The following is a 57,671-nucleotide window of genomic DNA, read 5'->3' as shown; positions in this document are numbered from 1 at the left end:
CCGATGAAATTCCTCGTATTTACTCCGCAGGCCAAACAAAATTTTCTCCGCATCTTCCTCCGTGGGTTCTTCCACCATAATCGGCTGGAACCTGCGGGACAGCGCCGCATCTTTTTCGAGATACTTCTTGTATTCGTCCAAAGTGGTGGCACCGATAATCTGTATCTCGCCCCGTGAGAGCGCAGGCTTCAAGATATTAGCGGCATCCAAAGAGCCTTCACCGGCACCCGCGCCGACTAAAGTATGCATTTCATCAATAAAGAGAATGATATTGCCGGCCCGCTGAATTTCTTCAATCACGCCTTTAAGGCGTTCCTCAAATTCACCGCGGTACTTAGCCCCGGCTACCAAAGAGGCCATCGACAGGGACATGACCACTTTATCCTGCAGCATATAGGGAACAGTGCCCTCGACAATACGCTGGGCCAGTCCTTCGGCAATAGCCGTCTTGCCCACGCCCGGCTCACCTAAGAGCACCGGATTATTTTTCGTGCGGCGGGAAAGAATCTGAATGACCCGCTGAATTTCCGTTTCCCTGCCCACCACGGGGTCCATCTGGGATTCACGCGCCATTTTATTGAGGTCACGGCCGTATTTTTTGAGAAGCGGCGTATTTTCACGCCCATGACGCCCCCGCTTTGCCCCTTCCTCCGGCATTTCGCCATCGGGATGTTGGGCATCAATCCGGTCCATGACCTCGTCCTGCAGGGCATCGGGATTAACGCCCATAAGTTCCAATACCTCAACAGCCGCCCCCTCGGTTTCCTCCAGCAGGCTCAGCAGGATATGCTCCGTGCCGATATAGTTATGCCCCAAACTTTGGGCTTCTTCAAAGGCGCCCTCCATCACCCGCTTGGCGCGCGGGGTGTAATAGGGATTATCCGAAGGATATTCTGCCTCCTGCGAGGCAATGCGCTTCACCTGGGCCGCTGCCTGTTCAAAGCTCATGCCCAGTGCGCCCATTGCCCTGGCTGCCAGCCCTTCCCGCTCGTGGAGAAGGCCCAGCAATATATGTTCCGTGCCGATGTAATCCTGAGCCAAATCCCTTGCCATATACTGCGCAAATTCAATGGCCTTGATTGCACGGCGCGTAAAGTGATTTCGATAATCCATGGTCATTCCTCCAGGCTCACCTGATGTTCCTCAATAATGCGCCGCATATGCTGGGCCCGCAATCTGTCGACTTCCGCTTTCGAGAGATTTTCATTTGCAGCCAGGTTCTGCAAAAAGCTCGTGCGGCTGGCCAGGAGCATCTGCCCATAACATTCCGGCGCCACGCCCCGGATAAGTTTCAAATCCATGCCCAGACGCAGGCGGGACAGCAGTTCCAAAACTTCCTTTTCCGACAGCAGACGGGCATAGGAGAGCGTGCCAAAAGCGCGCCAAACTTCATCTTCGAGCCGTTCCTTCATGTAAAGCGCCAAAGCCTTCCGTGCCCGGCGTTCATGGGCCACAATTTCCGTCACTGCGCCCCGCAGATTATCGATAAGCTCCTGCTCCGAATAGCCGAGCGTCAGCTGATTGGCAATCTGGAACAAACAGCCGGGCTGCTCCTTCTCATCACCGAACAACGGACGCACCGCGAGTCCCAGCTGCGGGGAAATATTGATGATGTTGCTGACATTGCGGGTAAAGACCAGCCCCGGCAAGTGCAATAGCACGGCCGCCCTAAGCCCTGTTCCCAAATTCGTCGGACTCGACGTCAGATAGCCCATCTTTTCATCAAAGGCAATGTCCAGCTGTCCTTCCAAGATATCGTCAATGGCAAAAGTTTTCTTCAGCGGTTTGGCCAAATCCAGCCCTGCCGTTATGCACTGAATGCGGATATGGTCGTCCTCATTGACCATCAAGCTGATATCCTGTTTTTTCGTGAGATATACTGCCCGATGCTGCGGGCTGCGCATCAACCGTTCACTGATCAACTGTTTTTCGCGTAAAACCTCCCGCTGCAGTGGCGAAAGTTTTTCCATCTCCATGACGAGCATTGGTTCTTCAGTTACAGCCTGCAGGGCTGGAATTGCCCCTGCGAGCCGTTCTTCCACCTTGCCCAGTTCATGGAGGTCAGCCCGGTTCGGAAAGGGAATATCGCGCAGATTGCGCGACAGCAAAATCCTGCTGGCCAAAACTACATCATTATCCGCACCCTCCGGCTGCAGCCAGCTCAGGCGGTTATCCTGCAATATTGCCTCACGCATTTTCTCTGCCCCCTTCCTTGGCGGCCAGTTCCTGTTTCATGGCCCGTATCTTGTCCCGCAGTTCAGCAGCCTTTTCGTATTCTTCCTGTTCCACACAGGCCTTTAACTGCTGCTGAAGCAGGCTGATGTTCTGTTTCAGTTCCAAAGTGCCGCCGCTGCGATGCGGAATTTTGCCCCGATGTACGCTCGAACCATGAATTCTGCGCAAAATCGGCTCCAACTGCTGACGGAACGTCGCATAGCAAGCCGCACAGCCGATTTTACCCGTCTGGCTGAAATCCTGATAGCTCATACCACAACGCGGGCAGACCAATTCGCCTGCCGCATTCGTACCTCGATTTTCTTCTGCCGGAACATTGTTGGCACTGTTAAAAATGCCCCGTAAAAAATCATCTACTGATACATGACGCTTATCCTGCTGCGGTACACCGGCAAATTCACTGTAACCTGCCGCACAGGACTCACATAAATTCTTTTCCACCCGGCCGTCAGGGCCAATCTGGGTAATATGGACTACCGCTTCATGGCGGCCGCAATCATCACATAACATACTTAGTCCCTCTTTCCTTACGAGAAGTTTTCCAAGGTCAGCAGCATGGTCTTAAGCATCCGCACTCGTTCTTTGTCCGTAATGCTCTCCGACTGGAAGATGGACACGACAAACTGCATCATCAGGGACGCTTCCCGTCCCGTTATCATCTCATGCTGCAGGAGATATTTAATCATAGACTGTACAACCGGCAGTTCCGTATCCACCTTAATCGCCGCAAGCATGTCCTCATAGACCATGTTCTTTACCGGCACCTGCACAATGCGGATAAAACCGCCCAAGCCGCGCCGCGACTCCACCACAAACCCTTTATCCTGGGTAAAGCGGGTGGACAGCACATAACTAATCTGGGAGGGCGCACAGGAAATCTCATCGGCGATATCCGTACGTCTAAGCTCCACCTTGCCGTCCTGCTGTGTCGCCAGCTGCCGCAGGATATAGGCTTCAATCAAATCGGCAATATTGCTCATTTCATCACCCTCTATATTAATCACAATTGACCATTTGACTTTTATTCTATTATATTTGTTTTTTTGACTTTTGGCAAGAAAAAAACTGACCAGTCAATTTGACTGGTCAGTCCACAGCGGCGCTAAAATCACTGCAAGGCTTCTTTGAGCACTGCCATATTCTTTTTCATGGTATCGATATAGGCATCAATAGCCGCTTCGTTGGCTTCGCCCGTTACCACCGGGTCAAGCTGGTAAATCTTTGCGCCCGTCTCCCGCGCAATGGTTTCGGCTGCCGCCGGTGAATACTGCGGTTCCGTAAAGAGTACCTTGGTATCAAGGCCCTTCACCTGCTTAATCGTATCCTCAAGCTCCTGCGGCGTCGGTTCCGTGCCCGGCTCGCGCTCAATCACGCTGACGATATTGAGCTTGAACTCCTTGGCTAAGTAAGGGAACGCCTCATGGAAGGTCACGATATCCTTATGCGGCAGGTTATCCAGCTCGTTGTGCATTTCCTCTTTGAGCTTTTCGAGTTTCATGCAATAGTCCAGCGCATTCTTGCGATAGGCATCTTTGTGCTCAGGGTCAGCTTCACAAAGCTCGGCGGTAATCGCCTTGACCTGGGCAATGGCATAAGTCACCGACAGCCATACATGCGGGTTTTCCTCGTCGCCGTCTTTGAGCAGATTGATGTCCTTGTAATTGGACGCCTCAACGGTCTTCATCTTTGGATTCTGCTTGGCTGCTTTTTCCAAAAAGCTTTCCATGCCAGCACCATTTACGACAAATACATCTGCACTTTCCAAGGTCTTCATATCCTCAGTGGTCAGCTGATAATCATGCAGGCAGCCGGTCTGTGGCTTGGTCATATTGACCACCTTGACGCCTTCCACACCTTTGGTGATGTTCAGCACATCAATGTACATAGGATAAAAGGACGTGACGATGGTAAATTCCTTCTTGTCCTTATTGGCGGCATTTTCCCCGCCACAGCCAACTGCTGCTATGCAGAATAGTGCAGCTAACAGTATACTCATTAACTTTTTCAAGCTTAACAACTCCTCTCTTGGGGATATTCTAAATGAGAACAAAACCCATTTTAACGGGCAACAACGGAGTTGTCAAGTTAATTGAGTAATATTATCAATCATTCATATGTGTATATAATTCATCCGCAAAGGCTCTTGCCGCTGTTTCGGAAATCCGTGCGTCTTTGTCATGCGCCTTTACTTCTTCTAAGACTTTAATAAAATCAGCCTTTGTTTTCTCCCCTGCCAGTACCTGCACCCCCAGCATATCGGCCTGCACAATGCGCTGGAGCTGCTCTAACTGTGGCTGACACTCCTTCAGGACATTCTTAGGCAGTTCTGCCTGCAATTTCTCAATTGACTGGTCAAGTTTTGACAAGTCAGCCATAAGTTTTTTCCCATTGGCGCTATCCTGCCAGTAAGCATTCATCTGCTGACGCAGCGCTGCGCCGTCTTCCGGGCCGATAACTGCCCAGCTCACCACCATATGCTGACTTTGGTCGGCAAAGGCTTCCATATCCTCAGCCAGGCTGCCATACTGTGCCTTAATGGCTTTATGCCATGCTTTCTGCGCATCGTATTTGCCAGGATTTAAGGCGTACTCTGCCCCCGTAGCCAACGAAATCTTCGAAAGCTCCGCATGTTTCATGGGGTTAAAGAAAATCGCCGGAATTTCTGCCGCCATCGGCAATTTTTCCACAGGGCCCAACGCCAGTTTGGCTTCCAGATAGTCGCTGACGGGATAGTTCCACCAAATGCCCAGCTGACGTCCATAAAGTTTATTGGCACGAGCATAGTCCACATCACGGAGTCCGTCCGGCACAACTTTTTCCCCCGTGTAAAGTACGAGGATATCCTTGTCCAAGGTCGCGGAAAAATCCTTTGTGTATTCCTTTATCTGCCCTTCGCTTTCCATATCCTGCCGGAAATATTCCGTCGGTACAGCGATTAAGGGATTGATGTCCTTATGCTGCGCAATAAAGTTAGCGTTTACCCAGTTCAAAAATTTCGCCTGACCCTTGCCGTCCTTGTTTTGGATATCATCAAAGAAAATGGCAAAGTCCCTTACCCCCATATCATACATGGCGGTAAGTTTTTTGAGCATAGCCTGCTTATCCTGCTCGGCTTCCTGCCCGCTAAAGTGAATATCCAGCCCCGGAGAAATTGCAAAGATAAATTTTACCTGCTGTTTTTTTGACTCGTCAATCAAGGCTTGCAAATCAGCCATCTTATCAGCCGGATACATTTCCCGCCATTTTGCGCGGTGATAGGCATCGTCTTTAGGCGCATAGATATAAGCATTCAGCTTATGTTCATGGCAGAATTGCAGCATAGAAAGCCGGTCGGCCTGCGACCAGGGCGTACCATAAAAACCTTCCACCACGCCCCGCAATGGAATTGCCGGAGCACTGAACGCCGGCATACTGCCATATACCGCCACAGCCAGCATGGCAACCAGCCCTAGCAGGCATTTCCATTTACCCGTCAAGAATTTCATCATCAGAACCTCCTCTTACAGCTTGAAAATAATTTGCCGCTTATACAGGAAATTGGCCACCGGCAGCCAAAGCGCTACCCAAAGCGCGGCATAAAATAGTATACTGAGCGGTGCGCCCAATACTCCCAGCAATGTATTTTGCCAAAGCCAGACATAAACCGGCACACCCTGAACCGGCAGATACCAAAGGAACAACAATATTCTATCCGGAACGACAAACATAAACAGCGGATTATGCCCCAATAAGCGGAACGGCGTAAAAAGCCACTCCGTAAAATCAGGAAACAGACTGCACGACATCTGCAAAAGTCCCAACAGCAACATGAAGCCGCCACTGGTCAGCAGCACATAAGGCGCCGTCCACAGCTGTTTACTGATAATGTCCAAATAGCTCCAGGCACCACCCACAATCAACAATACCGTACCGCTAACCAAGAGCAACAGCACACGCTCAAACACAGGCGCGCTTTCCAAGGTCAACTGCCGCCCTGCCAGCATTCCCCACAAAAAGGACGCCGTAGCCGCAATTGTCCCATAAAGCCCCTCCGGGTCAAACGCCTTTCCCTGATAACAATGGGCCGCACCGGGGAACAAGCCATCAATCAGCATGCTGATGTTGTTGTCCGGACTGAACGGATTGGTGGTATCGTAAAGATGAAAACAGGTAGAGGACAAGAACAAAAGCAATAACGCCATAATGGCAATCAGTTTTTCACTGCGCAGCCACCAGGTGATAATCATACCAAAAAAATACACCAAACCAAGTCGCTGAAGAACGCCCAGCACCCGGCCATGTTCAGCAATATCCGTCCATAGGGAAACACCGGCAGGCGGATAAAAAATATGCTGCAATAAGAGCGGCAGCTGGTTCAATACGATGCCCAACAAAATCAACAGCGCCGAGCGCCGGAAGATGATATTGAACTTATCCCATGGATTGTCCCCTTTATGCTTAGGAAACCACAAAGCCCCTGCTGCCCCCATAATGAAGACAAACCCTGGGAAAGCCAAATCCGCCAGCGTGAGCCCCGCCCAAGGTGCATGCAGAAGCAGCGGATAAGCCTGTTCAAAGTTCGGCAGGGAATTGACCAGCAGCATTATGGCAATAGCCAATCCCCGGAAGATGTCTACGGCGGGCAGCCGCCGTTTATTCTTAAATTCGATTAACATAACAACCTCTATTCTAAACCACTATTATCGCAGAAAAGCAGGGCGGCCTGCGCCATCCCTGCTCCTTTATCATACCTTATTTTTATGCTTTTTGTAAAGAGTTGCTACATTTAGTTTTACTTGTCCAAATCCTCAATGGCCTGCGCGGCGCCCATAATGCCGATAACGGCATGTTCAAAAGTCAGGCCGCCCTGCAAATAGACGTTGTAAGGTGCGCGCATCGGGCCGTCGGCACTGAATTCAATGGATGCGCCCTGCACGAAAGTACCTGCCGCCATGATAATCTGGTCGGCATAGCCCGGCATATCCCAAGGCTCCGGTGCTGCATAGGAATCCACCGGGGAATACTTCTGAATGCCGCCGCAGAAGGCTACCATCTTTTCGGCCGTGCCGAGCTCGATGGCCTGAATGATATCGCCGCGCACATCCGTGGGCAGCGGCAGCGTCTTATAGCCTAAGCGGGCAAACATGCCGGCGGCAAAGATGGCGCCCTTGATGGACTGCGCCACCACATGGGGAGCTAGGAACAAGCCCTGGAACAGCAGGCGGTTGTTGGCGAGGCTTGCGCCCAGTTCATCACCCATGCCCGGTGCCGTCAGACGATAGGAAGCCAGTTCCACCAATTTATCCTTGCCGACGATATAGCCGCCCGTCGGCGCAATGCCGCCACCGGGGTTTTTAATCAGGGAACCGGCCATAATATCTGCACCCACCTGCGTCGGCTCCAACGTATCCACAAACTCGCCATAGCAGTTATCCACAAAGCAGATGCAGTCCGGCTTAAGGCGGTGCACTTCGGCGCAGATGGCCTTGATATCCTCGATGGACAGAGGATTTCTCATGCTGTAGCCGCGGGAGCGCTGAATCTCCACCATCTTGGTCTTGTCGGTGATGACGTTTTTGATGCCGTCCATATCGACTTTGCCATCAATCATGGACAGTTCGTTATAGAGCACGCCGAATTCCTTGAGGGAACCGGGGCTGGGATTGTCATAGCCGATAACCGTCTGCATGGTATCATAGGGCTTGCCCGTCAGCGATACGAGCTCGTCGCCGGGACGCAGGATGCCGAACAGCACCGTAGCGAGTGCATGGGTGCCTGACACAAACTGCGTGCGCACCAAAGCGCGTTCCGCACCAAAGATTTTCGCATAGAGTTCTTCGAGCTTGCTGCGGCCGATATCGTCATAGGCATAGCCGGAAGTCGTGTTGAAATGCGCGTCCGAAACCTTGCATTCACGCATGGCATCGAGCACCTTCAGCGTGTTTTCCTCGGCAATCGCGTCCACATGTGCAAAGAGCTCCTGCGACTCTGCCAATACTTCTTTTTTGAGGTCAACGATTTTCTGTGAAAAAGCCAATGTAAACTTACTCCTTTAATTCATACTTTGTGAAATTATCTTTTTCCGATAAGGGCAGGCGCACTTCCACCTTCGTGCCTGTCTCCTCATACGCCGTTTCCACCACGGCGTTTAATTTATGCAGTTTCGTGACTGCCGCCCCTTCATCATAGGGAATCAAGAGCGTCATGCGCACCTGACTTTCCTGGAAAAAGCCTTCGATACGCCGCTGCAGGGCATCGAGATTTTCTCCCGTCATAGCCGAGATAAAGACGCCATCGCGCCCATGTAAGAGCTGTTCTCTTATATGGGGATTCGCAAGCTGGTCCGCCTTGTTAAAGACATAGAGCACGGGCTTGCCGTCTGCTTCCAGTTCTTTGAGCACCGCCACCACGGCTTCAATCTGGGCTTCGAGATTTTCATTGCTGCAATCGACCACATGCAGGAGCAAATCGGCTTCCTGCACTTCCTCCAAGGTTGCCCGGAAAGCCTTGACCAGGGTATGGGGCAGTTTTTGGATAAAGCCTACGGTATCGGTCAGCAGTATCTCCTGCTTTTCCGGCAGCTGCAGATGGCGGGTTGTCGGGTCAAGGGTCGCAAAGAGCTTATCTTCGGCAAAAACCTCGGAACCTGTAAGCTTGTTTAAGAGTGTGGACTTGCCCGCATTGGTATAGCCCACCAGGGCCACGAGGGGAATCTGCGACTCCTTGCGGCGCTTGCGGTGCAGGCTGCGGCTTTTCTTCATGCCGTCAATCTGTTCTTCGATATCGTGAATCTTGCTGTAAATCCGCCGTCTGTCCACTTCGAGTTTGGTTTCACCGGGGCCGCGGGTACCAATACCGCCGCCGAGGCGGGATAGTGCCAGGCCCTGTCCGCTAAGCCGGGGCAGATTATAGCGGAGTTGCGCCAGTTCTACCTGCAGCTTACCCTCACGGGAGCGCGCCCGCTGGGCAAAGATATCGAGAATCAACGCCGTGCGGTCAATGACCTTGACGCCTAACATCCGTTCCAGATTGCGCTGTTGGGAAGGCGTCAGTTCATCATCGAGAATCAGGAGAGTCGCTTCTAAATTCTGAATCTCCATCGCCAGCTCATTGACCTTCCCGCGGCCTAAGAAAAACGCCGCATCCGGCTTTTCCTTGCGCTGGGTAAAGGTAGCTACAACCTTGGCGCCGGCCGTATCGGCAAGGCGTTCAAGTTCCGCCATGGATTCTTCAATAGGCCAGCTGCTTCCAGGACGTTCCACACCGGCAAGGATGGCCCGCTCTACTTCATCATCGGTGCTCTTGGTGCTCTGGGCCGCCAATTTTTTATTGACCACCGTGACCAACAGATTCAAATTGATTTGCGCGAGTATCTTATCCTCTGCAGGGCCATACTGGGTCAACAGCTGCGTGCCGTCCTCGCTCATTTCGCCCGCAAAGAACGCCAGGCAGCCGATAATCTTTTTGTCCTTGCGTCCAATGGCCGCCATGCAGTCAAAGCGCAGACGGCGCAGGGAGGATAAATCCGGCGCACTCAGGCGCACATCCCCGCTCGGATGGGTATGAATGCAGCGAATCCCCGACAGACGCAAATCCGAGCGGGTCTTTTGCTTGAACTCCGGCAAGTCCACCGTCGCGGTATCGCCCAAGGATACCTGCACGACCTTGCCCTGACGGTTCAGGTATACCGCCACTTCCCTGTCTGTATCCTCGGTGATGGCCAGCATTTCCTCGTTGAGTTCCCGCGTGGAAATCTGCCCGATGGGCACCCGCATATCATAGAGGGCCTTGAGTTTTTTCAGAATATACGTTTTGATATTGGCTAAATCGCCATTTACTTGCATAGCAATCTCCTATCAGCCACGATTTACGATATTGCCGATATGCTTGAGCATAATCGACAGCGTCCCATCTTCATTGTTATGGAACTCCATGAACTCCGTATTGTCAAAATACTCCGAGGGAATCGTCAGTTCAATGCCCGTATCGGTCTTGAGCTTATGCTTGCACATCTTCTTGATGGTAGCTTCCTGGTCCATCTTCACCGGCTCCGTAAAGCCTGCCTCCTTGATGGCATTGTCAAAATCTGCCTGCATGGAAGGATTTTCCTTGAAGATTTCCTTGCCGGCTTCCACCAAATCCAACTCGTCAGTATTCTGCATGTTCTCCGTTACATAGCTCTTGACCGCCGCTTCCGTGGCCACCTTGTCCTGCCCATAAGCCTCAGCGACTTTCGCTGCCGTCTTGCTGAGGTTCTTGATGGCCTCCTTCGGCGATGGGGTCAGGCTGCATTCCAAGAGGATTTCGGGGAATACCAGAATGCTGTTGCCGTCAATGGTGTATTTTTTCGCCGTGACCGAGATTTCCTTGCTCTCCGTGTCGATAAAGGCAAATTCCTCCATCTTTTGCGAGAGATTCGGCATAATCGAATAATGATTGATGATTTCGTTCTTGATGCCCGCTTCCGTCTGATTGACCTGATGGGTGTAGCCGATATGGCTGTTTGACTTGAAAATCACAATCTGCCGCCGGTCATCAATGCGCACATCGGCCACAATCACATCACTCGAAGCCATTTCCTCAGCATGGACGAAAGCATCTTCGAGTTTCTTGGCAAGCTCCTTGGAAAACGGCACGAAGCTCATTTCGCCGCCCAGATATTCCTTGACCAGCTGGGCACAATGGCTGTCGTCATAAAACGTTCCCGGCTTGGCATCCTGGCTGCCCCAGGATTTTTCGATGTGTTTGAGCAGGAAGGTTTCAATGCTGTCCTGCACCGTGAGTTCTTCATCCGAATACACCGTCATGCCGGAGTTAAAGTCCAGGATATGTAAAATTGCCTTATCAATTATTACCATAATGTATCTGCTCCTTCTGTTCCTCTGCCCATTTTCTGACCTGCTGCAGGCGGGCGGGCATGCGGCTGCTCAGTTTTTCTTCCAGTTCCCGCAGGTCACTGGAGTCAAAGTCGTAATTTACATCGGGAATGTTCCAAATCCGCGCCTCGGAGAAGAATTCATCCCGGTAGATATTATAATAAACCGTAAAACTGCTCACCAGCGTAAAATCCACGTAATCAATGACGATATAGGAACCATTGTTGATTTTGACGGGTTCCGCCGGGCGGATAAAGAGTTCAAAGCCTTCATTTTCCGCAGGCAAATCAAGGCCATACTGCCATTCCGGCAGGTTGAGTCCCCTGACAATGCTGCTGAGGGTGGCCGGATTAAACTGCGCCATATCCTTGAGCACCTGTTCAAACTGTGCAACCAAAAGCTCCTCAAACACAGAAAGTTTCGCCGTGATAAACTCAATGCGGGCAAATTCAATCAGCCCGATTTTCAGCCGCACCTTGTACTCATGAGTTTCCTCATGGAAATAAACGATGGCACTCTTATGCCATTCCTCATTGACATAGGCATACAAATCATATTTATCCTTGCCGATGACCGGCTCCCGCTTTAAGGTAAAGCCATGCCACTCTTCCGGCAAGGCGGCCATATAGGCCCAGCCTTCTGTTTCCTCTTTGATTTTGGCGATGGTTTCATCCTTCATCTTTGTCCCTCATTGCCGATAATACAAGAAAAGCTCTCAGGCTATGCCTAAGAGCTTGCAATTTTCAAATGGTGACCCACCACGGAATCGAACCGTGAACCTACTGATTAAGAGTCAGTTGCTCTGCCAGTTGAGCTAGTGAGTCGTTAGCCCTGTTCTCAAGGACATGTAATATAATAACACTTAGCTTTACACTCGTCAAGGGCTTTTTCAAAAAAAATCAAATAAAACTTTGCACCGCTTTTTCCATCACACAGCAATGGAAGATTTCTGTGCGGTTGGATACATTCATCTTCTTCGCAATCGAAGATATGTGCTTCTTCACCGTGGCTTCAGCACAGAACAATTTATCCGCAATCTGATGATTAGTCATACCACGACAGATAAGACCGGTAATCTGCCGCTCTCTGTCCGTGAGGCCAAAACGCTCAATCAAAATCTTTTTAGCCAGCTGTCCCTTGGCATTTTGGGGATGGAATTCATAAATACGACGGGTAATCAGGGGTTCGAGCAGGCGCATCCGGAACAGTTCCTTCTCATCAAAGTTGCCACTTTCTTTACGACGCAACAGCCAGAATTTGCCTAAGAGCAGACCATGATGTACCAAAAACAATTTGCAGGCATAACTCATGCCCCATTCATTGCTAATCAGTTGACCAATTTCCGTATGGGATAAAAATTCATTGCTGAACATATCCGAATCGCGGAACACCAATGATTTTTTTTGCCACTCCAACGTGGTGTAAACGCTGGATTTATGTGCCAGGTCAGCCGCCTTAAAAATTTCTGCGACGGTGGGAACGAATTTGGCATGGGGATATGCCATCGGTTCCAGACAATGTTTTTTGTCTGGTTCGTTCTTTACCACATAAGAAATACCGCAGTCAAAAGGAGCAACCTCACTCAGCACTTCGAACACTGTATGCCGGAATTCATCCACGGAGGCGGACATAATCCGCGTAAGTCCAGTAGACATCTGCCAGCATTCCTGTTCATTCAGTTGCAGCATACATTCCTGCCTTTCTTGGGGAAATATGAAATTAACACATCACACACATAACACAACAGATTCATTATACGCTAAAAGAGCGGGTCTTGCAAGACCCGCTCTTCTCTAAAGTGGTATATCAGCGCACTTTATCGGCAGCTGCCGCCAGTTCCTGCAGTTCTTCGCCGGTAAATTCATACTTCTCATTGCAGAAATGACAGGAAACTTCCGCCTTGCCATCGGCAACCAGACTGTCCAAATCCTCTTTGCCCAGGCTGATGAGCACATTAAAGAGCATTTCCTTGGAACAGTGGCACTTGAAGGCCAAATCCGTTTCCGACATATAGTTGATGTCAAAGCCCTGCAGCATTTCCGCAATGATATCCTTAGCCGAGTAGCCCTTCTCCACCATATGCGAAACGGAATTCACCTTCTGCAGGTTGGCTTCAAGCTTCGAGATACATTCCTCTGTCGCATCCGGCAGCGGCTGGATAAAGAAACCGCCCGCCCCAATGCACTTGAAGTCCGGATTCACCAGAACGCCCAGACCGATACTGGACGGCGTCTGCTCGGAAACATAGAGGTACTTCGTCAAATCGTCGGCAATTTCGCCATCGGTGATTTCGCAGCTGCCCGTAATGGGATTTCTAAGGCCCGTAAAGCGGGTCACGGACACGGTACCATTCGTGCCAACACCGCCACCCACATCAATCTTGCCTTTGTCATTGAGCGGCAGGTTCACATGGGGATTGCCCACATAGCCGCGCACATAACCTTCCGGCGTAGCATCGGCAGTAACAATCCCCAGAGGGCCGCCACCGTTAAACTTCACCGTCAGCGCTTCCTTGTTCTTGAGGTTGGCCGCGAGCAAAAGTGCCCCGGTCATCGTGCGCCCCAGGGCTGCTGCCGCCACCGGATAGCAGTCATGGCGGCGAATCGCCTCATTTACTAAATCCGTAGTCACTGCCGCATAAATGCGTACACCATCGGCGGTGGCTTTTACTAAATGGTCTTTCATTACATCTTTCCTCTCAATAATAAAGGCCCTCCCCTGCGGGAAGGCCTGCTTGTCAATCAAACGTATAAGTTGCCAGAACTTCGTCCGTATCAATATCATAAATCGAAATCGTCTTTTTGTCCAGCACCGCAAAGGTATTGCGCTTGTCCTCCCGCTTGGAAAGAGCCGCTGAACCCGGATTCAAAAAGACGGTATTGCCCCGCTTTTCGAGCACCGTGGTATGGATATGACCGCTGATAAAGAGGTCGGCCTTTAAGTGTGCCGCCAGTTTATCCTTCTCAGCATCCGTCATCACGGCATCACCGTGGGTCACGATAATGCGCAGCCCCTCGGCCACCACATAGGCATAAGGCGCTTCAATGGGCAGTTCCAGGCAGCTGGCATCTACGGAAGAATCGCAGTTGCCCTTGGCAATGATGACCGGCACCGGGCAGTTGTTGATTTTTTCCACAAGGCCGGCCGGATTATAATCTGCCTTCATGGGATTGCGCGGCCCATGATAGAGGACATCCCCGGCATGAAGAATCATATCCGCATCATGGAACTGCTTGTCAAAAGCCGTCTGCCATGCGCCTTCATGGCCGTGCGTATCGCTGATAATGCCAATTTTCATTTGCTTTCAGCCTCCTAAATACTTAGCCGATTTTCTTCAGCAGGTTTGCCATTTCCATAGCAGCCATAGCAGCATCCGTCCCCTTGTTGCCAGCCTTCGTGCCTGCACGTTCCACAGCCTGTTCGATGTTTTCCGTGGTCACCACACCGAAGATAGTCGGTACGCCCGTCTGCATGCCAACCTGGGCAACCCCTTTGGAAACCTCGTTGCAGACATAGTCATAATGCGTCGTCGAACCACGGATAACAGCACCTAACGCGATAACAGCATCATACTTGCCGGATTCAGCCATCTTCTTGGCCACCACGGGAATCTCAAATGCACCCGGAACCCAGGCTACATCAATATCCTCGTCCTTAGCTTCATGGCGATGCAGGGCATCCAACGCGCCGCCTAAGAGCTTGCTCGTGATGAATTCGTTAAAGCGGGCTACTACGATACCCACTTTCATATCTTTTGCGGTAATAAAACCTTCAATAACATTAGCCATTGTCATTTCCTCCCAAAACCATAAATTATTTTAAGGTGTCATCATTTAAGAGATGGCCCATCTTCGTCTTTTTGATGGTCAGATACTTTTTGTCGAACTTGTTGGCATGAATCATCAGCGGCACGCGTTCCGTGATGGTCAGGCCATAACCTTCAAGGCCTGCACGCTTAGCCGGATTGTTGGTCATCAGGCGAATGCTCGTCAGGCCCAAATCCGCAAGAATCTGTGCGCCGATACCGTAGTCGCGCAAATCCGGGGCAAAGCCCAGTTCCACATTGGCCTCTACCGTATCGCGGCCTTTATCCTGCAGGGCATAGGCGCGCATCTTGTTGGCCAGGCCAATACCGCGACCTTCCTGACGCATATAGAGCACTACACCTTCGCCGGCTGCTTCAATCTTCTGCAGAGCCGCCTGCAGCTGGTCGCCGCAGTCACAGCGCAGGGAGCCCAAAGCATCGCCCGTCAGGCATTCGGAATGCACACGCACGAGCACATCCTTCTTGCCTTCCACATCGCCCTTGACGATAGCCAAATGGCACTTGCCGTCGAGCTTGCTTTCGTAGGACTTAATGCGGAAATGGCCGAATTTGCTCGGGAAATCCACATCCGCAACCTTCTGCACAAAGGATTCCGTACGCTTGCGGTATTCAATCAGGGATTTTACCGTAATCATATGGAGATTGTGTTCCTTAGCGAACTCAATGAGCTTCGGCGTACGCATCATGTGGCCGTCATCGTCCATGATTTCGCAGCAAAGGCCTGCGGGATAGAAACCGGCAAGGCGTGCCAAATCCGTGGTCGTTTCCGTATGACCGGCACGGCGCAGTACACCGCCCTCTACGGAACGCAGCGGGAATACATGACCCGGACGGCGGAAGCTCGATGCCTTGGCCTTGGGGTCCAAGAGCAGACGGATGGTCTGGCAGCGCTCGTAAGCGGAAATGCCCGTCTCCGTATCGTAAGCGTCAATCGACACCGTAAAAGCCGTCTCATGGTTATCCGTATTGTTGACCACCATCTGACCAATATTGAGCTCATCGAGGCGCTTGCCGTCAATCGGCGTGCAGATAAGCCCCTTGGCATAAGTAGCCATGAAATTGATATCTTCCGGCGTAACTGTAGCCGCAGCGACAATCAAATCGCCTTCGTTTTCGCGGTCTTCATCATCAACCACGACGACCATCTTACCATTTTTTATATCTTCGATTGCCTGTTCAACCGTTGCAAAATCTGACATATTCTATCTCCTTGCTTAAAATCCGTTTTCCCTCAAAAAATCAAGGGTCATATTGCTTTGTGCCTTGGCTGGCGCGGAGCTGCTGCCTTTGAGCATCTTTTCCACATACTTGCCCAGCACATCCGTTTCAATATTGATGGGGCTGCCCGTCTTTTTACTGCCCAGATTCGTGACCTCCCGCGTATGCGGAATCAGGCTGACGGTAAAATCACTGTCCGTCACCTTGGCCACCGTCAGGCTGATGCCGTCCAGTGCCACAGAGCCTTTCTCGACGATATAGCGCAAAAGACTGCTGTTAGCGCTCACCGTCATCAAAATGGCATTGCCTTCATCGGCAAATTTGACAATTTCGCCGGTACCGTCAATATGGCCGCTGACGATATGACCGCCCAAACGGCTGGCCAGTGTCAGCGCCCGTTCCAGATTCACAGGACTGCCCTTTTTGAGTTCAGCCAGCGACGTGCGGCGCACCGTTTCCGGCATTACATCGGCCGTGAAACCTGACTTGTCAAAATGCGTGACCGTCAGACATATGCCGTTGACCGCAATGCTGTCGCCCAAATGCACATCTTCGATTACCTTGGCGCAGGTAATGACGAGACTGCCACCGCCGATACGGGCGACCTGCCCTACTTCTTCAATTATGCCTGTAAACAATCCCTCACCGCCCTTTTACATAACCGGTCAGTAAAATATCCTGGCCAATATTTTCTACCGTGGTACGCTCCAGTTCCACCGCATCGGTAAGTTCAGCAAAACCTTCACCTTCCACCGGCGTCAGCGCCTCACGCCCGCCAATCAGCTTGGGCGCGATAAAGGCATGAACCTTATCCACGAGTCCGGCCTTAAGCAGGGAGAAATTCACCTGCCCGCCGCCTTCGACAAACACCGAACAAATCTCCATTTCGCCAAGCTTGCGCATAAGCAGATCCATATCCACCTGTTCGCCGTCACCAGCAACCATGATGGCTACGCCCTTATCTTTGAGCGCCTGCACGCGCTCCTGCGGTGCCTTGGCTGTCACGGCAATAATGCTCAGTGCCGCACCATCAGTTACCAGTTTGGCATCAAGCGGCGTGCGGGCCTTGCTGTCCACGACGATACGCACAGGATTTTTCCCCTGTCCGTCCGGCAGCCGCGCCGTAAGGCTCGGATTATCCGCCAGCACCGTGCCAATGCCCACCATGATACCGTCATAGGTATCCCGGTACTCATGGACACGCTGCCTTGCCGCCTCACCGGTAATCCACTGGGATTTTCCGGTATGCGTGGCAATCTTGCCGTCAAGACTCATGGCTGTTTTGAGCACCACAAAGGGCTTTTGCGTGGCTATCCATTTCAGGAACACTTCATTGAGTGCGCGAGCCTCATCTTCCAAGACGCCACAGCGCACTTCAATGCCGGCCCGTTCCAGGATAGCTATGCCTTTGCCGGCTACCTTGGGATTGGGATCGCCCATGCCGATGACCACACGCTTAATTCCGGCCTTGACCACGGCTTCGGCACAAGGGCCGGTGCGGCCATAATGGGAACAAGGTTCCAGCGTCACATAGAGCGTGGCGCCTTTTGCCAAGTCCCCGGCCATATTGAGCGCATGAATCTCCGCGTGCGGCGTGCCCGCCTTGCGGTGCCAGCCAGCGCCGACAATGCGTCCTTCCCGCACAATCACCGCACCCACCAAGGGATTAGGCGACGTGCGGCCAATGGCGTTGCGGGCTAAGTCTAGCGCTGCCCGCATAAAATCTTCATCTTGCAAATTCATCACCTCAAATTCTCGGGAATTCAGGTTTGTGAATGAGACGAAAAAGCCACCGGGAATTATCTTCGCGGTGGCTAAAATTGCATGCAAACAAACATGCCTTTTCTCATCCCGACTATACGGTCGGCTTCGGAATTTCACCGAATCGTGCCTGAACGCTCAGGCTTGCGGGCTATACCGCCGGTGGGGAACTGCCCCCCGCCTCAAAGACAAATCTCTGCCCATTATATTAGCATAAATAGGGCCAAAAATCAAGTTAACCAAAAGTCAATTGCCCATCAGCGCCCACCGCACAGATATCCGTTTTGGTCGAGTGTCCCGGTGCAGCTGCCCGGTCAATATAAAAGCCATTCGGATTGGTCATAAAGCGCCAATATTGCTGCTCAGCAGGCGATACCGCAATCGTATGCAGGAAGGTATAAGGAAGGGTTGCCACATGATGCGCCTTTCCCTTTTCCACCTTCAGCACCAACGTCTGCCTGTTCCCTTCTGCGGTCTGGCCGTCAATATAAAGATAGTTGTCCTTGTTCGCCATATGCACCAAAACCGGCTGCAATTTCGTAAGGGGCGTATCGAAAACGCTCTTTCGGCCATTTACCGTAACGGTCACTTTGTTCTCCCCTTCATCAACAGACAGAACATCACGCCGGCCATTGTCATTGAGTGAAGCCGCCAAGGGATAATAACCGCTGAACGGCTGGGCATACGCCTCTGCGGTTTCCAGATACGCTTCGTTAAACAGCTGCGGCTGTTCCTGAAACAGCACCGTCGTCTGCAACAGCCCTTCGGCGTAAGGAGCAATGGCGTATGGGTTGAAATAAACCGTCACACCACGCGGGTCAAGTGTCCAGTTCAGCTTATCCATCAAGGCATACTTGCGCACATGCTTTTCCAGGTCAAAGAAAACCGCATCCGGGTGTTCTTTTTTGAGCTGGGCAATGATGATATCCGTAAACCTGCCCATATCCTTCACCACATCCGACAGGGCAATTTCCTCGCCCGTCATGGTATTGAAGTTTACCCCCTGCCAGCCATACATGCCATGGGCACCGGCGCCATTCGTGTATTCCATTTCCAGATAGCTGACCACAGCATCATCCGCCCGGCGCATGATAACATCCACCTCCTGTGCAAAGGGATGATAATAATTCGGACTTTCCTGCCGGAATTGCACAGCCTCGGCCTTCATGCCGGCACTTTCCTTCTGCAAACGTGCCCAATCGGCAGCGGTTCGCTGTTCAATAGCTGCACTAAGCTTGGGAAAGCGTTCACGCAGTTCCTTATCCACAGCCAGCCCCGCAAATTTTTGGTACAAAACTTCATGTTCGCCCTGCTCATCCCTGTCCATAAAATTCTGCTGCCGGATTTGCTTGAAAAAGCCGCCAATCGCCCGCGGCGCTGCTTCGGCCACACTTCCGACAAACGTAACGGCAATCAGACCCACACACAGCAATGAATTAAACTTGAATTTTCCGAGCACAATAACGCCCCCTCTCTAAAAATCACCCCTGACACCTATTCACCTTATCCCAATAGGTATCAGGGGTACGATTATGCTATAATCTTAATCTTTCTTCTTCCCTTGCGCCTCAATAATCTTTACTGCTTCGCGTTCCGGCACCGGCTCGTAGCGGGTAAATTCGAGACTATAGGAGCCACGGCCCTGGGTAAGGCTGCGCAAATCGGTGGCGAAACGATAGAGTTCTGCTTCGGGGATAAGGGCGGAAATTTCGCTCATATCCTTGCCCTTGCTGTCCACGCCCAAAATATGTGCGCGTTTGCTGTTGAGCTTGCCCATAACGTCGCCCATATAGTATTCCGGCGTAGTCACGCGGATAGTGTCAATGGGTTCAAGCAGAATCGGCGAAGCATCCATAACGCCCTTGCGAATGGCAATGCCTGCAGCCGTCTTAAAGGCCGCTTCTGACGAGTCAACAGAGTGATAGGAACCATCATAGAGGTTGACCTTGACATCCACCACCGGGTAGCCTGCCATTACGCCTGCGGCCAGAGCTTCTTCCGTCCCTTTCTCAACAGCGGGGATATACTGACGCGGTACACTGCCGCCAAAGATGGTTTCCGTGAAGACATTGCCTTCGCCTGCCGGCTGCGGGCTGATTTCGAGCCATACATCGCCAAACTGGCCATGACCGCCGCTCTGTTTCTTATGACGGCCCTGCACTTGCACGCTCTTGCGGATAGTTTCCCGATAAGCCACTTTCGGCTGGGAGAGCACCATTTCTGCACCGAATTTCCGCTGCAGCTGTTCGGCCAGAATTTCCAGATGGACTTCGCCAATGCCTTTGACCAGCGTTTCTCTGGTTTCCTGCTTCTTCTGCACCACCAGCGTCGGATCTTCGTCCTGCTGTTTGGCCAAGGCGCCGAAGACCTTGTCTTCCTCGCCCTTCTTCTTGGATGTTACCGCCATTTCCAGCATGGGCTCAGGATAGCTGATGCCTTCATACTGAATGGGATTGCTCTTATCGCAAAGGGTATCGCCGGTACGCACCTGCTGTAACTTCGTCGTGACCACGATATCGCCGGCAGCCACCTGACTGAGATTTTCCTGGCGCTTGCCCTGCATGGTAAAGAGTGTGCCGATGCGTTCCTCGCCATTTTTATTGACATGGAAGTAGTTGGCATCACCCTTCATTTCGCCGGACAGGACACGGATAAAGCTCTGCCTGCCTACAAAGGGGTCAACGGTGGTCTTAAAGACCTGCGCGGAGAACGCATCTTCCGTACGGCGTTCCTTGATTTCCCCGCTGACGGGGTCTGTACCGATGGACACCTTGAAATACGGCGTGGGCATATATTCCACCAGCCCATTCATCAGCTGACGGATACCGATATTCTGTTTTGCCGAAGCACAGAACACGGGGAAAATCTTACCAGCCTGAATACCTTCAATCATGGCCGCTGCCACTTCTACTTCGGTGATTTCCTCACCTTCGATGTATTTTTCCAGCAGTTCATTGTTATATTCTGCCACTGCTTCAATGAGTTTCTGGCGGGCGGCTTCCACATCGCCTTTGATGTATTCCGGTACTTCGTCCTTCACCACTTCATTGTCATGGGTCACAATCTTCATATGCAAAGCCAACAGGTCAACTACGCCCTGGAAAGCTGCTTCCTTGCCGATAGGAATCTGCACCGGCACAACGCCATCGCCAAAGCGAACCCGCAGTTCCTCTACTACACCGTCAAAATCAGCATGTTCCCTGTCCATCTTGTTAATCAGGAATGCTCTGGGCAGTTCATTTTCCTCGGCAAAGGCAAATGCGCTTTCGGTTCCGGATTTGATGCCTGAGGATGCGGATATGACAATCAGTGCGCTGTCAGCAGCCACCATAGCTCCTTTTACATCACCAACGAAATCAGGATAGCCGGGGGTGTCAATGAAGTTCAGTTTGAAATCACGCCACTCACACGCTACTAATTTTGCGCCAATCGTCATCTTGCGCTTGCTTTCTTCCGGGTCATAATCCAGCGCGCTGGTGCCGTCTTCCACACTGCCCAGCCGCTTTACAACACCCGTATTGAACAAACATGCATCCAAAAGACTGGTCTTGCCCGTTTTGCCATGTCCGGTTACTGCAATATTGCGGATATTGGTACTCTTGTAGTTCTTCATTGACAGTCCCTCCATTTCATATACTGTTTTCTATATTCTCTGAATTTCATTTTAATTCCTGCAAAGGATAATAATTTTATATAAAAAAACTGCCCTCACAAAAGTGAGGGCAGTCTGCCGTCAAATTAGTATTTAACGCTGGATTTGAATGCGAGGCTGTCGCTGGCAGCAATTTTGATGGTTTCACCCGTCTGCGGGTTGCGGCCGGAACGTGCATTGCGATGTGCCTTCTTGAAGGTACCGAAACCAATCAGGCGGATTTCTGCATCAGCCTTAACGCTTTCCTTTACCGTTTCGAGCAGTGCATCAACAACAGCTTTCGTGTCCTTCTTGGATACGCCAGCAGCTTCTGCAACTTTATCAACGAGAATAGTCTTGCTAATTACTTCTTTTGCCATAGTAGTAATCCCCTTTCAATATACTAACAAGTCGTATTATAGCCGATAAATAAAGGCGCGTCAACAAAAAACAGAAATTTCTCTTGTTTCGTCCTAAATTTATTGTTTTATACGCAAAAAGCGCAGCCATCTGCGGACTGCGCTTTACAAACTTATACTTCTTGAATGATTGGAAGAATCATCGGACGGCGGCGGGTCTTTTCAAAGAGGTACCGCCCTAAAGCGTCGCGAACGTTGGCCTTGATAGCTGCCCATTCCTTGACGCCTTCATCCTGGCAGCGGTCCAAAGCCTGTTCGACTCTGGCACGTGCCTCGTCCATCAGTGCTTCCGATTCGCGAACATAGACGAAACCGCGGGAAACGATATCCGGGCCGCCCACTACGGTGTTGGATGCTCTGTCCATGGCCACGACGATAATCAGAATGCCATCCTGCGACAGCTGACGGCGGTCACGCAGAACGATGTTGCCGACATCACCGACGCCCAGGCCATCAACCATGACCATGCCGGCCGTAACCTTACCGGCTACCTGACCTTTATCGCGGGTGAATTCAAATACATAGCCATTTTCACCGAGGAAGATATGGTCCTTGGGCATGCCCAGTTCCTGCGCCAGTTTGGCATGCTGTACCAAATGATGATACTCACCATGTACAGGGATAAAGAACTTCGGACGCACGAGGTTGTGCATGAGTTTCAGTTCTTCACGGCTGGCATGACCGGATACATGAACTTCCTTATCCCGGCCATAAACCACATTTGCACCTAAGCGCATGAGGTTGTCAATGGTCTTGGAAACGAGTTTTTCATTGCCCGGAATCGGCGTAGCCGAGATGATAACGGTATCATCGGGGACAATGGTTACCTTGCGATGGTCAGACATTGCCATGCGGGTCAGGGCCGACATCGGCTCACCCTGGCTGCCCGTGGTGACAATAACGATTTGTTCGGCGCGATAGTTATTGATTTCATCAATATCAATTATAGTTCCTTCCGGAGCGGTGATATAACCAAGCTCCAAGGAAATGGTCACCACATTTACCATGCTGCGGCCTAAGATGGCCACCTTGCGCTTATAGCGCACAGCAGTGTCAATAACCTGCTGAATACGATGTACATTCGAAGAGAAGGTTGCCACGATAATGCGGCTGCGGGCACCGTGGAAAGCCTTGTCAAAGGACGCTCCAACCGTGCTTTCGCTCGGCGTATGGCCAGCCCGTTCCGCATTAGTGGAATCGGCCATCATCAGGAGAACCCCTTTGTTCCCAAGCTCCGAGAAACGGCGGAAATCCGTCATCTTGCCGTCAATCGGCGTGTAGTCGAGCTTGAAGTCACCCGTATGGACAATCATGCCCACCGGCGTCTTGATGGAAAGCCCCACTGCATCGGGAATGGAATGGTTCACACGGATAAAGCCCACGCTGAAACAGCCCACATTGATAATGTCCCCTTGCATTACCGAATGCAGATTGCTCGAATCCACACCATTTTCCTTGAGACGGCCTTCCAAAATGCCCAACGTCAAACGCGTACCATAAACCGGCACATTGAGCTGTTTGAGGACATAGGGCAGGGCACCGATATGGTCTTCGTGCCCATGGGTCAGGACAATCGCCTTGATCATATCGCGATTCTCCAAAAGATAGCTGATATCCGGAATAACGAGGTCCACGCCCAGCATATCTTCTTCGGGGAACATGAGCCCGGAATCAATCACGAGAATTTCATCGCCAACACGGACGACCGTCATGTTCTTGCCGATTTCCCCCAGTCCGCCCAAGGGAATAATCTGTAGTTTTTGTGCTTTTGCCAAAAATTACACCTCCATAATTCAGTTGTCTTCTTGCTTATTTATAATTCTTATATTTCATTGCGTCTGCGCAATCAAAGTCCGAACAATTCATTCTTTACTATTTTATCATTCCAGTTGCCATAATGCAACGAAAAAAAGGACATTTCCCTGCGATAAAGCAGAAAAATGTCCCTCGTATACACTATTTTACCGAAATTTTTTCTTACATATCCGGTCTTACCCCGGTCTTGCCGGTGAACTTATGATAGTTCCCACCCTTGCGGCGGCTCATGAGTTCATCGAGCAGCTGGTCCGGCGTCAGCTTGTGATAAGCCAAAAGCACCAGGCAGTGATACCAGAGGTCGCCCATTTCGTAGAGCACTTCTTCGCTCTTGTTGTTCTTGGAGGCAATGACCGTTTCCACGGCTTCCTCGCCGACTTTCTTGAGGATTTTATCCTGCCCCTTCTCAAAGAGATAATTGGTATAAGAACCCTCTACCGGATTCAGCTGACGTTCTTGAATGACATTATAGAGGTCATTGAGCACCGTGGCCAGCGAAGTCTCCTGCTCCGGCTCGACAACCACCAGACCTTTTTCCTTCTCCTCCACCAGCTTGCGGCCGCTGAAGCAGGTATATGTGCCTGTATGGCAGGCTACACCGGTCTGATGTACCTTAATGAGCAGGGTATCCCCGTCGCAGTCATAGGAAATCTCCTTGACCTTCTGCTTGTTGCCGGATTCTTCGCCCTTGTTCCAAAGGCGCTGACGGCTGCGGCTGTAGTACCAGGTATAGCCCGTCTCAATGGTCTTTTCCAAAGACTCCTTATTCATATAGGCCAGCATCAGTACCTGTCCGTTTTCCTCCTGCACCACAGCCGGTACAAGGCCCTTGTCGTCAAATTTAATCATCGAAATGTCTACTGCACTCATCAGAATCTTACCTCCACGCCCCGTGATTTTAGATATTCCTTAACCTGCCGCACGGTAAACTCACCGTAATGGAATACAGACGCCGCCAACACGGCATCCGCCTTGCCCTCGGTCAGCACATCATAAAAATGTTCGAGTTTTCCCGCGCCGCCGGAAGCGATAACCGGGACATTTACCGCCTCCGAAACCGCCCTTGTCAGGGCGATATCATAGCCGTCTTTGGTGCCGTCAGCATCCATACTGGTGAGCAAAATCTCGCCGGCGCCCAAGGAAACAGCCTTGGTTATCCATTCCAGGCAATTAAGCCCTGTCGGGGTTCGGCCGCCATTGACATAGACTTCCCATTTGTCCTCGCCGCTACGGCGGGCATCCACCGCCAGCACAATGCACTGCCGGCCAAATTTCTCCGCACCCTCACGGATAAGTTCCGGATTTTTTATCGCAGCCGTATTGACCGAAACCTTGTCGGCTCCTGCCTTCAGCATCCGGCTCATATCCTCCACGGTACGGATACCGCCGCCCACCGTAAAGGGAATAAAAACCTGGCTGGCACAATCGCGTGCCACCTGCACGATGGTATCGCGCTTGTCGCTCGATGCGGTGATATCCAAAAACACCAGCTCATCGGCCCGCTCCTTGTCGTAACGAGCAGCCAGTTCCACCGGGTCACCGGCATCCCGCAGCCCCACAAAATTCGTGCCTTTCACCACCCTGCCATCTTTGACGTCCAGACAGGGAATAATGCGCTTCGTATAGGTAGATGTACTCATATAACATATCCTCATACAATATTTACACTCAACACTACCTATTTTACAATAATTAATTAAAGTTTACAAGTTTTTGTGTTTATCCCCACTCCAGCGCAGCGTCCCAATCGACTTCAGGCAAAATTCCCTCCCCATGCACCGGCAGGTTCAACGGACGCAAATCCAGTTCACGCGGCCGCCATCTATGTATACCTTCATCTTCTTCCCCGGTCAGATATTGGGGAGCAGATATGCAGGACAGCTGGCAGTAGCCCAGGCTGCGAATCCACTCGTCCAGCCTGCTTTCCACTACCAATGTCTGACTCTCCGACATCGCCTTATTTTTTTTGCGTATTCTGGTATTCCCCAACGGGTCGAGCAAAATTTCCCCAGTTACAGCATCCGGCGACAAACCAAAGCCAAACAACTCATCTGTCCCCACACGGCCCAAACGCTCAATCCAAACCAGCATAGCAATCAACTCCTCTCACAATTAGGAGATAAAACTTATCTCAATGTATTATGATTAGACATTTTTTGCCTTAATCCTTCCTTTACGGACGAAAAAAGTAAGCCCCTCCCGCAGGAAAGGCTTACTTGCAAAGGTTATAAAATTACAGACCGGCTTCTTTTTTGAGCACATCTGCCTTGTCCGTGTGTTCCCAGGGCAGGTCCACATCGGTACGGCCAAAATGGCCATAAGCAGCCGTCTGCTTATAAATCGGACGGCGCAAGTCAAGCATCTTGATGATGCCAGCCGGGCGCAGGTCGAAATGCTTTTCAACCAGTTCTTCGATTTTTTCTTCGGCCACTTTGTTGGTGCCAAACGTATCCACCATGACGGAAACCGGGTACGCTACACCGATAGCATACGCCAGCTGGATTTCGCACTTGTCGGCCAAACCTGCCGCTACGATATTCTTGGCCACATAGCGGGCAGCATAAGCGGCACTACGGTCAACCTTCGTGGGGTCTTTGCCGGAGAAAGCACCGCCGCCATGACGAGCCCAGCCGCCATAGGTGTCAACGATGATTTTACGGCCCGTAAGACCGGAGTCACCCTGCGGGCCGCCGATGACGAACTTGCCCGTCGGATTGACGAAGATACGGGTTTCTTCCTTGAGCAGGTCAGCAGGTACAACCGGCTTGATCACATGCTCAATGAGGTCCTTGCGAATCTGTTCCAGCGTTACATCTTCATCATGCTGGGTAGAGATAACAATGGTATCCACAGCCACCGGTTTGCCATCCTCATAGACAATGGTAACCTGCGTCTTGCCGTCCGGACGAAGGTATCCGAGCGTGCCATTCTTGCGGACTTCCGTCAGACGGCGTGCCAGTCTCTGCGCCAGCGCAATCGGCAGCGGCATGAATTCCGGCGTCTCGTTGGTGGCATAACCAAACATCATGCCCTGGTCACCAGCACCCACTGCATCTGCTTCATCAAGCTTGCCTTCGCGGGCTTCAAGTGCCTGATTTACCCCCTGAGCGATATCCGGGGACTGTTCATCCAATGATACCAAAATACCGCAGGTCTTACAGTCAAAACCGTAAGCGGCATCGGTGTAGCCGATTTCTTCTACCGTGCTGCGAATGATTTTCGGAATATCCACATAGCAGGTCGTGGAGATTTCACCAACCACATGTACCTGACCGGTCGTTACCAACGTTTCACAAGCCACACGGCCCTGCGGGTCCTGGGCGATGATGGCATCTAAGATGCTGTCGGAAATCTGGTCAGCCATTTTATCCGGATGACCTTCCGTAACCGATTCCGACGTAAACAGCATACGTTTCTTGCTCATAATTTTGCCTCCTTATGCATTAAGCTGCTGAAATGTCTCGTCTTCCATTGGGCAAAAGGAAAAGACTCTCATAAATGAGAGCCTTTTATCTTCACTCTCATCTTATAGGCTTCGCCTAAAGGAATTGGCACCGTTTCGCAATTGCGATGGTTGCCGCAGCTTCATTGGGCCTATCCCTCCACTGCTCTGGATGAGTTCATATTCAGCTTTATCGATAAATCGATTTTATCCTATTTTTCCCAAAATGTCAAGAATAAAACTGAATATGATTCATTTTTTAATTCGATTATTCAGTTGTGTTAAATTTCTTGCGGATAATCATTTCAATGTGATTTCCCTCTACCGAGACCTGTATATCATCGGCAATGTTCGCCACGATGGATTTTTCCAATTCATCTAAGGCCTCTTCCATTTCGGTATCTTCATCGGCTTTCTTTTCCACATCATACCGATATTGCTGCAATGACCACATATAAGCATCCGCTGCCATCCCGACACCGCCCATGCTCATGCAATGCATATCACCGGTCGATACCATTGCGCCATCTTTCATGTTATAAAGGCTGTCTTCAATGAAATCCTTTATCTTGCCCATGATACCTACAGAAGCTTCATTTCTCTTTTGGGAAGAAGTATCAATAAGCTCCTGCTTTTTTTCATAATTCATCATGGCATCAGCCAAAAGGTGCAATTCGCAGTTGCCATCCGGCGAGCCTTCCATCCAAAAATCTGCGGAGAAATCCTCCACAATAGCCCGTACCATGCTCATGGTTTCTTCGGCCAACAGACGGGCACGACGGGCACTGCGCTCGCCAAAGCCCATTCCGCAGCTGAAGGATTCCACCTCGTCCAAAGCCTTCTCCATGCCATAGCCGAGACTGTTTACCTTGATTTTTGCGGTTCTCATGTAAGCCCCCCAATCCCTGTTATTCTTCAATGGTGAGGAAATCAATAAAGCCTGTCATTTCCAATACATCTTTTACATCGCTGTTGACATGGGTAAGCTTCATCGAACCTTGTTTCTTCATCCGTTTCTGGGCCAGCAGCAGCACACGCAGGCCGGCAGATGCCACATAGACCAGTTCACTGAAATCAAAAGTCAAATCCGTAACACCGGTCAGTTCATTCTGCACAACTTTATCCAGTTCGGGAGCCGTAACCGCATCCAGACGGCCAACCAACGCAAGCTTCAACACCGAACCATTTTGTTCTTTTTTAATCTCCATAACAGGTAACCCCTTTCATTTATCATCATAAAATATTTATTCGCTTTTTTTTCGCATTTTCCTGCAATTTTTTTATTTATGACTGCATCCAAAGTTTCTGATAGCTTTCCAGCTGCCTTACCGTATGCTGAATGATATTCTGCGCCAGCCGCGGTGAGCTTTCGATTAAACGCTGCAACGCAGACAGCGGAACCGTCAGCAGCACAACCTGTTCGGTAAGCACTTCCGCCGACAAGTGGCACTTTCGGTCTGGCAGCAGGGCAAGTTCATTGATCCAACTGGTTTCAACCCGGATATCCAACGCATTATACCATCCATCACCAGTTTCCAAACAGCGTGCCACCTTACCTTTAACCAAAAAGACTGCATTTTCCTCAATTTCTTTTTCTGCAATACGATCACCTTCAAAACGCGTACTCAGCTTTGCATCCCGCATGAAGAGTTGAATAAGACCTCTGTCACATTCCTGCAAGAGGGACAGCCGGGAAATATAATGCTGCAATACCTTGCGGGAATCCTCCGGCGGAATCTGATGAATCTCTTTTTCCCAACGATTTTGTAAACGGGGCAGGAATTCCACATAAGGCAGATTCCAATCGGTCAGCAGCTGCTGCAATACCAACAGGTAATGATTTGCCAGCATACGGATATTACTATCCGTGAAGAGTTTATCATTATAAACAATCTTCAGCCAAACCTGTCCCTCATCCGTGCTAAAGCGCAAAGCCAGACGGACATTGCGCACATCCATTGTATTTTGCAGTACTATGCTGCCTTCTAGTTGCCCTCTGACTTCTACATATTTTTTCCCGGACTGGAAAAAATCAACAAAGTTCAAGAAATGATCGAAGTTATCTTCCCAGCTGCCAACCAAAGCGGCAATATCCCTGCGGGCCAAAGCCGCATAAGACTTGGAGATGACAAATTGCTGAAATGCCTTCGTGATAATCCCCTGAACCGTAGAACTGCCTTCCATCTGCATACGCATCGGCACCAGACTAGGTTCAGCACCATCTCCCTGGTTACGCGGCACCAACAGGCAATACGCCACATCCTGACACTCATTTTCCTGCTGCAGCAAAAAACTCCATGCCGAATGCAAAATGGACATCAACATCATCTTATTATCCTTAGCCTGCTTACGCAAATCGGACTGAATGTCCAAGGGAATCCTGACGACATAACTCTTTTGACGGGAATCCGTTTTTTCCCCACCTTTCCGCATATAGGGAACTTTAGGCAGCGGCGGAAGATTGTTCAAAACTTTTGACCAGTAATTCATCACCGGTTCAGCCATCTTTTCCGTCAGAACAAAACCATTGTCTTTATGAGCAGCCGGCTGTACATTCTCCCCTTGCGCCAAGCGGAAAAGATTGTGGATATTCAAGTCATTCAATACGGCCTGTACGGCAGTTACAATAACGGCATACTCATCCGTCCCCGTACGGAGTATCACAAAACGAATCAGCAGGTCATGCTTCAGGTCAAATTCCTGACGCATTTCTGTTTCCATAATCTTCCGCAGCGTTCCATCCAATTCATCCTCCGGCACATCTTCCAGATTGCGAAATACAATCGATGGCAATTCCCTTCGCTCAGTAAAGACTACAGCTACCGTACGATTCTTCAGGGGACAGTAATTAAGCCGGAAAGCCTCCTCGGCAGCCATCATTTTATTGACTGCCATATTAAATTTCAAGGGAAGAATTTTGCCCTTTATTTTATACAGGGTCTGCAGCACGGCCCCTGACATATTTACACTGGCCCTGGCCCCTAAGAAACTTTCCTCACGGTTATTTAATTCCCGTATATACTGAATGGTATTGGCAGTCAGGCGGTTCATACCTTTCTGCGCACCATAAATATGCTCTAAAAAAATCTTTGTACTGTCATCCAGTTCGGCAAATGTTCGTCTTTCCTCAGCCATGAGCAGTATCCCCCTATCCATCTTAGAAATCGAACTTAAGTATCCCACTTTCATTTATTCGCCTATTCCATAAAATATTCCTTTTTTCTATGAAAAATGACCCGTCAAAAATTTGACAGGTCATAAATTTAGTAGCGCCAAAACTGTTTGGCTTTTTCCTTATCCTTTTTTATCTGCTTCACGAGCTGTTCAACACCGTCAAACTTCACTTCATCCCGCAGTTTTTCGATAAATTCTACGGCAATGAGTTTATCGTAGAGGTCACCCTTGAACTCTGCGATATTGACTTCAATCCGGCGGTTACAACCCTTGAAGGTGGGATTATTGCCGATATTGGCTACACCATTATAACTATGGCCCTGAAACTTCACCCCGACCGCATAGACGCCATTAGGCAGCATTACCCGCTGCTCGCTGATGGCTAAGTTAGCCGTAGGAAAGCCCAGGAGCCTGCCGCGCTCGTCCCCATGAATCACCCGTTCCATCACGGTAAAGGGACAGCCCAGAAAGTCGCTGGCCGTATGCAAATCCCCCGCCGCGAGCAAACTGCGGACACGGGTAGAGCTTACCGGCCGGCCGTCACGCAGGACAGCCGGGCAGATTTCTGCCGTAAAACCATACGCATTGCCTTCCCGCAGGAGCATGCGCTGCGTTCCCTTGCCCTTGCAGCCAAAGGTATAATTAGGGCCGGTCACCACATAGTAAGGCGCCAGATTCATGCGCAGGATTTCCAAAAATTCCTCAGGACGGCGGCTGGCAAATTCTTTGGTAAAAGGCATGGCAATCAAAATATCCACGCCGAGTTCCTCCAGCCGCTTTTCCCGCAGGATGTTGTTGCCAATCTGCAGCGGCATGGCCTGCGGAGCCAACACCGATAAGGGATGATTGCTGAAGGTAAAGACCACGGACTTGCCGTCAATCTTTTTGGCCAGTTCCACAGCCCGGCGGATAATGCTCTGATGACCGATATGCACGCCATCAAACATGCCGAGCGCTACCGTCAGGCGGGGATATTTTTTTGTCAAATCAATCAGTTTGTTGTATACTTCCATGATTTTATCACCGCCCTATTACCTTCACCGGCAAAAGTTCTTCTCTTTCTTTATCGTAACGGCCTACGCCGATGAAATAACCGTCCGCATAAACCCGCAGGCTTTCCGTCTGCGCCGTAAAGTTACGCACTGTGCTGGAAAGGCCATTACAGAAGGCCTTTTCCCGCTTGGGATTCAAATCAAAACGCTGCATGGAGCTTAGGTATTTATCCGCAGGCAGCAAGGCATTGGCGCCTGCTACGGCCAGTTCTTCCATGGTCAGCGCATTTTCGACCGTAAAGTCGCCCACCCGCCGTCTGAGCAAAAAGGCCATCGTCGCAGGCACACCCAAAGCCGCGCCAATATCCTGACAGAGGCTGCGGATATACGTTCCCTTGCTGCAATCGCAATCAATCAGCAGCATATCGTGGCTGTGTGCCAGTAAATCCAGCCGATAGATGGTGACTTCGCGGGACGGAACGTTCACCTCTTTACCTGCCCGCAATAAATCGCAGGCCTTTTGGCCGTTGATTTTTATTGCCGAATGGGCTGGCGGCGTCTGCTGGATTTTACCGGTGAACTTTTGCAGCACCTTTTCAAGCGTTGACATGTCAAAATCTGACCAGTCCGTTTGACTCGTCAATACCTTGCCCGTATCGTCACCGCTGTCAGTGGCAATACCGAGCTTGATTTCCGCCCGATAAGTTTTATCCGTCAGTTCTAGATATTCGATAAGTCGGGTAGCTGTGCCCACAGCCACAGGCAGTACACCTGCCGCTGCAGGGTCTAACGTGCCGGCATGCCCTACTTTTTTCGTATGGAGCACCCGCCGCACATAGCCCACCACATCATGGGAGCTCATGCCGGGCGGTTTTAGGATATTGAGAAAGCCGCTTACGGGCTTTACCTCCGTCACGATTCAGCCTCCAATACCTGCGTAATGGCCTTGATAAGGTCATTTCTGGCTTCAGCACAGTTCTTTTCAATCGAACAGCCTGCCGCCCGCACATGACCGCCGCCGCCAAACTGCAGGGCGATTTTCGTCACATCAATACCCTTAGAACGCAGGCTCACGCGGCAAAGCCCCGGTTCTTTTTCTTTCAGGGTAAAAGCGATATCCACGCCTTCAATGACCCGCACCATGCCAATAAGGCCTTCGGGGGCTTCATGTTCCTGCAGGGCGGCATTGTCCAGACAAATGCCGGCCACCTTGCCGCCAGCAAAAAGCTCAATCTTCTGCAGGGCAAAGGCCAGGCTCTGTACCTCCGAAAAAGGACGCTGTTCGAGCGCTTCGGAAATAACATTAGGCTGCGCACCACAGGCCAGCAAAGAAGCTGCTGTCTGCATGGTTCTCGGCGTGGTATTCGAGAAACGGAACCATCCCGTATCCATCGCCAGGCCCGTATACAGGCACATCGCCATATCCTGCGTGCATTTCACGCCTAGTTCTTCAATTAATTGGTAAATGATTTCGGCAGTAGCAGCCGCCGTTCCATCGAGATAGAGCTTATCGGCCTGACCATCATTTGTGATATGGTGGTCGATATTGAGGGTCGGAGCGCTAACCGCCTCTTTTACCCGGCCAATGCGGTCAAGGCTCACATCCACCGCTACCAGAAGGTCTGCGGGGATGTTTTGCCCTTCTTCCACTTTCCCTATAAGCTCATATCCCGGCAGCACAGAAAATGCTGCCGGGATATCATCATCGATGAAAACCTGCACCTCTTTGCCCAAAGCCTTGAGTGCATGCATAAGGCCAAGGGAACTGCCGATGGCATCGCCATCGGGGTTCACATGGGCAGTAAGCACAATGCGTTCATGGGCGTTGAGTTCCGCTGCCGTTTCCGTCAATGAAATTTGCATTTGTTTTACTCCTCAGGTGCCGAATCCTTTGCTTTCGCTTCATCTTCGGCCTTGATTTTTAAGAGCAGTTCCTGGATATGCGCACTGTAATCCAGCGACTTATCCAGCGCAAAGCTCAGTTCCGGGGTTACCCGCAGGCGAATTCGCTTGCCGATTTCCCGGCGGATAAAGCCCAAGCTACTGTTAAGCCCCGACCAGCAAGCCTTCACCTGGGCTTCGTTTCCCATCAGGCTCACATAGACCTTGGCCTCCCGCAAATCGCCCGTGCATTCCACAGACGTTACGGTCACAAAGCCAATGCGGGGGTCTTTTAATTCCCGCAGGATAATCTGGCTGATTTCCTGTTTCATCAGTTCCTGAACTTTTTCCACGCGCAGCTGTCCCACAGTCACGCACCTCCTTCTACTTCTATCTCAGTCATTATTCCTCATTTTCTTTGGCAGCCCGTGCTTCCGCTTCTGCCTGACGCTTTCTGGCGGCCTCTTTGTTGGCTTCGTTGATATCCGTGGCAATTTCTTCCATCGTGTAAGCTTCGATGATATCGCCTTCCTTGAAGTCACGATAATCGATGATGGAAATACCGCATTCGTAACCGGCAGCTACTTCCTTCACCTCATCCTTGAAGCGGCGCAGGGAGTCGATTTCCCCGTCGAACACTTCGATGTTGTCACGGATAATACGAATCTTGGAGTTGTTGTGAATCTTGCCTTCGAGGACATAAGAACCAGCAACAAGCGCCTTGGAGAACTTCATGACCTGGCGGATTTCTACGCGGCCCTGTACAACTTCCTTGTACTTGGGCTTGAGCATGCCGCTCATTGCGTCCTTGACATCATTGAGGGCATCGTAGATGACGCGGTAAGTGCGGATATCCACATCTTCCGTATCGGCTACGCGGCGCGCATTGGCATCCGGGCGTACGTTGAACGCGATGATGATGGCATTCGATGCCGAAGCCAGCATAACATCGGATTCGTTTACGGCACCTACGCCGGAATGAACCACGCTGACGCGAACTTCATCGTTCTTGTTGAGTTTGAGGAGCGAGCCGCAGAGTGCTTCGACAGAACCCTGTACGTCAGCCTTGACCACGATATTGAGGTCTTTGATTTCGCCTTCCTGAATCTGATGGAACAGGTCATCGAGCGATACCTTCTTGCTCTTGATGAGGTTGGTGCGCTGACGTTCTACGCGGGCTTCCGCAATGGAACGGGCCTGTTTTTCTTCAAGCACAGCCAGAATATCACCGGCTGCCGGTACATCGTTAAGACCGAGAATCTCAACCGGCACGGACGGGCCAGCCTTCTTGACGTTGTTGCCACGGTCATCGACCATAGCACGAACCTTACCATAGGTCGTACCGCAGACCACGGAATCACCGATGCGCAGGGTACCGTTCTGTACGAGTACCGTTGCCACCGTACCACGGCCCTTGTCGAGCTTGGCTTCGATGATTACACCGCGGGCATCACGGTTCGGGTTAGCCTTGAGTTCTTCGACTTCGGCAACGAGCAGTACGTTTTCCAGAAGGTCATCAATACCAATCTGCTGTTTAGCCGATACGGGAACCATGATGGTGTCGCCGCCGTATTCTTCCGGAACGAGGTTGTGTTCCATGAGTTCCTGCTTCACGCGGTCCGGATTTGCGCCCGGCTTATCAATCTTGTTGACCGCCACGATGATGGGCACGTTAGCAGACTTGGCATGGTTGATGGCTTCGACGGTCTGAGGCATAACGCCGTCATCGGCAGCAACCACGAGGATCGCGATATCCGTAATCTGAGCACCGCGGGCACGCATAGCCGTGAAGGCTTCATGACCCGGCGTATCGAGGAAGACAATCTTCTTGCCTTTGCAGTTTACCTGATAAGCACCGATGTGCTGGGTAATACCGCCGGCTTCGTGAGCGGATACATGGGTATTGCGGATGCAGTCCAAAAGCGAAGTCTTACCATGGTCAACGTGGCCCATAACGGTAACAACAGGCGGGCGCAGCTTGAGGCTCTTCGGGTCATCCTCGATTTCGGGGATTTCCGTCGGGTCTGCATCAGGCGGCAGTTCTTCGCAGGTTACGCCGAATTCAGATGCCACGAGAGCTGCCGTATCGAAGTCGATTTCCTGGTTGATGGTTGCCATTACGCCCATCATAAAGAGCTTCTTCACCACTTCAGCAGCCGTGTAGCTCATCTTGGAAGCCAGGTCCTTAACGGCAATCATTTCCGGCAGCTTGATGTGCTTCGGACGGGCGATTTCCATTTTCGGTGCCGGCTGCTGACCGCCACGCTTGTTGTTACGGCCCTTGCCGCCACGGCGGTCATTATTACGGCCATTCCGGTCATTGCGGTCATTCCGGTCGTTACGGCCATTGTTTTTGCCGCCACGGCGGTCGTTGCGGTCATTCTTGTCGTTGCGGTCGCGATTGTTCTTGTCGTTGCGGCTGCCGCGTTCACCACGGCTGTCGTTGCGCTCGTTGTTATTCCGTTCATTGTTGGCGCGCTCATTATGACCGCCGCGATTGCCGCCTTCATGATTGCGGTTCTGACCGTTGCCGTGATTATTGCTGCCATTCTTGTGCTGGCCGTTGTCATGCTTTTCGTGGCTGCGACTTGCGTTCTTATCTGCCGTTTTTGCCTTGGGAGCTTCTTTCACTTCTTTGACTTCCTTAACCTCTTTCACTTCTTTCGGCTGAGCTTTGGGCTTGCTGTCCTTCGCCGGAGCAGCCTTGGCAGCCGGAGCTGCGCCCTTGTTGTAATGCTTTTTCAGTGCTTCACGCTCAGCGTCACCGACACTGCTGAAATTATTTTTAACCTGGAAACCGCCTTTCTGCAGGACTTCCAGAACTTCTTTAGTTTCCTTGTTGAATTCTTTGGCCAATTCATAAACTCTTATATTGGACATTAATCCACCCCCGAATTATTTCATAGTGATTCCTCCATCAGCTGGCGAAGTTTTTTCGCAAAGCCATCGTCCAGTAATGCGGCGACAGCGCGGAAATCCTTGCCCAAACATCCGCCCAATGTCTCACGGTCGAGACAATCGGCATAGGGAATCGCGAATTTATCTGCTAATGTAATAAAATTTTTCTTGCTTTCTTCAGCGGCATCACCAGCCAGCAGGACAAGCACAGCCTGCTTTTTCTTCACGGCCTGTTCCACAGCAAATGCCCCGGAAACAATGCGGCCAGCCTTCTGTGCCATGCTCAAAAGGTTTGTGATGCGCTGCTCTTTAGGTTTAGCCATATTCAGCCCTCAGCCTTGGGCAGCTCATTTAACTGCTGCTCCAAAAGCTCATATACAGACTTATCAATCTGACTCTTGAAGGAACGCTCTAAGCCCTTGCTCTTGCGCGCAGCGGCAAAGCATTCCAGCTTCGGACATATATAGGCGCCCCGGCCAGGCTTTTTCCCCGTGGTATCCACGGAGAACTCCCCTTCGGGACTGCGCACAATGCGGATAAGCTCCCGTTTAGGGCGGCTTTCCTGACAGCCCAGGCACATGCGCTGGGGTATCTTCTTGGTTTTCACCTTATTCACCCTCTGCGGTGAAAGCTTCATCGCTTTCCACTTCGACTACGTTCATGTTTTCGTCCAGTTCCTCATCGGCAGCCTGGCTCTCGCTCTTGATGTCGATTTTCCAACCCGTGAGCTTAGCGGCGAGACGGGCATTCTGACCTTCCTTGCCGATAGCCAGCGACAGCTGATAGTCGGGAACGACTACGCGGGAAACCTTTTCGGCTTCGTTGACGGCTACGGAGACAACCTTGGACGGGCTCAGGGCGTTAGCGATGAACTTCGCTGGGTCTTCGCTCCACTTCACGATATCGATTTTTTCGCTGCCCAGTTCGTCAACGATGGCCTGCACGCGCATGCCGCGGTAGCCAACGCAGGAACCAACGGGGTCCACGGATTCGTCCTTGGACCAAACGGCAATCTTGGAACGGTTGCCCGGTTCACGGGCTACAGATTTGATTTCTACGATGCCTTCCTGAATTTCCGGAACTTCCAGTTCAAAGAGGCGCTTCAAAAGGCCTGGATGAGTACGGGATACCACGACCTGCGGTCCCTTGTTGGTCTTCTTGACTTCAACAATGAACGCCTTGATGCGGTCGCCATGGCTGTAAGTTTCCGTCGGAATCTGTTCAGCCGGCGTCAGCACGGCTTCCGTCTTGCCGAGGTCGATGAACACATTGCGGTTTTCCACACGCTGTACGAGGCCTGTGAGGATATCGCTTTCACGGCTCTGGAATTCTTCGTAAATCATGCCGCGTTCAGCTTCGCGAATGCGCTGTACAACCACCTGCTTAGCCGTCTGGGCTGCCACACGACCAAAGTTAGCCGGCGTCACTTCGATTTCGATGACATCGCCAACTTCGTATTCCGGACGAATAGTACGCGCCTGAGCCAGGGAAATTTCCGTGATTTCATCATCGGTATCCTCGACAACCGTCTTGAGGGCGTACACATGGTAATGCCCCGTATCACGGGACAGGGTAACACGAACATTCTGGGCGGAACCAAAGTTCCGCTTGTAAGCAGTAATCAGGGCCTGCTCAATGGCCTCAAATAAGATTTCCTCGTCAATGCTGCGCTCTCTGCTGAGTTCCCGCAGGGTTTCCAGAAACTCCTGCCCATTATCCTTTGCACGCGTTGTTTTTCTTGCCAAAACTATTTTCCTCCCAAATATATAAAGGCAACAGCCTTAAAAATCAATATGCAGACGAATCTGCGCTGCCTTGCTGAGTTCGATGGTCAATTCATCATCCAAGGTGAATTTCTCACCATCAAAGCCGGTCAATACACCCGTAAGATTCTTTTTGCCATCCATTGGCGCATAGAGAGTGACATCCACAGCCTTGCCCTGCTCCCGTACCAAATCCCGGGGCTTTCTGAGTACGCGGTCAATGCCCGGCGACGATACTTCCAAAATATAGGCATCTGGAATTATATCCTTTTCATCCAGCATTACCTCCAGCTTTTCGCTAAGCTCCTGGCAATCCTCAATATCAATGCCGCCTTCTTTATCGATGTAGACACGCAGATAATAATCCGTATATTCCTTAACGTACTCCACATCCACCAGTTCAATGACATCCTGACCGGTCAACAGCTCCTGCACCATGAGTTCCACGGATTCTTCAATATTCTTCGCTGCCATACATCCACCTCCCTATCCGATTTTGCATTCAAACATAAGAGTAAAGAGTGGGCTTGCACCCACTCTTTAACATAAGAATACTTAAATTAACTATTAAAGTATAGCACGCCTTCTGCCCGCTGTAAAGACTTTGCGGAATTTTTTTACTCAAGCCAGGCATATCCGCGGTGTTTTTCCAGATAGGCCACCAACTCATCCGCCGGCAAGGGCCGGGAAAAATAGTAGCCCTGTTCATATTCACAGCCCATCTGTGCCAAGTGCTGCGCCATATGCTTATCCTCCACGCCTTCGATGATGATGGCCATGTGTTCCTCCTGAAACATGCGAATAACGTGCAGCAGCATATTGCTGTTGCTGCGGAAATATGCCCAAACCAGCTGCATATCAATTTTCACCATCGCAAAGGGCAGCTGAATCACCCGCGTAATATTGGACGTGCCTGCACCAAAATCGTCGAGCAGAAAACTTACGCCGCAATTTTTCAAACGCTCCATCTGCTCCAGCAGAGATTCCATATCCCCAGTCGCCGATTCCGTAACCTCCAGGCGGATTTTACTCATGGAAATATGGTAACGGGAAGCCATGCGCTCCAATTCCTCCCCGAGATTATAGTTAAGACACTGAGCGGGTGAAATATTGACCGTCAAAAAATCTATGCCCAACGCTTCAAGGTCATGATTGCTGATAAACTGACAGGTCTTGGCAAAAATCTGCCGTCCAAGTTCCATGATATCGCCATCATTTTCCGCCAAAGGAATAAACTCCTGCGGCGGTATATAGCCAAGTTCCCCATCCTGCAGACGGGCCAGCACTTCCAAGGCACTTATGCGGTCTTCCCAGACACAGTATAGCGGCTGCATGTGAATTTCCAGACTATTGTCCCGCAGAGCCCGCCCCAAGGCAGCGCGGATTTTTTCCTGACGCTTGATCTGCGCCTCTAACGCTTCATCCACCGCGTACACCGTGGACATATCGCGCCGGCGTGCCTCGTTAAAGGCTTCCTCCAGGCAGACCTCCACATAGCGTTCATTCTTTTTCGGCACGCTTCTGGAGAGAAAGACCATATTTATTCCCAAAGGCACTTGAACCCCGCCGCTGTCCACCCAGGGATAACGGAACCGCTCGGTGATTTTTTGGGCCATGCCCTGCACATCACTATAATCCAGCGTATGATTGAGCAGCACAAACTGCCCATTGCCCAAATAAAACACATGAAAATCTGTAAAATGAGCATTCAGCCATTTACCTGCATCCAACAGGCTTTTGTACATCGTACTGGCACCGTAAAAGGTCTTAAAGGACGCATAATTGCGAATCCCCACCCCAAAGCAGGAAAACGGCTTGTCGTAAAGAATCAGCTCCGACACCATTTCCGCAAAGGCCGCTTTATTGAACACATCCACCATCCGGTCCCGCAAGGAATCCGGATTCTGAGCAGTCAGATAAATAATGAGAATCGCCAGCAGGCTGAAAAAACTGGTCACGAGCGTATTCATAAAGGAATGACGCATAATAATTCCCACGGCCAAAATCAGATTGCAGGAAAAAAGCCCTATCTGCAGCCTGAGGGAAACCTCCTTGCGAAAACAAAAGAGCACGACCAGAGAAGCAAGGATATAAAACCAGGTACTGAAGTATATGGCATTATACCAGCCGAGATTATGATACCCCGCCACCGGGTCCATGGTAAAAATCGTGCCTGCCCAAGGAGTCACGATTGTCAACAGGGATACGGCAATTGCCGGCAGTGCCATCCCCCAGATATAACGGCGTCCCCATTTTTTCGGGGCATCTACGACTTCGGATGCATAATCAAACAGACTCCAACCACGCGCGATGAAGGCAATGAAATAGGCAATATTCAACCCATAGGATATCGAAAGCGGATATTCCTTCCATACTTCGTTGAGTTCGCAGGCTGCAATATCGGTAATCGTCATGACCAGATTCATAATCATGACCAACCAAAAACTCCGGCTCTGCCGCGTAGGCAGCTGCTGCCGCTCCAGATAAACCATCATCAGAATTAGTTGAACAGGGATTGTAGCCAACGCGAAATCGTAATTGTAGTCACTAAGCCAATTCCACATAAAAATTCCCCTCGTCATTAAATCATATTTTTATAATCTATGATTTCGCCAAGGGGAATTTAATTTCCTGCTATTAATATTAATTAATGACACCAAAGGCCTGCAGAGCAAGAATGACCATGATGACCGGAGCCACATAGCGGATAACAACCCGATAGAGGCCCTTGCGTGGCATAGCACTGCCATCGGCTTCCATTTCGCCGATAATCCATTCCGGCTTCACGAGCCAGCCAATCAGGATTGCCGACAGGAACGCGATAATGGGCATCATGCAGGCGGTACTGATGTAGTCCATGATATCCAAAAGCTGTCCGGTAGAACCATTCGGCAGGCCAACTTCCACATAGAACAGGCTGTAGCCCAAAGAAATCACAACCGTTACCACGGTATAGAAGGCGCTAGCAAGCAGCGTAACCTTCTTGCGGCCGGCATGGAAAATTTCCATCAAGTTTGCCACAATAGCTTCCAACACGGAGATACAGCTGGTAAGTGCCGCAAATATCGCCATCAGGAAGAATGCCGCACCGATGATGATGCCGACAATCCCCAGGGAATTAAACACCTTTGGCAGGGAGACAAACATCAGTTTCGGACCTGCCGCCATGCCTTCCATACCGGAGAAAGCAAAGATGGCGGGAATAATCATCATGCCGGCAAGCACGGCCACGGCCGTATCCACAATGGCAATCTGCGATACCGACTGATTGAGGTTTACATCTTTCTTGACATAGGAACCATAGGTAATCATGATGCCCATAGCCACGGAAAGCGAATAGAACATCTGACTCATGGCATCCAGTACAATCTGAATGTACTTGCCAAGCGTCAGCCCTTCAAAATTGGGCAGGAAGTAAATCGCCAGCCCCTGCAGCCCCGTACGAACCGTACCATCTGCATCATGCACTTCAAGCGTCAGCACATAAAGCGAAATCAGGATGACCGTAACGAGCAGAACCGGCATGATGATGCGGGAAGATGCCTCAATGCCCCGTTCAACGCCGCGGTAGACGACAAAGGCCGTTGCCAGCATGAAAATTGCTGCATAAATGCCCGATTCCACAGGATTGGTGATAAAGCCCACGAAGTAATCATCCTGCGCCGCGGCTGCCCCGCCGCCCGTCAGGAAGGTCACCGCATACTTGGTAATCCAACCGCCGATAACCGCATAATAAGTCATAATGATTGCCGGTACAAAGAAGGTCAGAATACCCAGGAATTTCCAGCCCGGCTTCATCGCGCCATAAGCTTTGATGGAACTGAGCTGAGTACGGCGGCCAATGGCCAAATCCGAAGATAACAGCGCATAGCCAAACGTCAAAAGTAAAATCAAATACGTCAGCAGAAAAATTCCGCCGCCATCCTTCGCAGCAAAATACGGAAACCGCCAGAGATTGCCCACGCCTACAGCGGAGGCGGCGGCAGCCAGCACAAACCCGAGCTGGCCGGAAAAGCTGCTGTCCTTGCTTTTTTTCTCGTTCATATACATCACCTCTAATTCTTGATAAGAATATTATACACCTTTACAGCTATTTGTAAAGTATTTTATTATAAATATGCACTTTTGTTTTTCTGAAATTGACATTGTATTTAGCAATTCCATAAAAGCAAGCCGCAATCCACGCCTATTGGACAAGGATTGCGGCTTCTGTTGCTTGTTTTATATTTTTGTCATAGTGGACATTTGTTTGTTGTCAGTCTTCATCAGGATTTTCCAAAATCCGTTCAATCTTGGTTTTCATCACATCAAAAGCCACATCATTGAGGCCGCTGTTGAGAACGATATCCGCCACATTGCGAGTCGGCTCAACATAGAGATAGTGCATGGGCTTTACCGTAGCCAGATAATGTTCGATGATATCCTGCAGCTCACGGCCACGCTCGTCCATATCCCGCACTACACGGCGCAGGATGCGTTCATCAGCATCGGCTTCAACGAAAATCTTTATATCAAAGGCATCCCGCAGCCGTTCATCCTGGAAAATCAGGATTCCCTCTACGACAATAACCCGGCTGGGATGAATGGTTATGGTTTTATCCGAACGGTTATGCTGGGTAAAATCATAGACCGGGCACTTGATGCTTTCGCCTGCTTTGAGCTTTTCCAAATGCTCCACGAGTAAATCCGTCTCTAAGGCCTGCGGATGGTCATAATTGATCTTCCGGCGTTCCTCCATGGAGAGCGCATCATTAGCCCGATAGTAATTGTCATGATAAATAACCGTTATGTTTTCACCAAAAAAGTTTTTCAAGCGATTGGTAAAGGTGGACTTGCCCGAGCCGGAACCGCCAGCAATACCGATAATCGTTGTCTTCATTTGGTGCAACACCTCCTTCTAAAAACAGCATTGACGATAATTATAGCATAAAATCTACTCCTCCGCCAGCATTTCATAAAGTTCCATCATTTCCCGTATACGTCTCACCTCCACAGCACTTAAATCATGCTGCCGCGATTTGCCGCCCGCATGATAGTAGACAATAGAGCCGCCACCTACAGACAATATCCGCTTAAAGGCGGCTACAACCCGATTATCCGCTGTAAGCGAATAACTTTCCACCAGCCATTCTGCATCCGAGGCCATATGCTTATTGATTTTGGAAAAATCAAAGACAACGGTTGTCGTTTCACCTGCTGCGATAATATCCAAATGATCACCATTGATCCAGGCGGTCTGCAAGGGGTCATTGATATGGTAATAATAATAGACTTCATAAGCCAATGACGCACGCGTGCTGCCTGACAATACAAAAGGACGCAGATAGACTCCCGGCTCCGGTTTCTTGGGCCATTGGTACTTATAATAGGTTATGCCATTAATGGTTTCTTCCTGCATAGAGTCCTTGATTTCACGTTCTCTCTTCTTTTTATTCTCCCGTTTCACCCGTTCCTGTTCTTCAATCTGCCGCTTTATTTCCTCTTCTTTTACCTTCTCTGCCTCCCGCTGCAGCTCCTCCGGGGTCTTTTCCTGCTGCATTGCCGTTTCAGCCTGTGCCTGCTGCTCTTTTTGCTGCTGATCAACATAAAAATATGCGGCTGCCCCAGCGGCCATGATGATGATATAAAAAATCACCGCTCCGATGATAATTTTTGACCTGTTCACCGGTATCCCTCCCCTGACATCTATTTATCTTTCATATTCCCCCCCATTGTCAAAAATCCTGCAAATAAAAAAGCTGACTTGTCAAAAATAAACAAGCCAGCCTGCATATTACTTCGTCAGTTTATAGTATTTTTTCTTGCCCTTCTTCACAATGGCTTCGCCATCCTTGAAGTCAGATTCTGCCAGCACGTAATCCACATCGCTGACTTTTTCGTCATTGAGGGACAGGCCGTTCTGCTGAATCAGGCGGCGGCCTTCACCTTTGGAGGCGAATACTTTGCCAGCCACGAGTGCATCGAGAAGTTTCTGGCCGATTTCTGCCTTGACTTCGGGGATATCGGCACCGGCACCGCTGCCACCGAACATTGCTTCGGCAGATGCCTGTGCCTTGTTGGCTTCTTCTTCGCCATGCACGATTTTCGTCACTTCGTAAGCCAATACCTTCTTGGCTTCGTTGATGGCCGCATCCTTGAGCGCACCCAAGCGGCGCACTTCATCCATCGGCAGGAAGGTCAACAGTGCCAGGCAGTTTTCTACATCAGCATCATCGACATTGCGCCAGTACTGATAGAACTCATACGGGCTGGTCTTTTCGGCATCGAGCCAAAGCGCGCCGCCAGCGGTCTTGCCCATCTTCTTGCCATCGCTCTTGGTCAGGAGCTTATTGGTCAGACCATAGACTGCCGTGTTGTTCTTGCGGCGATTGAGTTCCACACCCGCAATGATATTGGACCACTGGTCATCGCCGCCCATTTCGAGCTTACAGCCATAACGGCGGTTGAGTTCCAAGAAGTCATAGCCCTGCATAACCATGTAGTTGAATTCGAGGAAGGTCAGGCCCTTTTCCCAACGCTGCTTGTAGCAGTCAGCAGCGAGCATACGGTTTACCGTAAAGCAGGCACCAACTTCGCGCAGCAAATCAATGTAATTGAGCTTGCGCAGCCAGTCGCCATTGTTGACCATGATGGCCTTGTCATCACTGAAGTCAATGAAACGGGCAATCTGCTTCTTGAAGCATTCACAGTTGTGCTCGATATCTTCATCGGTAAGCATTCTGCGCATGTCGGTACGGCCCGAAGGGTCACCCACCGTGCCCGTGCCACCGCCTACAAGGCAGATGGGACGATGGCCTGCCCGCTGCATATGTGCCATAGCCATCAGGGCGATGAAATGCCCTGCATGGAGGCTGTCCGCCGTGGGGTCAAAGCCAATATAAAAAGTCACGCGCTCCTTATCAAAAAGTTCCCGCAGTTCAGCTTCATTCGTGCACTGCGCGATAAAACCACGTTCCTGCAATGTGTCATATACGTTTGCCAACAAACTCTCTCCTTTATATCTTTAATTCCGGCCCTTACCTACGCCACCCGGTTCCGGTACAGCAGTTGGGGGTGCAGCCGGAGCAGGACTGCCATTCGGATTATTCGGCGTGGGGACATTATTGTTATCAGGCGCCGGTTTCTGTCCATCCACCTGTTTGTCATCCTTTTTAGCCGAATCCTTCTTGGTATCCTTTTTCTTTTCGTCTTTTCTCACTTCATGCTTGTGGTCATCTTCCAGTTCCCCAACGCTGCCACTATTGCTGGAGCGGGAACCATCAAAATTCTTGGCTGGTGTCTGTGCGACAGCCTTCTTCATAAAGGCCTGCCAGATTTCTGCTGGCAGCATGCCGCCCATGATACCGCGGGTCGGTGTGTTATCATCATTGCCAACCCATACACCTGCCACAAGGTCGGGCGTATAGCCGACAAACCACGCATCGTTATAATTGCTGGTCGTCCCCGTCTTACCGGCTGCCGGGCGGCCAATATTGGCTCTTGTGCCCGTGCCCTTCTTGATGACGTCTTCCAGCATATCCGTCAGTTCTGCAGCGCTGCTTTCACTGACGACACTGCGCTGTTTCGGCTCGTTCTGCTCCAGTACCTTGCCGTTGCGGTCAAGGACCTTTACAATCACCACCGGTTCAACATGAACCCCCTTATTGGCAAAAGTACCATAAGCGCTGGTGATTTCCAGCGGCGTCACACCTTTGGTCATACCGCCCAATGAAGTAGCCAGCTGCCGGTCGTTTGCCGGACCTTCAAGCACGAAGGTAGTAATGCCCATTTCCTGTGCATAATAAATCGGCTTATCAATACCCAATTTCTGTGCAATCTTAACCGTCGGCACATTCATGGAATGGCGGGCCACTTCCCGCAAAGTTACCCTGCCGCTGAAATTGCCGCTGGCATTCTGCGGACGCCAGCCATTGATATCAATAGGGCTGTCGTTAATCACGGTGTTCGGCGTGAACTTATTTTCCAACGCCGCAATAAAGACAAAAGGCTTGAATGCCGAGCCAGGCTGACGCACAGCCATGGTCGCCCGGTTAAACTGGTCGTTGCCGCGGCCGCCCACCATGGCCTTTACATAGCCGTTATGTGGGTCAATAGCCACGAGTGCCATCTGTGGCTGAGCCAGACCATTGCCATCCGTCTTATAGGTGGGCAGCTTGCTGATGGTCGCCTCAGCGGCTTTCTGCATATCCATATCCAAGGTGGTATAGATTTTCAGGCCTTCCTTATAAACGGCATCCGCACCATATTTATCAATGAGCTTCTGCGTTACGTAATCGATGAAGTACGAAGCCGTATTGCTGTCGCTTTTCTGTGCCGGCTTAACCAGCTTCATGTCTTCTTTTTTTGTCTTTTCCGCAGTAGACCGGTTGATGTAACCATACTTTTCCATCTGGTCCAAAACAACGGCCTTGCGCTCCTGCGCCGCCTGCAGATTGTTCAGCGGCGAATAGTAATTAGGGCTTTTGGGAATGCCGGCAAGCATAGCACATTCATTCAAGTCCAAATCTTCAACATCTTTGCCAAAATAGGTCTGCGCAGCTGCCTGTACACCATAGGCACCCTGACCAAAATAAATCTGATTCAGATACATTTCCAAAATCTCTTTTTTCGTGTACTGACGTTCCAGCTGCAAAGCCAGGAAAACTTCCTGCACCTTACGGGTCAGCGTACGTTCCTGCGTAAGGTAAGCATTTTTGGCCAGCTGCTGCGTGATGGTCGAGCCGCCTTCCGACACGCCATGCCCGCGGATGTTAGTATAGAGTGCACGAGCAATGCCCCGGGGGTCAACACCGGAATGCTCGTAGAAGCGGTTATCCTCCACCGCTACAAAAGCATCCTGCAGCTGCTTGGGAACCTGGGCAATTTTTACCGGACGACGGTTCTCCGCCGCATGCACATTGGCAATTTCATTGCCGTTAATATCATAAATCTGTGAAGATGCCGGTGGCAAAATGTCATTGGCTAAATCCGGTTTGGTATTCATGCTGGCGGTCAAAAAGCCACAGCCAATTCCTGTGACCATTACCATTATCACCAGGCCAAAGCCTAAAATGACACGCTTAAACGCCCCGCCAGACTTAGCAGAACGCCTTTGACGGCTCGCATTAGAATGTTTATCCATGAGCTGCCTCCTTAAATTTATACCTTCCCATTGTACCACAACGCGCCCGCCATGTCACCACCAAACCACGAACTTTGCCTTCTTTTATCTTTCGAGCAACATGATTTTATTCGGTGGAAAGTATAGATTGACTTCCGTTGGATTTCCGAGCTGCAGCCATTCGGCCTTAGGAATTTCCAGCCTGACCGGCCGTGCCTCACTGTCCTTGCGCCGCAGCATAATCAGATATGAGAACACATCTTCCACCACGTCCACCACATCCATGACAAAGGTGTTATCCCCGACTTTTTCCCGCAATACCAAAAAATGCGCACGAATCCCCGCAAACGCTGCCTTATTAAAAACAGGCATATCGGTATCCAATTCCAGCTGCCAATCCACAGCATAAATCCTCCGATTACCCATTTTTTGGACTGCAGATACATTCTTACAGCCGGTCAGCAGGGCAGCAGCTAAAGTATCCGGCTGCTTAAAAAGCCCCTGTTTTGTATGTACGGTCTCCATTCGTCCCTTGTTGATAACCGCAATACGATTCGCCAGGCGGTAAACTTCCCCCCTGTCGTGAGACACCAAAACAGCCGCGCCATTGTAATCCTGCAGAAAACATTTCAGCTCCATTTCCATTTGCCACTTCAAGTAACTATCCAAGGCTGAAAAAGGTTCATCCAGCAGCAGCAGTTCATTGTCGGCAGCCATTATCCGCGCTAATGCCAAACGCTGTTGCTGCCCGCCTGAAAGTTCCTGCGGGTAAGCCTCTGCCAGTTCCTGCAGCTTGAATCGGCTTAGATTTTCCTGAACTTTCCGTTCTTTTTCTGCCTTGTTCCCGCTGACCACAAAGGCAATATTTCCTGCAACCGTCATGTTCGGGAAGAGCGCATAATTTTGAAAAAGATAGCCTACTTTCCTCTCTTGCGGGCTAAGATTTATCCCTTTATCACTATCGTAGAGCACTCTCCCATTCAGGACAATACGTCCTCTGTCCGGTGTCTCAAGACCGGCAATGCATTTAAGGGTCATGCTCTTGCCGCAGCCAGAAGCCCCCAGCAAAGCCAGCAGCTCGTCTTTAACGGCAAAATCAGCCTGCAGTGTAAAACTGCGCAATTTCTTCGTGATACGGACCATCAGCTCCATTGGCGCACCCCCTTTGTCTGCCACGATGTCCACCAATTAAGCAGCACGACAAATAGCAACGAAATAGCGGCAATAATCATCGCCCATTGCCCCGCCAGGTCATAATCATTTGCCTGCACCGCCGCATAAATGGCCGTACTCATGGTCTGCGTAACGCCAGGAATGTTTCCTGCCACCATAATGGTTGCCCCAAATTCGCCCAAAGCCCGTGTAAACGAAAGCACTAATCCTGCAAGAATTCCAGCCCGCGCATTAGGCAAAAGAATACGCCAAAAAATCCGCCACTCCGATACCCCCAGCGTCCGTGCAGCATTTACAATATCAGGGTCAAGCTGTTCAAAAGCCCCTCGGGCTGTACGATACATCAAGGGCAAGGAAACGACCACTGCAGCAATAACCGCCGCTTTCCAAGTAAATACCAGCTGGATATCCCACTGCAATAAAAACTTACCAATAATACCTCGCCGCCCAAATAACAGCAATAAAAAGAACCCTGCAACCGTAGGCGGCAAAACCATGGGCAACGTAATAACGGCATCAGCCAGACCCTGAAAGCGGTGCATGCGCACCACCAACAGAGCCAGTCCAATGCCGGTCAGAAACGTTACCACCGTTGCCACAGCCGCTGTCTGCAGAGAAATAATCAGTGGTGACCATTCCATTTATTTTACCTCAAAACCATATTTTGCAAATAGCATTTTACTATCCTCATTGGCTGTAAAAGCTAAAAAATCCCTTGCCACGTCCTGATGCGTTGAATCCTTCAGGACAGCTACCGGATAAACAATCGGCTTATGACTGTCTGCCGGTGCTTTTGCCACAATTTTGACTTTCTTGGACACAGCTGCATCCGTAGCGTAAACCACGCCACAATCTGCATCACCGGACTCCACCCAGGCGAGAACCTGACGCACATCCGAACCATAAACCGCCTTTGCCTTTACCTCTTCCAGTATGCCCAACTTCGTAAACACCTCTTCTGCATACTGTCCCACAGGCACGCCCTTGGGCTCTCCTAAAGCAATATGTTTTATCGCACCATCCGGCAGCTGCCTGAAATCATTCAAAGATACACTGCCACCATCAGCAGGCACAATCAGCACCAGTTCATTGCACAATAAATCCTTGCGTGTATTTTCTGCCAGCAGGCCCTCTTTTTCTAAAACATTCATTTGCTTCTGTGCGGCAGAAAAAAACAAATCCGTCTGCCCGCCGTTTTGAATTGCCTGCTGTAAAGCTCCGGAACTGCCAAAGTTAAAGATTACCTTTACCTCCGGGTGCGCCTGTTCATAAGCAGACGCCAATTCCTGCATAACATCCGTCAAGCTGGCCGCTGCTGCCACATGCAATTCCACCGGCTCTGTTTTTTTCTCCGGCATAGCCTGTTCAATGCCACAGCCGGCCATCAACAACGAAAGTCCAGCCACCAACAGCACCCAAAATTTTTTCATTTGTCTTCAGCTCCTTTTCAAATAGGGAAGGCATGGTCATTTCTCACCATACCCTGAGAACGCTTTGCGTTCTGGCGCAATATCATAGCCTGATGCCTTAGATATTTTTGCTCGGAAACTTATGTCATTATAGCATACAAAAATTGACAGGTCAAAAATGACCTGTCAATTCATCTTCTTGTCTTTTTATAAGGATTTCAGCGCAAATAGTCCACTTCATCTACGCCCCGCAAGCGACGGTTGATAGAACTCAAACCACGATAAATGGTTGTAACATCCAATTCGTCCCCACGCTTTTCCATGTACTTCTCCAACTTCCGCTTTACACGCTGCAAAGCGTTATCGATGGATTTCACATGGCGATTGAGGTCTTCTGCAATCTCCTGATAGCTCTTGCCATCCAGATAGCTCATAAGGACTTTCCACTCCAAATCAGAGAGGATTTCCTCCATCTTTTTTTCGATGTCCACGAATTCTTCCTGACTGATGACCAGTTCCTCCGGATCAGTCACCTTAGCTCCCGAAAGCACATCTAAAAGGGTTCTGTCCGAATCCTCATCGTAGATGGGCTTGTTGAGCGAGATATAGGAATTCAGTGGTATATGTTTTTGCCGGGTAGCTGTCTTTATGGCCGTAATGATCTGCCGTGTTACACACAGCTCCGCAAACGCCCGGAAGGAAGAAAGCTTATCATTGCGAAAATCCCGTATCGCCTTGTAAAAGCCAATCATACCTTCCTGAATAATATCCTCACGGTCTGCGCCAATCAAAAAATACGAACGAGCTTTTGCACGCACAAAATTACGATACTTATTAATCAAGTAATCCAGTGCTGCCTTATCGTTGCTATCCTTGATGGCCAGCAGTATCTCCTCATCCGTGAGATTGGCAAATTCACTGTAAATCTCCTCTACAAATAAATCTTCTGTAGTCTGTTCTGCTTCCATCGCTTGTTCCCCTTTACCGAAAACTTCCCCAGTTTTCATTCTTACTATCCCCTTAACACGTCTTGATTATACCTCTAAACGGTTGTTACCGTCAAGAATAGGTTTAGGACTTTAGTCCTACAAACATTTACTCCCCAATAAATATTCATTTCCGGGCAGCCAGCCGTTGACGCATGGACTCATACATCAGGATGGACCCCGCCACCGACGCGTTAAGAGAGTTAATCTTACCTACCATAGGCATTTTCACAATAAAGTCACACTGCTCCTTCGTCAGGCGCCCCATGCCTTTACCTTCACTGCCTACCACCAGCACCAATGGGCCGGTCAAATCTGCTTCATAATAATTCTGCTTGCCGTCCATATCAGCGCCCGCTACCCAGAAGCCCTTTTCCTTCAAGGTCTTCAAAGTTTGGGCGATATTGCCAATACGGGCTACCGGCACATATTCCACGGCACCTGCCGAGGTCTTGGCCACCGTTGCCGTAAGCGGCACGCTGCGGCGCTTGGGAATCAGCACACCATGCACACCGGTAGCGTCAGCAGTGCGCAAAAGTGCTCCCAGATTATGCGGGTCTTCCAGTTCATCCAGCAAGAGCAGGAAGGGCGGATCCCCAGCCGCCTCGGCTTTTGCTAAGATATCTTCCAGTTCCGCATAGGCCACAGGTGCCACATAGGCAAGTACGCCTTGATGGCGCAGTCCGGAAGCTACGGACTCAATCTTGCCCCGGTCGACAAACTGCAGGACAATACCGCGTTCCTTGGCCAATGCCACAATCTCGCTGACCTGACCTTCACGGTCACCATCAGCCAGCAGGATTTTGTTGATGCCACGGCCGGCACGCAGGGCCTCCGTCACCGCATTGCGGCCAATCAGCACATCTTCCGGCAAATCCCGGACATTTTGTTCACGGGCATCCTGCACCTTCTGTGCCAATACTTGACTGGTCAGCTTTTGACGGCTTATCTTCTCCCGGCTCTGCCGTTCTGGTGAAAAGCCTTTTCTTGTCCCGTTCGGTGCTGCCTTCTTGTGCTCACGATTTTTATTGCGGTTGGCTGTTTTTGCGTTGTCATTTTTCATGATTATTCTTTCTCCCGCAGTTTCAGCATTTCACTAAGCTTGCCACAAGTCATGGCACCTTCCGGGCAGCGGCCCGTGTTGACACAGCTGGCACCAGCATTAAAGAACAACGTCGGCGCCACCTTTTTGGCTTCAGCCAGCATCTTATAGGCCATTTCCCGGATTTCCCACTGCGCGCGGTTACAGCAGCGCAGGTTGAAGAAGTGCATCAGGCTGCGGGCATTCATGGTCACGAGAATCTTCGTTTCCGTGGCATTGGCCAGCACATAACGCGCATCTTCCTTGGGCACGCCCATTTCCGTAAGCTCGTCATAGGTCTTGCGGATTTCTTCAAGCAATGCCTCATATTTTGCCAAGGCTTCCGGTTTTTCCGCAATGGATGGCGGCGTGATGTACTGGAAGCCATGCGCAGCCACATAGCGCTGGGACTGCTGGTCATAGGACGCAATGCGGTGACGCACAAGCTGATGCGTAAGCACCCGGCTCACACCTTCAATGCCGAAGGTGAAGCTGGCGTGTTCCAATGTGGAACCATGGCCCAGAGCCACCATGCGGCGCACCATTTCCTTGACCTTTTCATCACTTAACTTTTCCGCCAGTTCCTCAGCACCACTGGCTGAGTAACAGAGACGGGCTGCCATAGCCACTGCCCGCTCCGGCTCTGGCGTATAGTTTAAGAGTTTTACCTTAATCATTCGTTACTGTTTCTCCCTGATTTCCTTCATCATGGCCTGCGAGATAATCTGGAAGGACATTTCCGCAATCTCGTAGAGCCGCTCGTTCTGCTCGGAGAGGTAGAGACTGCCGAGCAGGGCTTCAAAGCCGGTACTGGCATGATATTCCGCCACGCTGGCACTGCGCGGCGCATGACTCTTGGCATTGCGCCCCCGGCGGTAAATCGCCTTTTCCTCCTCGGTCAGCTTATCCTCAATGCCCTGATAGGCTTTCGCCTGCCAGACAGCCGAAACCATCTGGGCACTGAAGGAGTGCAAAGCCTGTACCTTGGCCTGCTCATAGGAGAGCAGGCGGGTGCGCATATAGAGATGAAAATACGCATCCCCGACATAGGCAAGCACCAACGGATTGAGCTGCTTGACGTCCACATCCTTGTAACGCTGCAGTATCCCGCCATCACCGTCAGGCTGGAACATCATTTCGACGAGCATCTTAAAATGGTCAAACTTCATGCCTTTTTCCACCGTACCCCGTTAGGCGTATCCTCAAGGATAACCCCCGCTTCCTTGAGTTCGTCACGGATTTTATCAGCCAGTGCCCAATTCTTTTCCTTGCGGGCATCCTGACGGATATTGATAATCAAGTCCATGAGCTTGCCGGCCAGTTCATCATCGGCAGCATCTTCCTGCTCGAAAATGCCGATAATGCCCGTCATCAGCTTGTAGGCAGCAGCGACCTTGGCAAAGTTTTCGCTGTCAAAGGCTGCACCCTTGTTCATCACATCCTGATAATAGATGTTGATGTCCTTGGACAGGGCAAAAATCTGACTGATGGCTAGTGCCGTATTGAAATCGTCATCCATCGCTTCATGGAATTCCTGGACATAGCCTGCAGCCTTTTCGGCCAAATCCTTAGCCGTATCGCTCGAACCGGTCTTAGCCAGCAGTTCATCCATAAAGCCCTTGGACTGTGCCAGACGATTGAGGCTGGTCTGTGCTTCCTTCAACCGTTCATCACTGAAATCGAGCGGGCTTCTGTAATGCGTCTGCAGGATGAAAAAGCGCACCACTTCGCCCGGATATTCAGCGAGGATATCCTTGACCGTGAAGAAATTGTTCTTGGACTTGGACATCTTCTCGTTATGAATCGTGATAAAGCCGTTATGCAGCCAATACTGGGCAAAGCTGTGTTCATCGCCAATGCAGGCCTGACTCTGGGCAATCTCGTTTTCATGATGCGGGAAGATGAGGTCACTGCCGCCGCCGTGGAAGTCGAACTTCTCGCCGAGGTATTTCAGCGACATCGTGGAGCACTCGATATGCCAGCCCGGACGACCTTTACCCCAAGGGCTGTCCCAACTCGGTTCACCCGGCTTGGCAGCCTTCCAAAGAGCAAAGTCCATGGGATGTTCCTTGCGCTCGTCCACATCAATGCGGGCACCAGCCTGCATGTCCTCAAGCTTGCGGCCACTCAGCTTGCCATAACCGGCAAATTTTTCCACGCGGTAGAACACATCCCCATTATCCACGGCATAGGCATAGCCCTTGTCTACGAGCTTCTGCACCATGGCAATAATATCGGGAATGGTTTCGCTGACACGCGGATAAATATCGGCGCGTTTGACATTGAGCGCATCCATGGCCTTGAAATAGGCATCAATATAACGGCCGGAAATGTCGCTCCACTTTACGCCTTCCTCATTGGCCGTGCGGATAATCTTGTCGTCCACATCCGTGAAATTCTGGATATAACGCACCTTATAACCCTTATGTGCCAGATACCGGCGAATCACATCCCAGGTCACAAACGGACGGGCATTGCCGATATGCGGATGGTTGTAAGGCGTAACGCCACAGCAGTAGATACTGGCCTCACCCTCTTTTAAGGGCTTGAACTCCTCCTTGCTGCGCGTCATCGTGTTGTAAACTTTTAACATCTATAGAAACCTCCTGCTTGACGTGATCAAGCCTTTTCGATACCTGCCACCGCGTAGGCGGAGATACCTTCTTCATTGCCGGTAAAACCAAGCTTTTCCTCGGTCGTGGCCTTGACATTGACCTGATCTAGTTCAATTCCCAGCACACGCGCGATATTCTCATTCATCTGCGGGATAAAATCCTTCATCTTCGGTTTCTGTGCCACAATCGTCGCATCCACATTACCGGTCACATAACCCTTTTCCCGGATAAGCTCTGCCACATGCGCCAAGAGCTTCATACTGTCAGCGCCCTTGAACTGCGGATCCGTATCCGGAAAATGACGGCCAATATCGCCCAAGGCTGCGGCCCCCAAAAGGGCATCAGCCACCGCATGCAGCAGCACATCGGCATCCGAATGGCCCAAAAGTCCCAAAGAATGCGGGATTTCCACGCCCCCGATAATCAGCTTGCGGCCTGCCACCAAACGATGAACATCATAGCCCATGCCAAATCTCGTCATTTGTCATCCTCCTCTAACCACGCCTGCCGCGCCTTGCTGGCAGCAGCCTGCAGATTGCTTGCTTCCTCAGCTGCCGTACACTGCAAAAAGGCCTCAGCAATCAGCAAATCCTCCGGCGTAGTCACCTTGATATTGCGGTAGTCACTATTCACTACCGCCACAGGCACACCAATGCGCTCTACCAGACTCGCATCGTCTGTGCCCAGGAAATTATCCTGCAAAGCCTGTTCATTGGCCTTTAGCAAAATCTCCTTGCGGAATCCCTGCGGCGTCTGCACTTCCCATAAGGTACTGCGAGGCGGCGTCGATTCCACTAAGCCATCCTTATCCACAACCTTAATGGTATTTTTCGCCGGCACTGCCGCAATGGAACCGCCTTTTGCACGGGCACCATCAATTACCGCCTGAATGGTCTTTGTCGTGACCAACGGCCTTGCCGCATCATGCACCAGTACCACATCGGCGGTATCGGCGACCCGCTGAAGGCCATTGTAAATGGAATACTGCCGCTCACTGCCGCCAGCTACCACCTGAAACGGCTTTAAGCCAGCCACCTTTTGCAGCTGCCGTTCCACGGCGGCCACTTCATCGGCAGCCACGACGACAATCAATTCTCCTACTTCTTCCACTGCGGAAAAAGTCTTCAGGGTACGCGTAAGTATCGGCTCGCCCCCCAAAGTCAGGAGCACTTTATTTATACCAGCCTGCATTCGTTTTCCCTGCCCAGCGGCAGGAAAAATAACACTGACCATGAAATCACTCCTAGAAAAGCCAGCCCCCTCCCCAGGGGGCTGCTTTTATTTAATTTTTCGGCTTGGCAAAAATCATGCGTCCTGCCGCCGTCTGCAGCGCAGAAGTCACTTCCACTTCGATGGTTTCCCCCATATAGCGATTGCCGTTTTCCACGACAATCATGGTGCCATCTTCGAGATAAGCAACCCCCTGACCTGCTTCCTTGCCGGATTTGACAATGGCAACCTGCATGGATTCACCGGGAATAACCACAGGTTTAACTGCATTGGACAGGGCATTGATATTGAGCACCTCTACCCCCCGCAGCTGCGCCACCTTGTTGAGGTTAAAATCATTGGTGATGATTTTGCCCCCCACCTGCTGTGCCAGCTGAACCAGCTTGGAATCGACTTCAGGAATATCCTCGAAATCCTCCTCGGTGATTTTGACCTTCATGCGGCTTTCCTGACGGATTTTCTGCAAAATGTCCAATCCGCGCCGTCCACGTACACGTTTCAGCGCATCAGCTGAATCGGCAATATGCTGCAATTCCTCCAGGACAAAAACCGGAATCAAGAGCGTGCCTTCCAAAAAGCCCGTCTCACAGATATCCGCAATGCGGCCGTCAATGATGACGCTGGTATCCAGCAATTTGTAGCAAGGCTTATCCTCTGCTGCAGCAGGCACGGCCTTAGGTTGCGCCTGCTTGGATTCCCGCATTTTGACCAATTCCTTCATAAACTTAGGAATAAAGTCAAAGATACTCACCAGTTCCTGACGCTTTTTTATCATGATATGAATACCAAGATAGCCCAGCACAATGCTGAACACGACCGGGATATACTCACCCACTACGGGAATCTTGGAAAAAGCATAACCCAGCAAATTTGCAATAATGAGTCCGATAAGTAAACCAATGGCACCAGCAATAACATCATGCGTAGGCATTTTGTTCAGCTGTGCCTCCACAAAAACAGCAAACCCCTTGATTTTGCGGATAAAGAACGGGGAAAGCAGAAAACCAACAGCAGCACCTGCAACTGCCCCAAAGAGAATGCTCAGGAAACCGGCAATGGAGAGCTTAAAAAAACCCATTTCCGTTTCGAGTATCTCCGTACTGATAAAAAACGTCAAAAACGGCGTAGCCAGGTTGAGGAGAGCTCCCCCGGCAATAGCCCCAAGCAGAATAATGAAAAAACGTAAAACTCGGTCTAACATCTTCGCACCTCCCTTCTATAATAAATAACTTGCATAACTTTAAGTATAGTAAATTTTCCCTGCCTATGTCAACGAAAAAGCCCCCGCAAACAGCAAAAAAATACGGACAGCCAAGCATCAGCTATCCGAAATATTCACTTTACGCATTGTTTGCAGCCAGGATATCATCCAGCCAGCCTGCTACTTCGTCAGGACTTTTGTCACAGGCATAGACCAGTTCACTGACCACAATCTGTCTGGCCAAATCCAAAAGCCTGCGCTCACCTGCCGATATGCGCCGTTCCCGCTCCTGCACCACAAGATTGCGGGTAACCGCTGCCGCATCGCAGATATCGCCGGACTTTAAGCGTTCCAGACTGATTTGATACCGCCGATTCCAGGTGCCCAGCAGGCGTTCCGGCTCGTCCTCAAGCACATCACGCACTTCATCCACCCGAGCCTCCGGAATCACATCACGCAGACCAATATGTTCTGCCTTATCTGCGGGAATCATCACCTTCATATCCCCTAATGGCATTTGCAGCACATAGTAAGACTTTCCCTCACCTAGTACATCGCATTTCTCTATGCCGGAAATAATCCCGGCACCATGCATTGGATAGACCACCTTATCACCGATTTGTAACAAGCACCCACCCCCTAAGTAATAATAAATAATAGGAAGACCATACTACACCAATACCATTTTACCACAAAATATTCGTTTTTTCAAAAAAATTTTAAATTTATCTGTTTTTCGCCACCTTAATCCTTTTTTCCATCCTATGCTGTATTTATAAGCAATCTTAACAAATATTGTTAAAGATTTTTACAAATTTTATTGTTCATTAACTACTCTCGACATGCCGAGTAGCGGATAAGTCCGCACCAAGCAAGCGGTCTACGCAGCAACTACCACAACCGGACGCAGCACTACGCCCTCTATCCCGTCTGCCGAAACATTCGGGAATACTTTTCTCATTATCT

The 57,671-nt window shown here is 50.6% G+C and carries 56 protein-coding genes, 1 tRNA gene and 3 riboswitches (1 of these 60 running past the window's edge); all 57 genes read right to left on the bottom strand.

The window, feature by feature from the left end; all coding sequences use genetic code 11:
• A protein-coding gene (locus tag G598_RS0105010; RefSeq protein ID WP_026766019.1) for an ATP-dependent Clp protease ATP-binding subunit crosses the window boundary here: on the bottom strand, positions 1-1,113 show its beginning. The gene continues 1,392 nt to the left of window position 1, outside the view; the window shows 1,113 of its 2,505 coding nt (coding positions 1-1,113); the start codon lies at positions 1,111-1,113; the stop codon falls past the left edge of the window.
• Positions 1,114-1,115: 2 nt separating this feature from the next.
• On the bottom strand, positions 1,116-2,195 hold the full coding sequence (locus tag G598_RS0105005; RefSeq protein WP_026766018.1) for an ATP--guanido phosphotransferase: 1,080 nt from the start codon (positions 2,193-2,195) through the stop codon (positions 1,116-1,118).
• Positions 2,188-2,745 (bottom strand): UvrB/UvrC motif-containing protein, encoded by a 558-nt coding sequence (locus tag G598_RS0105000; RefSeq protein ID WP_026766017.1) that lies wholly within the window; start codon positions 2,743-2,745, stop codon positions 2,188-2,190. The genes G598_RS0105005 and G598_RS0105000 overlap by 8 nt, the downstream gene beginning before the upstream one ends.
• Positions 2,746-2,762: 17 nt before the next feature.
• Positions 2,763-3,215 (bottom strand): CtsR family transcriptional regulator, encoded by a 453-nt coding sequence (locus G598_RS0104995; protein ID WP_026766016.1) that lies wholly within the window; start codon positions 3,213-3,215, stop codon positions 2,763-2,765.
• Positions 3,216-3,343: 128 nt separating this feature from the next.
• A complete protein-coding gene (locus G598_RS0104990; protein ID WP_026766015.1) occupies positions 3,344-4,252 on the bottom strand; it encodes a metal ABC transporter substrate-binding protein in 909 nt (302 codons plus the stop codon).
• Between the two features lie 85 nt (positions 4,253-4,337).
• Positions 4,338-5,723, bottom strand: coding sequence for a protein O-GlcNAcase (locus tag G598_RS0104985; RefSeq protein ID WP_245582759.1), 1,386 nt, complete (start codon positions 5,721-5,723; stop codon positions 4,338-4,340).
• A 12-nt stretch (positions 5,724-5,735) separates the two neighbouring features.
• Positions 5,736-6,890, bottom strand: coding sequence for an acyltransferase family protein (locus G598_RS0104980; RefSeq protein ID WP_026766013.1), 1,155 nt, complete (start codon positions 6,888-6,890; stop codon positions 5,736-5,738).
• Between the two features lie 116 nt (positions 6,891-7,006).
• Positions 7,007-8,251, bottom strand: a complete 1,245-nt coding sequence (locus tag G598_RS0104975) for a methionine gamma-lyase family protein (protein WP_026766012.1) — start codon at positions 8,249-8,251, stop codon at positions 7,007-7,009.
• Between the two features lie 7 nt (positions 8,252-8,258).
• Positions 8,259-10,058: a GTPase HflX gene (hflX, locus tag G598_RS0104970; protein WP_026766011.1), complete on the bottom strand. Its 1,800-nt coding sequence runs from the start codon at positions 10,056-10,058 to the stop codon at positions 8,259-8,261.
• Between the two features lie 12 nt (positions 10,059-10,070).
• Positions 10,071-11,072, bottom strand: a complete 1,002-nt coding sequence (locus G598_RS0104965) for a nucleoid-associated protein (RefSeq protein ID WP_026766010.1) — start codon at positions 11,070-11,072, stop codon at positions 10,071-10,073.
• The gene (locus tag G598_RS0104960; protein ID WP_026766009.1) at positions 11,059-11,769 is read right to left on the bottom strand and encodes a hypothetical protein; all 711 of its coding nucleotides are present in this window, start codon (positions 11,767-11,769) and stop codon (positions 11,059-11,061) included. The genes G598_RS0104965 and G598_RS0104960 overlap by 14 nt, the downstream gene beginning before the upstream one ends.
• A 69-nt stretch (positions 11,770-11,838) precedes the next feature.
• Positions 11,839-11,914, bottom strand: a tRNA-Lys gene (locus G598_RS0104955).
• Between the two features lie 75 nt (positions 11,915-11,989).
• A complete protein-coding gene (locus G598_RS0104950) occupies positions 11,990-12,778 on the bottom strand; it encodes a helix-turn-helix domain-containing protein (RefSeq protein WP_026766008.1) in 789 nt (262 codons plus the stop codon).
• 118 nt (positions 12,779-12,896) lie between these two features.
• A complete protein-coding gene (hslO, locus tag G598_RS0104945) occupies positions 12,897-13,775 on the bottom strand; it encodes an Hsp33 family molecular chaperone HslO (protein WP_026766007.1) in 879 nt (292 codons plus the stop codon).
• A 52-nt stretch (positions 13,776-13,827) separates the two neighbouring features.
• Positions 13,828-14,388 (bottom strand): phosphodiesterase, encoded by a 561-nt coding sequence (gene yfcE / locus G598_RS0104940; protein ID WP_026766006.1) that lies wholly within the window; start codon positions 14,386-14,388, stop codon positions 13,828-13,830.
• A 22-nt stretch (positions 14,389-14,410) separates the two neighbouring features.
• On the bottom strand, positions 14,411-14,878 hold the full coding sequence (gene ribH, locus G598_RS0104935) for a 6,7-dimethyl-8-ribityllumazine synthase (RefSeq protein ID WP_014424133.1): 468 nt from the start codon (positions 14,876-14,878) through the stop codon (positions 14,411-14,413).
• Between the two features lie 25 nt (positions 14,879-14,903).
• Positions 14,904-16,115, bottom strand: coding sequence for a bifunctional 3,4-dihydroxy-2-butanone-4-phosphate synthase/GTP cyclohydrolase II (locus tag G598_RS0104930; protein WP_026766005.1), 1,212 nt, complete (start codon positions 16,113-16,115; stop codon positions 14,904-14,906).
• A gap of 15 nt (positions 16,116-16,130) precedes the next feature.
• Positions 16,131-16,772: a riboflavin synthase gene (locus tag G598_RS0104925; protein WP_026766004.1), complete on the bottom strand. Its 642-nt coding sequence runs from the start codon at positions 16,770-16,772 to the stop codon at positions 16,131-16,133.
• Between the two features lie 4 nt (positions 16,773-16,776).
• On the bottom strand, positions 16,777-17,877 hold the full coding sequence (ribD, locus tag G598_RS0104920; protein ID WP_026766003.1) for a bifunctional diaminohydroxyphosphoribosylaminopyrimidine deaminase/5-amino-6-(5-phosphoribosylamino)uracil reductase RibD: 1,101 nt from the start codon (positions 17,875-17,877) through the stop codon (positions 16,777-16,779).
• 91 nt (positions 17,878-17,968) lie between these two features.
• Positions 17,969-18,089, bottom strand: a riboswitch (FMN riboswitch).
• Positions 18,090-18,130: 41 nt separating this feature from the next.
• Positions 18,131-19,354 (bottom strand): RsiV family protein, encoded by a 1,224-nt coding sequence (locus G598_RS0104915; RefSeq protein WP_026766002.1) that lies wholly within the window; start codon positions 19,352-19,354, stop codon positions 18,131-18,133.
• Between the two features lie 84 nt (positions 19,355-19,438).
• Positions 19,439-21,508 (bottom strand): elongation factor G, encoded by a 2,070-nt coding sequence (gene fusA, locus G598_RS0104910; protein WP_026766001.1) that lies wholly within the window; start codon positions 21,506-21,508, stop codon positions 19,439-19,441.
• Positions 21,509-21,633: 125 nt separating this feature from the next.
• Entirely contained in the window at positions 21,634-21,906 is a 273-nt protein-coding gene (locus G598_RS0104905) for an HU family DNA-binding protein (protein ID WP_211221505.1), read from the bottom strand.
• A 152-nt stretch (positions 21,907-22,058) separates the two neighbouring features.
• Positions 22,059-23,657 carry a ribonuclease J gene (locus G598_RS0104900; RefSeq protein ID WP_245582762.1) on the bottom strand — a complete coding sequence of 533 codons (1,599 nt, stop codon included), beginning with the start codon at positions 23,655-23,657 and terminating at the stop codon, positions 22,059-22,061.
• Between the two features lie 265 nt (positions 23,658-23,922).
• Positions 23,923-24,630 carry a bifunctional phosphoribosyl-AMP cyclohydrolase/phosphoribosyl-ATP diphosphatase HisIE gene (gene hisIE, locus G598_RS0104895; protein ID WP_026765998.1) on the bottom strand — a complete coding sequence of 236 codons (708 nt, stop codon included), beginning with the start codon at positions 24,628-24,630 and terminating at the stop codon, positions 23,923-23,925.
• Positions 24,630-25,400, bottom strand: coding sequence for an imidazole glycerol phosphate synthase subunit HisF (gene hisF / locus G598_RS0104890; RefSeq protein WP_026765997.1), 771 nt, complete (start codon positions 25,398-25,400; stop codon positions 24,630-24,632). Before hisF ends, hisIE begins: the two co-directional genes overlap by 1 nt.
• A 79-nt stretch (positions 25,401-25,479) precedes the next feature.
• Positions 25,480-25,851 carry a hypothetical protein gene (locus G598_RS0104885; RefSeq protein WP_026765996.1) on the bottom strand — a complete coding sequence of 124 codons (372 nt, stop codon included), beginning with the start codon at positions 25,849-25,851 and terminating at the stop codon, positions 25,480-25,482.
• Positions 25,852-25,993: 142 nt separating this feature from the next.
• Positions 25,994-27,184, bottom strand: coding sequence for a methionine adenosyltransferase (gene metK / locus G598_RS0104880; protein ID WP_026765995.1), 1,191 nt, complete (start codon positions 27,182-27,184; stop codon positions 25,994-25,996).
• A 94-nt stretch (positions 27,185-27,278) separates the two neighbouring features.
• Positions 27,279-27,381, bottom strand: a riboswitch (SAM riboswitch).
• 89 nt (positions 27,382-27,470) lie between these two features.
• On the bottom strand, positions 27,471-28,091 hold the full coding sequence (locus G598_RS20025; protein ID WP_026765994.1) for a hypothetical protein: 621 nt from the start codon (positions 28,089-28,091) through the stop codon (positions 27,471-27,473).
• A gap of 19 nt (positions 28,092-28,110) precedes the next feature.
• Positions 28,111-28,410 carry an STAS domain-containing protein gene (locus G598_RS0104870; protein WP_026765993.1) on the bottom strand — a complete coding sequence of 100 codons (300 nt, stop codon included), beginning with the start codon at positions 28,408-28,410 and terminating at the stop codon, positions 28,111-28,113.
• A gap of 76 nt (positions 28,411-28,486) precedes the next feature.
• Positions 28,487-30,337, bottom strand: coding sequence for a condensation domain-containing protein (locus tag G598_RS0104865; protein WP_026765992.1), 1,851 nt, complete (start codon positions 30,335-30,337; stop codon positions 28,487-28,489).
• Positions 30,338-30,465: 128 nt separating this feature from the next.
• Positions 30,466-31,389 carry a bifunctional riboflavin kinase/FAD synthetase gene (locus G598_RS0104860; RefSeq protein ID WP_026765991.1) on the bottom strand — a complete coding sequence of 308 codons (924 nt, stop codon included), beginning with the start codon at positions 31,387-31,389 and terminating at the stop codon, positions 30,466-30,468.
• A 7-nt stretch (positions 31,390-31,396) separates the two neighbouring features.
• A complete protein-coding gene (gene truB, locus G598_RS0104855; RefSeq protein ID WP_026765990.1) occupies positions 31,397-32,284 on the bottom strand; it encodes a tRNA pseudouridine(55) synthase TruB in 888 nt (295 codons plus the stop codon).
• Positions 32,281-33,231, bottom strand: a complete 951-nt coding sequence (locus tag G598_RS0104850) for a DHH family phosphoesterase (protein WP_026765989.1) — start codon at positions 33,229-33,231, stop codon at positions 32,281-32,283. Before G598_RS0104850 ends, truB begins: the two co-directional genes overlap by 4 nt.
• A 5-nt stretch (positions 33,232-33,236) precedes the next feature.
• Complete coding sequence (gene rbfA, locus G598_RS0104845; protein WP_026765988.1) at positions 33,237-33,617, bottom strand: 30S ribosome-binding factor RbfA; 381 nt, start codon at positions 33,615-33,617, stop codon at positions 33,237-33,239.
• A 34-nt stretch (positions 33,618-33,651) separates the two neighbouring features.
• A complete protein-coding gene (infB, locus tag G598_RS0104840) occupies positions 33,652-36,129 on the bottom strand; it encodes a translation initiation factor IF-2 (protein ID WP_026765987.1) in 2,478 nt (825 codons plus the stop codon).
• 20 nt (positions 36,130-36,149) lie between these two features.
• A complete protein-coding gene (locus G598_RS0104835; protein ID WP_026765986.1) occupies positions 36,150-36,470 on the bottom strand; it encodes a L7Ae/L30e/S12e/Gadd45 family ribosomal protein in 321 nt (106 codons plus the stop codon).
• A gap of 2 nt (positions 36,471-36,472) precedes the next feature.
• The gene (gene rnpM, locus G598_RS0104830; RefSeq protein WP_026765985.1) at positions 36,473-36,754 is read right to left on the bottom strand and encodes an RNase P modulator RnpM; all 282 of its coding nucleotides are present in this window, start codon (positions 36,752-36,754) and stop codon (positions 36,473-36,475) included.
• A 1-nt stretch (position 36,755) separates the two neighbouring features.
• Positions 36,756-37,892, bottom strand: coding sequence for a transcription termination factor NusA (gene nusA, locus G598_RS0104825; RefSeq protein ID WP_026765984.1), 1,137 nt, complete (start codon positions 37,890-37,892; stop codon positions 36,756-36,758).
• 36 nt (positions 37,893-37,928) lie between these two features.
• A complete protein-coding gene (locus G598_RS0104820) occupies positions 37,929-38,384 on the bottom strand; it encodes a ribosome maturation factor RimP (protein ID WP_026765983.1) in 456 nt (151 codons plus the stop codon).
• Between the two features lie 143 nt (positions 38,385-38,527).
• The gene (locus G598_RS0104815; RefSeq protein ID WP_026765982.1) at positions 38,528-40,474 is read right to left on the bottom strand and encodes an EAL domain-containing protein; all 1,947 of its coding nucleotides are present in this window, start codon (positions 40,472-40,474) and stop codon (positions 38,528-38,530) included.
• A gap of 79 nt (positions 40,475-40,553) precedes the next feature.
• The gene (locus G598_RS0104810) at positions 40,554-41,954 is read right to left on the bottom strand and encodes a sodium-dependent transporter (RefSeq protein ID WP_026765981.1); all 1,401 of its coding nucleotides are present in this window, start codon (positions 41,952-41,954) and stop codon (positions 40,554-40,556) included.
• Between the two features lie 211 nt (positions 41,955-42,165).
• A complete protein-coding gene (gene udk, locus G598_RS0104805) occupies positions 42,166-42,789 on the bottom strand; it encodes a uridine kinase (RefSeq protein WP_026765980.1) in 624 nt (207 codons plus the stop codon).
• A 54-nt stretch (positions 42,790-42,843) separates the two neighbouring features.
• Positions 42,844-43,575: a hypothetical protein gene (locus tag G598_RS0104800; protein ID WP_026765979.1), complete on the bottom strand. Its 732-nt coding sequence runs from the start codon at positions 43,573-43,575 to the stop codon at positions 42,844-42,846.
• A gap of 108 nt (positions 43,576-43,683) precedes the next feature.
• The gene (gene tyrS, locus G598_RS0104795; RefSeq protein ID WP_026765978.1) at positions 43,684-44,892 is read right to left on the bottom strand and encodes a tyrosine--tRNA ligase; all 1,209 of its coding nucleotides are present in this window, start codon (positions 44,890-44,892) and stop codon (positions 43,684-43,686) included.
• A gap of 21 nt (positions 44,893-44,913) precedes the next feature.
• Positions 44,914-47,031 (bottom strand): transglycosylase domain-containing protein, encoded by a 2,118-nt coding sequence (locus G598_RS0104790; RefSeq protein WP_026765977.1) that lies wholly within the window; start codon positions 47,029-47,031, stop codon positions 44,914-44,916.
• Between the two features lie 84 nt (positions 47,032-47,115).
• On the bottom strand, positions 47,116-48,162 hold the full coding sequence (locus G598_RS0104785; RefSeq protein ID WP_026765976.1) for a sulfate/molybdate ABC transporter ATP-binding protein: 1,047 nt from the start codon (positions 48,160-48,162) through the stop codon (positions 47,116-47,118).
• The gene (gene modB, locus G598_RS0104780) at positions 48,153-48,824 is read right to left on the bottom strand and encodes a molybdate ABC transporter permease subunit (protein WP_026765975.1); all 672 of its coding nucleotides are present in this window, start codon (positions 48,822-48,824) and stop codon (positions 48,153-48,155) included. Before modB ends, G598_RS0104785 begins: the two co-directional genes overlap by 10 nt.
• Complete coding sequence (gene modA / locus G598_RS0104775) at positions 48,825-49,613, bottom strand: molybdate ABC transporter substrate-binding protein (protein ID WP_026765974.1); 789 nt, start codon at positions 49,611-49,613, stop codon at positions 48,825-48,827.
• A riboswitch (molybdenum cofactor riboswitch) is annotated at positions 49,609-49,742 on the bottom strand. It overlaps the preceding gene by 5 nt.
• A 68-nt stretch (positions 49,743-49,810) precedes the next feature.
• Positions 49,811-50,560 (bottom strand): RNA polymerase sporulation sigma factor SigH, encoded by a 750-nt coding sequence (gene sigH, locus G598_RS0104770; protein WP_026765973.1) that lies wholly within the window; start codon positions 50,558-50,560, stop codon positions 49,811-49,813.
• A gap of 145 nt (positions 50,561-50,705) precedes the next feature.
• The gene (gene rlmB / locus G598_RS0104765; protein WP_245582758.1) at positions 50,706-51,641 is read right to left on the bottom strand and encodes a 23S rRNA (guanosine(2251)-2'-O)-methyltransferase RlmB; all 936 of its coding nucleotides are present in this window, start codon (positions 51,639-51,641) and stop codon (positions 50,706-50,708) included.
• Between the two features lie 2 nt (positions 51,642-51,643).
• Positions 51,644-52,336, bottom strand: coding sequence for an FAD-dependent thymidylate synthase (gene thyX, locus G598_RS0104760; protein ID WP_037363289.1), 693 nt, complete (start codon positions 52,334-52,336; stop codon positions 51,644-51,646).
• Positions 52,337-52,339: 3 nt separating this feature from the next.
• Positions 52,340-52,828, bottom strand: a complete 489-nt coding sequence (locus G598_RS0104755; protein WP_026765970.1) for a Mini-ribonuclease 3 — start codon at positions 52,826-52,828, stop codon at positions 52,340-52,342.
• A complete protein-coding gene (gene cysS / locus G598_RS0104750; RefSeq protein ID WP_026765969.1) occupies positions 52,825-54,252 on the bottom strand; it encodes a cysteine--tRNA ligase in 1,428 nt (475 codons plus the stop codon). Before cysS ends, G598_RS0104755 begins: the two co-directional genes overlap by 4 nt.
• A gap of 26 nt (positions 54,253-54,278) precedes the next feature.
• Entirely contained in the window at positions 54,279-54,755 is a 477-nt protein-coding gene (gene ispF / locus G598_RS0104745; RefSeq protein ID WP_026765968.1) for a 2-C-methyl-D-erythritol 2,4-cyclodiphosphate synthase, read from the bottom strand.
• The gene (ispD, locus tag G598_RS17100; protein ID WP_037363286.1) at positions 54,752-55,507 is read right to left on the bottom strand and encodes a 2-C-methyl-D-erythritol 4-phosphate cytidylyltransferase; all 756 of its coding nucleotides are present in this window, start codon (positions 55,505-55,507) and stop codon (positions 54,752-54,754) included. Before ispD ends, ispF begins: the two co-directional genes overlap by 4 nt.
• Positions 55,508-55,556: 49 nt before the next feature.
• On the bottom strand, positions 55,557-56,705 hold the full coding sequence (locus G598_RS0104735) for a PIN/TRAM domain-containing protein (protein WP_026765967.1): 1,149 nt from the start codon (positions 56,703-56,705) through the stop codon (positions 55,557-55,559).
• Positions 56,706-56,844: 139 nt separating this feature from the next.
• A complete protein-coding gene (locus G598_RS0104730; RefSeq protein WP_026765966.1) occupies positions 56,845-57,333 on the bottom strand; it encodes a CarD family transcriptional regulator in 489 nt (162 codons plus the stop codon).
• Between the last annotated feature and the right edge of the window lie 338 nt (positions 57,334-57,671).

The organism is Selenomonas ruminantium subsp. ruminantium ATCC 12561 (assembly GCF_000424065.1).
GTDB classification, from domain to species: domain Bacteria; phylum Bacillota; class Negativicutes; order Selenomonadales; family Selenomonadaceae; genus Selenomonas_A; species Selenomonas_A ruminantium.
This window is presented reverse-complemented; position numbering and strand designations above follow the sequence as displayed.

What these genes read in the sequence shown, in the direction of transcription:
- metK (WP_026765995.1), bottom strand. Translation starts at nt 27,184, where the DNA reads ATGAGCAAGAAACGTATGCTGTTTACGTCGGAATCGGTTACGGAAGGT.
- G598_RS0104870 (WP_026765993.1), bottom strand. Translation starts at nt 28,410, where the DNA reads ATGGAGATTAAAAAAGAACAAAATGGTTCGGTGTTGAAGCTTGCGTTG.
- G598_RS0104995 (WP_026766016.1), bottom strand. Translation starts at nt 3,215, where the DNA reads ATGAGCAATATTGCCGATTTGATTGAAGCCTATATCCTGCGGCAGCTG.
- ribH (WP_014424133.1), bottom strand. Translation starts at nt 14,878, where the DNA reads ATGGCTAATGTTATTGAAGGTTTTATTACCGCAAAAGATATGAAAGTG.
- G598_RS0104980 (WP_026766013.1), bottom strand. Translation starts at nt 6,890, where the DNA reads ATGTTAATCGAATTTAAGAATAAACGGCGGCTGCCCGCCGTAGACATC.
- G598_RS0104960 (WP_026766009.1), bottom strand. Translation starts at nt 11,769, where the DNA reads ATGAAGGATGAAACCATCGCCAAAATCAAAGAGGAAACAGAAGGCTGG.
- G598_RS0104985 (WP_245582759.1), bottom strand. Translation starts at nt 5,723, where the DNA reads ATGATGAAATTCTTGACGGGTAAATGGAAATGCCTGCTAGGGCTGGTT.
- hisIE (WP_026765998.1), bottom strand. Translation starts at nt 24,630, where the DNA reads ATGAGTGCAGTAGACATTTCGATGATTAAATTTGACGACAAGGGCCTT.
- infB (WP_026765987.1), bottom strand. Translation starts at nt 36,129, where the DNA reads ATGTCCAATATAAGAGTTTATGAATTGGCCAAAGAATTCAACAAGGAA.
- ribD (WP_026766003.1), bottom strand. Translation starts at nt 17,877, where the DNA reads ATGAATTTGCAAGATGAAGATTTTATGCGGGCAGCGCTAGACTTAGCC.
- G598_RS0104965 (WP_026766010.1), bottom strand. Translation starts at nt 11,072, where the DNA reads ATGGTAATAATTGATAAGGCAATTTTACATATCCTGGACTTTAACTCC.
- ispD (WP_037363286.1), bottom strand. Translation starts at nt 55,507, where the DNA reads ATGGTCAGTGTTATTTTTCCTGCCGCTGGGCAGGGAAAACGAATGCAG.
- rlmB (WP_245582758.1), bottom strand. Translation starts at nt 51,641, where the DNA reads ATGAAAAATGACAACGCAAAAACAGCCAACCGCAATAAAAATCGTGAG.
- modA (WP_026765974.1), bottom strand. Translation starts at nt 49,613, where the DNA reads ATGAAAAAATTTTGGGTGCTGTTGGTGGCTGGACTTTCGTTGTTGATG.
- G598_RS0104810 (WP_026765981.1), bottom strand. Translation starts at nt 41,954, where the DNA reads ATGAACGAGAAAAAAAGCAAGGACAGCAGCTTTTCCGGCCAGCTCGGG.
- G598_RS0104900 (WP_245582762.1), bottom strand. Translation starts at nt 23,657, where the DNA reads ATGACGGTCGTCCGTGTTGGCGATGAAATTCTCGTGATTGATTCCGGG.
- udk (WP_026765980.1), bottom strand. Translation starts at nt 42,789, where the DNA reads ATGAAGACAACGATTATCGGTATTGCTGGCGGTTCCGGCTCGGGCAAG.
- G598_RS0104885 (WP_026765996.1), bottom strand. Translation starts at nt 25,851, where the DNA reads ATGCTGGTTTGGATTGAGCGTTTGGGCCGTGTGGGGACAGATGAGTTG.
- G598_RS0105000 (WP_026766017.1), bottom strand. Translation starts at nt 2,745, where the DNA reads ATGTTATGTGATGATTGCGGCCGCCATGAAGCGGTAGTCCATATTACC.
- modB (WP_026765975.1), bottom strand. Translation starts at nt 48,824, where the DNA reads ATGGAATGGTCACCACTGATTATTTCTCTGCAGACAGCGGCTGTGGCA.
- G598_RS0104930 (WP_026766005.1), bottom strand. Translation starts at nt 16,115, where the DNA reads ATGTCAGATTTTGCAACGGTTGAACAGGCAATCGAAGATATAAAAAAT.
- hslO (WP_026766007.1), bottom strand. Translation starts at nt 13,775, where the DNA reads ATGAAAGACCATTTAGTAAAAGCCACCGCCGATGGTGTACGCATTTAT.
- G598_RS0104950 (WP_026766008.1), bottom strand. Translation starts at nt 12,778, where the DNA reads ATGCTGCAACTGAATGAACAGGAATGCTGGCAGATGTCTACTGGACTT.
- G598_RS20025 (WP_026765994.1), bottom strand. Translation starts at nt 28,091, where the DNA reads ATGAGAACCGCAAAAATCAAGGTAAACAGTCTCGGCTATGGCATGGAG.
- hflX (WP_026766011.1), bottom strand. Translation starts at nt 10,058, where the DNA reads ATGCAAGTAAATGGCGATTTAGCCAATATCAAAACGTATATTCTGAAA.
- G598_RS0105005 (WP_026766018.1), bottom strand. Translation starts at nt 2,195, where the DNA reads ATGCGTGAGGCAATATTGCAGGATAACCGCCTGAGCTGGCTGCAGCCG.
- fusA (WP_026766001.1), bottom strand. Translation starts at nt 21,508, where the DNA reads ATGAAGAACTACAAGAGTACCAATATCCGCAATATTGCAGTAACCGGA.
- G598_RS0104785 (WP_026765976.1), bottom strand. Translation starts at nt 48,162, where the DNA reads ATGGAGCTGATGGTCCGTATCACGAAGAAATTGCGCAGTTTTACACTG.
- G598_RS0104865 (WP_026765992.1), bottom strand. Translation starts at nt 30,337, where the DNA reads ATGGCTGAGGAAAGACGAACATTTGCCGAACTGGATGACAGTACAAAG.
- G598_RS0104790 (WP_026765977.1), bottom strand. Translation starts at nt 47,031, where the DNA reads ATGGATAAACATTCTAATGCGAGCCGTCAAAGGCGTTCTGCTAAGTCT.
- sigH (WP_026765973.1), bottom strand. Translation starts at nt 50,560, where the DNA reads ATGGAAGCAGAACAGACTACAGAAGATTTATTTGTAGAGGAGATTTAC.
- G598_RS0104860 (WP_026765991.1), bottom strand. Translation starts at nt 31,389, where the DNA reads ATGGAAGTATACAACAAACTGATTGATTTGACAAAAAAATATCCCCGC.
- G598_RS0104735 (WP_026765967.1), bottom strand. Translation starts at nt 56,705, where the DNA reads ATGTTAGACCGAGTTTTACGTTTTTTCATTATTCTGCTTGGGGCTATT.
- G598_RS0104850 (WP_026765989.1), bottom strand. Translation starts at nt 33,231, where the DNA reads ATGCAAATTTCATTGACGGAAACGGCAGCGGAACTCAACGCCCATGAA.
- G598_RS0104820 (WP_026765983.1), bottom strand. Translation starts at nt 38,384, where the DNA reads ATGGCAGCGAAGAATATTGAAGAATCCGTGGAACTCATGGTGCAGGAG.
- cysS (WP_026765969.1), bottom strand. Translation starts at nt 54,252, where the DNA reads ATGTTAAAAGTTTACAACACGATGACGCGCAGCAAGGAGGAGTTCAAG.
- ispF (WP_026765968.1), bottom strand. Translation starts at nt 54,755, where the DNA reads ATGACGAGATTTGGCATGGGCTATGATGTTCATCGTTTGGTGGCAGGC.
- hisF (WP_026765997.1), bottom strand. Translation starts at nt 25,400, where the DNA reads ATGAGTACATCTACCTATACGAAGCGCATTATTCCCTGTCTGGACGTC.
- thyX (WP_037363289.1), bottom strand. Translation starts at nt 52,336, where the DNA reads ATGATTAAGGTAAAACTCTTAAACTATACGCCAGAGCCGGAGCGGGCA.
- G598_RS0104815 (WP_026765982.1), bottom strand. Translation starts at nt 40,474, where the DNA reads ATGTGGAATTGGCTTAGTGACTACAATTACGATTTCGCGTTGGCTACA.
- yfcE (WP_026766006.1), bottom strand. Translation starts at nt 14,388, where the DNA reads ATGAAAATTGGCATTATCAGCGATACGCACGGCCATGAAGGCGCATGG.
- G598_RS0104755 (WP_026765970.1), bottom strand. Translation starts at nt 52,828, where the DNA reads ATGAAGTTTGACCATTTTAAGATGCTCGTCGAAATGATGTTCCAGCCT.
- G598_RS0104905 (WP_211221505.1), bottom strand. Translation starts at nt 21,906, where the DNA reads ATGGCAAAAGAAGTAATTAGCAAGACTATTCTCGTTGATAAAGTTGCA.
- G598_RS0104835 (WP_026765986.1), bottom strand. Translation starts at nt 36,470, where the DNA reads ATGGCTAAACCTAAAGAGCAGCGCATCACAAACCTTTTGAGCATGGCA.